The 55792-nt window shown below is 72.0% G+C and carries 55 protein-coding genes and 1 tRNA gene (1 of these 56 cut by a window edge); 30 read left to right on the forward strand and 26 right to left on the reverse strand.

Annotated features, from left to right (window positions below; all coding sequences use genetic code 11):
• Positions 1 to 1206: 1206 nt before the first annotated feature.
• The 4 genes from ABD284_RS22035 to ABD284_RS22050 all read right to left on the reverse strand — a co-directional run bounded on the left by ABD284_RS22035 (position 1207) and on the right by ABD284_RS22050 (position 6325).
• A complete protein-coding gene (locus ABD284_RS22035) occupies positions 1207 to 2190 on the reverse strand; it encodes an Rv3654c family TadE-like protein (RefSeq protein ID WP_344146926.1) in 984 nt (327 codons plus the stop codon).
• A complete protein-coding gene (locus tag ABD284_RS22040; RefSeq protein ID WP_344146928.1) occupies positions 2174 to 2773 on the reverse strand; it encodes a TadE family type IV pilus minor pilin in 600 nt (199 codons plus the stop codon). The genes ABD284_RS22035 and ABD284_RS22040 overlap by 17 nt, the downstream gene beginning before the upstream one ends.
• Complete coding sequence (locus tag ABD284_RS22045) at positions 2751 to 3041, reverse strand: DUF4244 domain-containing protein (RefSeq protein WP_344146931.1); 291 nt, start codon at positions 3039 to 3041, stop codon at positions 2751 to 2753. The genes ABD284_RS22040 and ABD284_RS22045 overlap by 23 nt, the downstream gene beginning before the upstream one ends.
• Before the next feature lie 914 nt (positions 3042 to 3955).
• Positions 3956 to 6325: a DEAD/DEAH box helicase gene (locus ABD284_RS22050; RefSeq protein WP_386699446.1), complete on the reverse strand. Its 2370-nt coding sequence runs from the start codon at positions 6323 to 6325 to the stop codon at positions 3956 to 3958.
• Between the two features lie 300 nt (positions 6326 to 6625).
• Between ABD284_RS22050 and ABD284_RS22055 the strand changes: the two genes are divergently transcribed.
• Together ABD284_RS22055 and ABD284_RS22060 are read left to right on the forward strand one after the other, a co-directional pair.
• On the forward strand, positions 6626 to 6973 hold the full coding sequence (locus ABD284_RS22055) for an STAS domain-containing protein (RefSeq protein ID WP_040272705.1): 348 nt from the start codon (positions 6626 to 6628) through the stop codon (positions 6971 to 6973).
• Between the two features lie 19 nt (positions 6974 to 6992).
• A complete protein-coding gene (locus tag ABD284_RS22060; RefSeq protein WP_344146939.1) occupies positions 6993 to 7541 on the forward strand; it encodes an ATP-binding protein in 549 nt (182 codons plus the stop codon).
• A 402-nt stretch (positions 7542 to 7943) separates the two neighbouring features.
• Here ABD284_RS22060 and ABD284_RS22065 read toward each other — a convergent pair whose 3' ends face one another.
• The 3 genes from ABD284_RS22065 to nth form a co-directional block, all read right to left on the reverse strand.
• The gene (locus tag ABD284_RS22065) at positions 7944 to 9134 is read right to left on the reverse strand and encodes a MarP family serine protease (protein ID WP_344146942.1); all 1191 of its coding nucleotides are present in this window, start codon (positions 9132 to 9134) and stop codon (positions 7944 to 7946) included.
• A gap of 18 nt (positions 9135 to 9152) precedes the next feature.
• Entirely contained in the window at positions 9153 to 9788 is a 636-nt protein-coding gene (locus tag ABD284_RS22070; protein WP_344147191.1) for an NUDIX hydrolase, read from the reverse strand.
• A gap of 189 nt (positions 9789 to 9977) precedes the next feature.
• Complete coding sequence (nth, locus tag ABD284_RS22075) at positions 9978 to 10688, reverse strand: endonuclease III (RefSeq protein ID WP_344147194.1); 711 nt, start codon at positions 10686 to 10688, stop codon at positions 9978 to 9980.
• A gap of 334 nt (positions 10689 to 11022) precedes the next feature.
• Between nth and ABD284_RS22080 the strand changes: the two genes are divergently transcribed.
• Complete coding sequence (locus ABD284_RS22080; RefSeq protein ID WP_311546514.1) at positions 11023 to 11709, forward strand: Crp/Fnr family transcriptional regulator; 687 nt, start codon at positions 11023 to 11025, stop codon at positions 11707 to 11709.
• Between the two features lie 180 nt (positions 11710 to 11889).
• On the opposite strand, the gene ABD284_RS22085 is transcribed toward ABD284_RS22080, so the two are convergent.
• The 4 genes from ABD284_RS22085 to ABD284_RS22100 form a co-directional block, all read right to left on the reverse strand.
• Positions 11890 to 12696 carry an MBL fold metallo-hydrolase gene (locus ABD284_RS22085; protein WP_344146947.1) on the reverse strand — a complete coding sequence of 269 codons (807 nt, stop codon included), beginning with the start codon at positions 12694 to 12696 and terminating at the stop codon, positions 11890 to 11892.
• A 61-nt stretch (positions 12697 to 12757) separates the two neighbouring features.
• Positions 12758 to 13561: an NUDIX hydrolase gene (locus ABD284_RS22090; RefSeq protein WP_344146950.1), complete on the reverse strand. Its 804-nt coding sequence runs from the start codon at positions 13559 to 13561 to the stop codon at positions 12758 to 12760.
• A 58-nt stretch (positions 13562 to 13619) separates the two neighbouring features.
• On the reverse strand, positions 13620 to 14078 hold the full coding sequence (locus ABD284_RS22095; protein WP_344146953.1) for a RidA family protein: 459 nt from the start codon (positions 14076 to 14078) through the stop codon (positions 13620 to 13622).
• On the reverse strand, positions 14078 to 14251 hold the full coding sequence (locus ABD284_RS22100; protein ID WP_131096593.1) for a DUF4177 domain-containing protein: 174 nt from the start codon (positions 14249 to 14251) through the stop codon (positions 14078 to 14080). The genes ABD284_RS22095 and ABD284_RS22100 overlap by 1 nt, the downstream gene beginning before the upstream one ends.
• Before the next feature lie 124 nt (positions 14252 to 14375).
• On the opposite strand from ABD284_RS22100, the gene bagA reads away from it, so the two are divergent.
• Positions 14376 to 15395: an ATPase BagA gene (gene bagA, locus ABD284_RS22105; protein WP_344146959.1), complete on the forward strand. Its 1020-nt coding sequence runs from the start codon at positions 14376 to 14378 to the stop codon at positions 15393 to 15395.
• Positions 15392 to 16558 (forward strand): ATPase BagB, encoded by a 1167-nt coding sequence (gene bagB, locus ABD284_RS22110; RefSeq protein ID WP_344146962.1) that lies wholly within the window; start codon positions 15392 to 15394, stop codon positions 16556 to 16558. The genes bagA and bagB overlap by 4 nt, the downstream gene beginning before the upstream one ends.
• A 232-nt stretch (positions 16559 to 16790) precedes the next feature.
• Here bagB and ABD284_RS22115 read toward each other — a convergent pair whose 3' ends face one another.
• Positions 16791 to 17120 carry a WhiB family transcriptional regulator gene (locus tag ABD284_RS22115; protein ID WP_344147197.1) on the reverse strand — a complete coding sequence of 110 codons (330 nt, stop codon included), beginning with the start codon at positions 17118 to 17120 and terminating at the stop codon, positions 16791 to 16793.
• Positions 17121 to 17571: 451 nt separating this feature from the next.
• Here ABD284_RS22115 and ABD284_RS22120 point away from each other — a divergent pair, with 451 nt between their 5' ends.
• Entirely contained in the window at positions 17572 to 19962 is a 2391-nt protein-coding gene (locus tag ABD284_RS22120; protein ID WP_344146965.1) for a penicillin-binding protein, read from the forward strand.
• 350 nt (positions 19963 to 20312) lie between these two features.
• Here the strand turns inward: ABD284_RS22120 and ABD284_RS22125 are convergent, their stop codons facing one another.
• The gene (locus ABD284_RS22125) at positions 20313 to 20768 is read right to left on the reverse strand and encodes a GatB/YqeY domain-containing protein (protein WP_344146968.1); all 456 of its coding nucleotides are present in this window, start codon (positions 20766 to 20768) and stop codon (positions 20313 to 20315) included.
• 508 nt (positions 20769 to 21276) lie between these two features.
• Between ABD284_RS22125 and ABD284_RS22130 the strand changes: the two genes are divergently transcribed.
• A complete protein-coding gene (locus ABD284_RS22130) occupies positions 21277 to 22185 on the forward strand; it encodes a metallophosphoesterase (RefSeq protein WP_344147200.1) in 909 nt (302 codons plus the stop codon).
• 121 nt (positions 22186 to 22306) lie between these two features.
• Positions 22307 to 23029, forward strand: coding sequence for a helix-turn-helix domain-containing protein (locus ABD284_RS22135; RefSeq protein ID WP_344146971.1), 723 nt, complete (start codon positions 22307 to 22309; stop codon positions 23027 to 23029).
• Between the two features lie 23 nt (positions 23030 to 23052).
• Here the strand turns inward: ABD284_RS22135 and ABD284_RS22140 are convergent, their stop codons facing one another.
• From ABD284_RS22140 to ABD284_RS22160, 5 genes are all read right to left on the reverse strand, one after another.
• A complete protein-coding gene (locus tag ABD284_RS22140) occupies positions 23053 to 23442 on the reverse strand; it encodes a VOC family protein (protein WP_344146974.1) in 390 nt (129 codons plus the stop codon).
• A 56-nt stretch (positions 23443 to 23498) separates the two neighbouring features.
• Positions 23499 to 24137 carry a TetR/AcrR family transcriptional regulator gene (locus ABD284_RS22145; protein WP_344146977.1) on the reverse strand — a complete coding sequence of 213 codons (639 nt, stop codon included), beginning with the start codon at positions 24135 to 24137 and terminating at the stop codon, positions 23499 to 23501.
• The gene (locus tag ABD284_RS22150) at positions 24137 to 25150 is read right to left on the reverse strand and encodes an NAD(P)H-binding protein (RefSeq protein ID WP_344146980.1); all 1014 of its coding nucleotides are present in this window, start codon (positions 25148 to 25150) and stop codon (positions 24137 to 24139) included. The genes ABD284_RS22145 and ABD284_RS22150 overlap by 1 nt, the downstream gene beginning before the upstream one ends.
• A 26-nt stretch (positions 25151 to 25176) precedes the next feature.
• Complete coding sequence (locus ABD284_RS22155) at positions 25177 to 26016, reverse strand: class I SAM-dependent methyltransferase (RefSeq protein WP_344146983.1); 840 nt, start codon at positions 26014 to 26016, stop codon at positions 25177 to 25179.
• A 195-nt stretch (positions 26017 to 26211) separates the two neighbouring features.
• Positions 26212 to 26724: a DoxX family protein gene (locus tag ABD284_RS22160; RefSeq protein WP_344146986.1), complete on the reverse strand. Its 513-nt coding sequence runs from the start codon at positions 26722 to 26724 to the stop codon at positions 26212 to 26214.
• 171 nt (positions 26725 to 26895) lie between these two features.
• Between ABD284_RS22160 and ABD284_RS22165 the strand changes: the two genes are divergently transcribed.
• Positions 26896 to 27693, forward strand: coding sequence for an SDR family NAD(P)-dependent oxidoreductase (locus ABD284_RS22165; protein WP_344146989.1), 798 nt, complete (start codon positions 26896 to 26898; stop codon positions 27691 to 27693).
• 230 nt (positions 27694 to 27923) lie between these two features.
• Complete coding sequence (locus ABD284_RS22170) at positions 27924 to 28520, forward strand: HD domain-containing protein (RefSeq protein WP_344146992.1); 597 nt, start codon at positions 27924 to 27926, stop codon at positions 28518 to 28520.
• A 152-nt stretch (positions 28521 to 28672) separates the two neighbouring features.
• Here ABD284_RS22170 and ABD284_RS22175 read toward each other — a convergent pair whose 3' ends face one another.
• On the reverse strand, positions 28673 to 28870 hold the full coding sequence (locus ABD284_RS22175) for a hypothetical protein (RefSeq protein ID WP_344146995.1): 198 nt from the start codon (positions 28868 to 28870) through the stop codon (positions 28673 to 28675).
• 1683 nt (positions 28871 to 30553) lie between these two features.
• On the opposite strand from ABD284_RS22175, the gene ABD284_RS22180 reads away from it, so the two are divergent.
• The 11 genes from ABD284_RS22180 to ABD284_RS22230 all read left to right on the forward strand — a co-directional run bounded on the left by ABD284_RS22180 (position 30554) and on the right by ABD284_RS22230 (position 39641).
• Positions 30554 to 30982, forward strand: coding sequence for a hypothetical protein (locus ABD284_RS22180; protein WP_344146998.1), 429 nt, complete (start codon positions 30554 to 30556; stop codon positions 30980 to 30982).
• Between the two features lie 44 nt (positions 30983 to 31026).
• A complete protein-coding gene (locus ABD284_RS22185) occupies positions 31027 to 31818 on the forward strand; it encodes a Scr1 family TA system antitoxin-like transcriptional regulator (RefSeq protein WP_344147001.1) in 792 nt (263 codons plus the stop codon).
• An 87-nt stretch (positions 31819 to 31905) separates the two neighbouring features.
• Positions 31906 to 32304 carry an ATP-binding protein gene (locus ABD284_RS22190; protein ID WP_344147004.1) on the forward strand — a complete coding sequence of 133 codons (399 nt, stop codon included), beginning with the start codon at positions 31906 to 31908 and terminating at the stop codon, positions 32302 to 32304.
• Between the two features lie 134 nt (positions 32305 to 32438).
• Complete coding sequence (locus tag ABD284_RS22195) at positions 32439 to 33293, forward strand: sigma-70 RNA polymerase sigma factor region 4 domain-containing protein (RefSeq protein ID WP_344147007.1); 855 nt, start codon at positions 32439 to 32441, stop codon at positions 33291 to 33293.
• Positions 33290 to 34111, forward strand: a complete 822-nt coding sequence (locus ABD284_RS22200) for a protein phosphatase 2C domain-containing protein (RefSeq protein ID WP_344147010.1) — start codon at positions 33290 to 33292, stop codon at positions 34109 to 34111. The genes ABD284_RS22195 and ABD284_RS22200 overlap by 4 nt, the downstream gene beginning before the upstream one ends.
• 123 nt (positions 34112 to 34234) lie before the next feature.
• Entirely contained in the window at positions 34235 to 34672 is a 438-nt protein-coding gene (locus ABD284_RS22205) for a plasmid replication, integration and excision activator (protein WP_344147013.1), read from the forward strand.
• A 110-nt stretch (positions 34673 to 34782) separates the two neighbouring features.
• Positions 34783 to 35043, forward strand: a complete 261-nt coding sequence (locus ABD284_RS22210) for a hypothetical protein (RefSeq protein ID WP_344147016.1) — start codon at positions 34783 to 34785, stop codon at positions 35041 to 35043.
• Positions 35043 to 36491 (forward strand): FtsK/SpoIIIE domain-containing protein, encoded by a 1449-nt coding sequence (locus ABD284_RS22215; RefSeq protein ID WP_344147019.1) that lies wholly within the window; start codon positions 35043 to 35045, stop codon positions 36489 to 36491. Before ABD284_RS22210 ends, ABD284_RS22215 begins: the two co-directional genes overlap by 1 nt.
• Positions 36472 to 38163, forward strand: coding sequence for a replication initiator (locus ABD284_RS22220; RefSeq protein WP_344147022.1), 1692 nt, complete (start codon positions 36472 to 36474; stop codon positions 38161 to 38163). The genes ABD284_RS22215 and ABD284_RS22220 overlap by 20 nt, the downstream gene beginning before the upstream one ends.
• Positions 38160 to 38366 (forward strand): helix-turn-helix transcriptional regulator, encoded by a 207-nt coding sequence (locus ABD284_RS22225; protein ID WP_344147025.1) that lies wholly within the window; start codon positions 38160 to 38162, stop codon positions 38364 to 38366. The genes ABD284_RS22220 and ABD284_RS22225 overlap by 4 nt, the downstream gene beginning before the upstream one ends.
• Positions 38367 to 38393: 27 nt before the next feature.
• Positions 38394 to 39641, forward strand: coding sequence for a tyrosine-type recombinase/integrase (locus ABD284_RS22230; RefSeq protein ID WP_344147028.1), 1248 nt, complete (start codon positions 38394 to 38396; stop codon positions 39639 to 39641).
• A gap of 79 nt (positions 39642 to 39720) precedes the next feature.
• Here the strand turns inward: ABD284_RS22230 and ABD284_RS22235 are convergent.
• From ABD284_RS22235 to ABD284_RS22250, 4 genes are all read right to left on the reverse strand, one after another.
• Positions 39721 to 39794: transfer RNA gene (locus ABD284_RS22235), tRNA-Pro, on the reverse strand.
• Positions 39795 to 41016: 1222 nt separating this feature from the next.
• The gene (locus ABD284_RS22240; RefSeq protein ID WP_344147031.1) at positions 41017 to 44061 is read right to left on the reverse strand and encodes an AfsR/SARP family transcriptional regulator; all 3045 of its coding nucleotides are present in this window, start codon (positions 44059 to 44061) and stop codon (positions 41017 to 41019) included.
• A gap of 137 nt (positions 44062 to 44198) precedes the next feature.
• A complete protein-coding gene (locus tag ABD284_RS22245) occupies positions 44199 to 44372 on the reverse strand; it encodes a hypothetical protein (protein ID WP_344147034.1) in 174 nt (57 codons plus the stop codon).
• 52 nt (positions 44373 to 44424) lie between these two features.
• Positions 44425 to 44583, reverse strand: coding sequence for a hypothetical protein (locus tag ABD284_RS22250; protein WP_344147037.1), 159 nt, complete (start codon positions 44581 to 44583; stop codon positions 44425 to 44427).
• A 374-nt stretch (positions 44584 to 44957) separates the two neighbouring features.
• On the opposite strand from ABD284_RS22250, the gene ABD284_RS22255 reads away from it, so the two are divergent.
• From ABD284_RS22255 to ABD284_RS22265, 3 genes are all read left to right on the forward strand, one after another.
• The gene (locus ABD284_RS22255) at positions 44958 to 45692 is read left to right on the forward strand and encodes a hypothetical protein (RefSeq protein ID WP_344147040.1); all 735 of its coding nucleotides are present in this window, start codon (positions 44958 to 44960) and stop codon (positions 45690 to 45692) included.
• Between the two features lie 7 nt (positions 45693 to 45699).
• Positions 45700 to 46311 carry a DUF4352 domain-containing protein gene (locus tag ABD284_RS22260; RefSeq protein ID WP_344147043.1) on the forward strand — a complete coding sequence of 204 codons (612 nt, stop codon included), beginning with the start codon at positions 45700 to 45702 and terminating at the stop codon, positions 46309 to 46311.
• A gap of 780 nt (positions 46312 to 47091) precedes the next feature.
• Positions 47092 to 47637: a hypothetical protein gene (locus ABD284_RS22265; RefSeq protein ID WP_344147047.1), complete on the forward strand. Its 546-nt coding sequence runs from the start codon at positions 47092 to 47094 to the stop codon at positions 47635 to 47637.
• Positions 47638 to 47687: 50 nt separating this feature from the next.
• Here the strand turns inward: ABD284_RS22265 and ABD284_RS22270 are convergent, their stop codons facing one another.
• Entirely contained in the window at positions 47688 to 48986 is a 1299-nt protein-coding gene (locus ABD284_RS22270) for a hypothetical protein (protein ID WP_344147050.1), read from the reverse strand.
• Between the two features lie 124 nt (positions 48987 to 49110).
• Here ABD284_RS22270 and ABD284_RS22275 point away from each other — a divergent pair, with 124 nt between their 5' ends.
• The 5 genes from ABD284_RS22275 to ABD284_RS22295 all read left to right on the forward strand — a co-directional run bounded on the left by ABD284_RS22275 (position 49111) and on the right by ABD284_RS22295 (position 52941).
• Positions 49111 to 50001 (forward strand): NUDIX domain-containing protein, encoded by an 891-nt coding sequence (locus tag ABD284_RS22275; RefSeq protein ID WP_344147053.1) that lies wholly within the window; start codon positions 49111 to 49113, stop codon positions 49999 to 50001.
• A gap of 240 nt (positions 50002 to 50241) precedes the next feature.
• Complete coding sequence (locus ABD284_RS22280) at positions 50242 to 50655, forward strand: hypothetical protein (protein ID WP_344147056.1); 414 nt, start codon at positions 50242 to 50244, stop codon at positions 50653 to 50655.
• Between the two features lie 81 nt (positions 50656 to 50736).
• Complete coding sequence (locus ABD284_RS22285) at positions 50737 to 51558, forward strand: DUF2786 domain-containing protein (protein WP_386699458.1); 822 nt, start codon at positions 50737 to 50739, stop codon at positions 51556 to 51558.
• 355 nt (positions 51559 to 51913) lie between these two features.
• Positions 51914 to 52363 carry a VOC family protein gene (locus ABD284_RS22290; RefSeq protein ID WP_344147062.1) on the forward strand — a complete coding sequence of 150 codons (450 nt, stop codon included), beginning with the start codon at positions 51914 to 51916 and terminating at the stop codon, positions 52361 to 52363.
• Positions 52364 to 52512: 149 nt separating this feature from the next.
• On the forward strand, positions 52513 to 52941 hold the full coding sequence (locus ABD284_RS22295; RefSeq protein ID WP_344147065.1) for a PPOX class F420-dependent oxidoreductase: 429 nt from the start codon (positions 52513 to 52515) through the stop codon (positions 52939 to 52941).
• Between the two features lie 119 nt (positions 52942 to 53060).
• Here ABD284_RS22295 and dnaN read toward each other — a convergent pair whose 3' ends face one another.
• Together dnaN and ABD284_RS22305 are read right to left on the reverse strand one after the other, a co-directional pair.
• Entirely contained in the window at positions 53061 to 54200 is a 1140-nt protein-coding gene (gene dnaN, locus ABD284_RS22300) for a DNA polymerase III subunit beta (RefSeq protein ID WP_344147069.1), read from the reverse strand.
• Between the two features lie 248 nt (positions 54201 to 54448).
• Entirely contained in the window at positions 54449 to 54916 is a 468-nt protein-coding gene (locus ABD284_RS22305; RefSeq protein WP_344147072.1) for a DUF4442 domain-containing protein, read from the reverse strand.
• Positions 54917 to 55030: 114 nt separating this feature from the next.
• Between ABD284_RS22305 and ABD284_RS22310 the strand changes: the two genes are divergently transcribed.
• Positions 55031 to 55792, forward strand: partial view of a cation:proton antiporter domain-containing protein gene (locus tag ABD284_RS22310; protein WP_344147075.1) — the beginning only. The gene runs 1269 nt beyond the window's last position; the window shows 762 of its 2031 coding nt (coding positions 1-762); the start codon lies at positions 55031 to 55033; the stop codon falls past the right edge of the window.

The following is a 55792-nucleotide window of genomic DNA, read 5'->3' on the forward strand; positions in this document are numbered from 1 at the left end:
GAGCATTCCGGGCATAGCGCCCTGAATCCCCCCGCCCGAGCGGCCACCGCGGCGGCCCGGGACACCGCTGCCTGCATCACAGCGGTCTCCTCGCCCCGCCCGCCAATCCGCCCGTCCTGAACGGCCGCTCCAAGCGCGCCCCAACGGTCCCCCCTACACCGTTGGCCGAGGCGCACCGCTCCCCGGCCGGTCCTCGGGCGGACCGGCGGCCCGAGGGCCCGACCCGCCACCCTCGCCGCCCCCGTCGCAGGCCCAGCCGGCGGACACCCGGACCGAAGGGCGCGGGGCTGAACCACCCGCCGCCCTTGCTGCCCGTCGTCGGGTGCGCTACCGGCGAGCATCCGAACCGGTGAGCGTTAGCCGAGTCATCTGCCGACTTTGCTGCCTCGTCGCAGGCTCAACCAGCGGGCACCCGAACCGCTGACCGCCGGCCCAACCGTCCGCCGCCGTCGCCGCCCCCGTCGCAGGCTCAATCGGCGGGCATCAGTCCGGTGGGCGCGGGCTGAACCGTCCGCCGCCTTTGCTGCCTCGTCGCAAACTCAACCGGCGAGCATCCGAACCGGTGAGCGCAGGCCGAGGCACCCGCCGCCCTCGCCGCCCCCGTCGCAAGCTCAACCAGCGGGCACCCGAACCGCTGACCGCAGGCCCAACCGTCCGCCGCCGTCCCTGCCCGTCATCGGGTGCGCAACCACCGGGTACCGGGATCGGTGATCGCCGGCCGAACCGACCACTGCCTTCGCTGCCTCGTCGCAAGCTCAACCGGCGAGCATCCGAACCGGTGAACGCGGGCCGAGGCACCCGCCGCCCTCGCCGCCCCCGTCGCAAGCTCAACCGGCGAGCATCCGAACCGGTGAACGCGGGCCGAGGCACCCGCCGCCCTCGCTGTCCTGTCGGGTGGGTAACCGCCGGGGGCTGGGAGCGGTGAGCGCTGGCCGAACCGTCCGCCGCCGTCGCTGCCCGTCGCCGATGCGCAACCACTGGGGACCGAGAGCGGTGATCACGAGCCGAACCGACCACTGCCTCGCTGCCTCGTCGCAGGCCCAACCGGCGAGCACCCGAACCGATAAGCTCAGGCTCAACCACCCGCCGCCGTCTCCGCCGCCTCGTCCATTGGTGGAGCCCGCGGCGACCGGCGCGGACGTCTGAGCGGACCGTACTGTCCGCGAGCCCGGGGGCGGGCAGGACTTAAGCGTGTTCGGCGATGGATCAGCCGCTCGGGGTGTGCAGTGCCCAGGGCGAGCGGTGTGGGCCGGCGCGGGCGTGGGCTGTGACGGATCCGGGCCACAGTCGGGCGGGGACACGCGTGCTCACGTACAGCGACAGGTCTGCGGCGCTTCGGCATCGCGTCAGTTCGGCGCCGTTCGCCTCGGCGGTCGCGCGGGCGGCGGCACATGATGGACGCTCTCCTTCCGCCAACCGCTCCGCTCCCGCGAGCGCGGCGAGGTCGGCCGCCGTCGCCGCCCGGTGGCGATCGACTCGTACGCCTGCCACAAGCACGATCGCCGCGGCGACGAACAGCACCGCGCCGCACAACGCGAGCACCCAGACGGTCGCCGAGCCTGCGTCGTCGCCGCTCCGAGCCGTCTGCGCAGGGACAGACCCTCCGCAGACGGGCGAATGTGCCCGCGCCGCCCCTCCTGCCATGCGGCGGGAGACGGTCGGCCGCGCCGTTTCTTGCCACGCCCTCCCTCCTTCCGGGCGGCGGAAGGCAGCCGGCTGCGCCCGTCGGGCCGAACGGTGTCCCGATGACACGGACCAGCTCGGCTGTCCGCCGGACGAGGGCCGGGCGCCGCCGACACCGGCATCGGCGCCAGCACCTGCACCGCCATCACGCCAACCGCAACTGCCAACACCGGATCCGCCACCAGCCGGCGGCCCCCGCCACGCGCCCCGGCGGCCGCCCATGATCCTCCGAGGGACAGGGCCACACACCACCCGCACCGCCCTGACCTGCCCCCGGAAGCGCCCGTCAACGTGCGTACCGAGGGAGTCAGGCCGACGCACGGCTTCCACCGTGTGCCGTCCATGACCAGATCCACGCACCGCCCGCACCGCCCGCACCGCCCGCACCGCCCGCACCGAGCCGAGGCGACGCCCGATGCGCCCGTTCCCTCTCGCGCGGTCGGGGCCGACCCGACACACGGCCGCCGGGTTCCGGCGCGGCGAAGGCGGATTATTCGACCGCGGCATCGTTGCCGTCCCTCCCCTGCGCGTCGTCGCCTCCGAGGGCGGCCGGAGACTGCTCGGCCCGATCGCTGGGTCCGGAGGCGCTGGGCCCGGAGGCCTCCGACCCTTCGAGCTCGCCGACGTCCTCCCCCTCCACGGCTTCCTCGCCACCTCCCGGCGCCTCCAGCTCCTCCAACTCCTCCACCCCCACCAGGGACTCGGCGGGCGCCCCCTCTTCCACGGACTCCAGGCCTTCCAGGGACTCCAGCGGCGTTGCGGCACGCCCCTCGACCTCGATCGGCAGTTCCGCCAGCGGGCCGATCGGAACCGGGGCCGTGACGGCCACCCGCGCCATGCTGCCGCCGGTGGCCAGCTCGACCTGTGCGGAGTCGGGGGCGGTGCGGTCGACCGCTGCACGGACGGCGTGTTCGGGCTCGCCGCGGGCCAACGCGCGCGCACCCATGCGCGCGGAGTCGACGCAGGCCACGTGCACCGCACCGGCCTGGACCGCCGCCAGCGCGACGCCGAGCACGAGCACGAGGCTGGGCAGTGCGGCAGCGGTCTCGGCGGTGACGCCGCCCCGGTCACCCGTCGATCTGCAGCGCATCGGTGACGATCCGGGTGACGGTGGCGCGGACTTCGTCGCTTGTGAGGATCGCGAACAGCACGGCCGCAAAGGCGCAGGCCGTCACGGTTCCAAGGGCGTACTCCGCGGTCGACATGCCCCGGTCGCCGCGCACCGAGGCGAGCGGCCGAACGCCGGGTACGGCGCGGCTGCTGCGGAGCAGCGCCGCCGTCGCGCTCGCGAGCCCCCGGGTCACGGCCCGCACAGCACGTACGCCCGACAGGGCCAGCCCGGTCGGTACGGGCGGCACGATCGGTACGGCCCGGGCAGTCTCCACGGCCCGCGCGGACTGCAGCGCTCGCGCGGCCCGGCACCGAATTCGCCGCACCCGGCGGACAGCCGCGTGCGGGGGCGGTCGGCGCGGCACACGCGGCACCACAGGGAGAGAGGGGAGAGCGGACACGGTTGCCTCCAAGCGGGTGGACACACCATGAGTCGGGTTGGTCTCACGGTCCGTATCCACCATCGCCCGGCGGGTCGGCGGCGGAAAGCCGGATTCCCAGCCTGTGGACAGAACGCGTACCGTCCCGGTTCGGCGCGGCAGAGGACGCTGGGCCCCGTCTCCGCGCGTGCGCCGCCGGCCGCGGTCCGCGGCCGCGGAACAGATCGGGCCGCGGCATACCCCGCGCGCGGCTCACGTGTCCGACGTGCAACCCGTGCCCAAGGGGCAACCTCTTCCCGACGTGCAACCCGTGCCCGACGTGCAATGACGCCGGACGTGCACCAAACGTCCCACTCGCCACCTGTTCCACGCGTGCGCACCACTTCCGCGCCGCGCCTACCGCCTGTGCTCCGCTTCCCGCCTTCCTCCTGTGCTCCGCCGACCGCACGTACCGCACAGCACCGGAGCCGAGCGGGGTGCTGCACACGCCCGCCGACCAGGCCGGAGCGCCGGTGGCTGGCCTCCGGCCGGGACGCCTCAAGCGCCGCATCACGCTCTCGATTGACCGCCCGCAGTCCTCACCCTTCTAGCTAGGGGCCGGTCTCCCAGCTCCGATCCGGCGCCGCAGTGCCGCCCGGCCCAGCCCGGATCGGCCGAACCCTTCGTAGGCCGCCGATCCCGCCGGCACACCGCTGCCCCGCCGACCCCCTACGCGCCTCGCGGCCGGACTCCGGCAGCCTGCTCGGGCCGTCCGCCATTCCTCTCCTCCTCGCTGCTGCGCGCTACACGCCGCCGTCGAGGATGGCGTCGATCAGGCGCAGGGCTCCCGACTTGCTGAGCGGGTCGTTTCCGTTGCCGCACTTGGGCGACTGGATGCACGAAGGGCAGCCCTCGGCGCACTCGCATCCGGCGATGGCCCGGCGGGTCGCGGTCAGCCATTCGCGCGCCGCCGCGTAGCCGCGCTCGGCGAACCCGGCGCCGCCCTCGTGTCCGTCGTAGACGAACACCGTCAGGCACCCCGTGTCGGCGTGCAGCGCGGTCGAGACGCCGCCGATGTCCCAGCGGTCGCAGGTGGCGAACAGCGGCAGCAGCCCGATCGCGGCGTGCTCGGCGGCGTGGGCGGCTCCGCGCACGTCGACGTCGGCCTTGCGCAGCCGGTCGGTCGCCTCGGGCGCGAGGGTCCACCACACCGCGCGCGAGTTCAGCCGCCGCTCGGGCAGGTCGAGGGTCTGCTCGCCGAGGACCGCGCCGGTGCGGACGTCGCGCTTGAGGTAGGAGACCACCTGGCGGGTGACCTCGACCTCGCCGAACCGCACCGCCGACTCCGGCCCCCAGTCCCGGCCGCGCAGCGTGCGCAGCACCTCGACCTCGGTGGTGTCGCGCGCCCAGGTGCTGTGGTCGGGCGCCTCGGCGTGCACCAGTGCCACCGACTCCTCCAGGTCGAGCTCGTCGACCACATAGGTCAGCCCCTGGTGCAGATAGACCGCGCCGTCGTGGACGGTGCCGTGCGCGGCCGCCTCGTCGACGGTGCCCAGCAGCTGCCCGCTGGCCGAGTCGACGATCTGCACCGGGGGCCCGCCCGACCCGCGCAGGTCGGCCAGTGCGGAGGCGCGGTCGCGCCGGGTCCAGAACCAGCCGCGCGGGCGGCGCCGCAGCAGTCCCCGGTCGACCAGGCCGTCGAGCACGCCGGCGGCTTCGGCGCCGAAGAGGTCCAGGTCGTCGCGGGTGAGCGGGATCTCCGACGCGGCCGCGCACAGGTGCGGGCCCAGGACATAGGGGTTGCCGGGATCGAGCACCGTGGCTTCGACCGGCCGCCCGAAGACGGCTTCGGGGTGGTGCACCAGGTAGGTGTCCAGCGGGTCGTCGCGGGCGATGAAGACCGCCAGCGCGTCGCCTCCGGTACGGCCCGCGCGCCCCGCCTGCTGCCACAGCGACGCAAGGGTGCCCGGCCATCCGGTGATGACGACGGCGTCCAGTCCGGTGATGTCGACGCCGAGTTCGAGTGCGTTGGTCGTGGCCAGCCCGAGCAGCTCCCCGCTGCGCAGCGCGTCCTCCAGGCTCCGCCGGTCGTCGGCGAGGTAGCCGGCGCGGTAGGCGGCGATGCGCTCGGACAGCCTGCTGCCGGACGGCCCCTCCGCCTCCCGGCGAGTCGCTCCGCCCCCATCCTCATCCGCACGGCCAGCCCTCTCCGCCTCCGCATCCCCTGCGACCACCGCGCCCTCACCAGCGCTCCGTCGGCGCAGGTGCGCCGCGGCGCGGGACTCGCGCTCGCGCAGGATGCGCTGGGCGGTCAGGGCCACCACCTCCGACGCCTGGCGGGAGCGGACGAAGGCGAGTGTGCGCACGCCCTCCTCGGCGAGGTCGGCGAGGACGTGGGCGGCCTCGGCCGGTGCGGTGCGGCGCACGGGTGCGCCGTTCTCGCCCTTCTCCTCGGTCAGCTCCGGCTCGATCAGCGCGAAGCGCAGCTCCGGGCGCGGCGACGCGTCCTCGGTGACGGCGCGTACCGGCAGGCCGATCAGCCGGGAGGCGCTCTCCTCGGGGGTGCCCGTGGTGGCCGAGGCGAGGATGAAGACGGGCTCGCTGCGGTAGCGGGCGCAGATCCGGCGCAGCCGCCGCACGATCTGGGCGACGTGCGAGCCGAACACGCCCCGATAGCGGTGCGCCTCGTCGATCACGACGTAGCGCAGCCGCCGCAGGAACGACGACCAGGCGGCGTGGTTGCCCAGGACCGCGTGGTGCAGCATGTCGGGGTTGGTCAGCACGTAGTTGGCGTGCGCGCGGATCCAGGCGCGCTCGTCGCGCGGGGTGTCTCCGTCGTAGGCGGCCGCGCGCAGGTACGCAAGGCCCAGACCGGCCACCGCGCGCCGCTGGTCGGCGGCCAGCGCCTTGGCCGGGGAGATGTAGAGCACCGTCCCACCCTGCTCGGCGGCTTCGGCGCAGGGCAGCAGGAAGGAGAGCGATTTCCCCGATGCGGTGCCGGTGGCTATGATCACATTGCTACCGGAGCGCGCGAGATCCGCGGCGGCCGCCTGGTGGGACCACGGAGCCGTGATCCCCTGCTCAGCCAGCCGCTCACGTACAGAGGACGGTGTCCAGTCTGGCCAGTGTTCGCTTACCCCGCGGCCACGCGGCAGCTGCTCCACATGTGTCACCTGCGAATTCCGGGTATGGTCACGCCACAACCGGTCAAGCGCGGATTCCCTCCGGGAAGCGTCCCCGCGTGCGCGGGGAGTGGATCCGGTCAACCCGACCCCTCCTCGGCAGGCAGCACGTGTGATGGCACTGATCGACCCCCGTTTCAGTGTGGCATCCGCGGGAAGGGTTCCGCGCTGTCGTGGTTTCTTGTGCATAACAGGCAGATGCGAAGGGCAAGCGTGGTTGAATGCCGCACTGTGGGGTAACGCCCGGCAGAGATCACTCGCGGCTTTTCGCGGTTCGGCGCTGGAGGACTAGTGGACTTGAAGCTTGATCACCACACACAGGACGACACAGAGATCGTCGTCGTCGAGGGTGAGATCGACGTCTATACCGCGCCCCGGCTGCGTGAGCTGCTGATCGATCTCGTCAACAAGGGCAACTTCCACCTCGTGGTGAACATGGAGAAGGTGGAGTTCCTCGACTCGACGGGACTCGGCGTGCTCGTGGGCGGCCTGAAGCGAGTGCGGGCGCACGACGGCACCCTCGACCTGGTGTGCACGCAGGAGCGCATCCTGAAGATCTTCCGGATCACCGGACTGACCAAGGTCTTCGGCATCTACGACTCCGTTCAGGAAGCCATCGACAAACGCAAGTCCAAGTAGCTGCGTTACGAGCGATCTCATGGCACTCGTCCAGCTCACGATCAGCGCGCTGCCCGCCCATGTGCGCACGGCCCGGCTCATGGCCACGGCCGTGGCCAGGCGGGCGGGCGTCGCCGAGTCCGCCCTCGACGAGATTCGGCTGGCGGTCGGCGAGGCGTGCTCCCGTGCCGTCGAGGCGCACCGCGTCCACTGCCCCGGGCGTCCGATCCAGCTCGATCTGATCGACAGCGCCGACACCACTCGGGGGGCCGGTGCGTCGCCCGGCACGCCGGCCGAACGCGCGTCCCACAACGGCAAGGCGGCACAGCGCTTCGAGGTCGTGGTGTTCGACCGCGCCCCGGCCAAGGAGCCGGCGACGGCTTTCGAAGACCCCGCCGCCGGGCTCGACATCGCCGACGGCGCCCCGTCCGACGGGGTTTCGGGGCTCTCCCCCGATGTCGGCCTCGCCGTGATCCTCGGACTCGCCGACGAGGTCAGCATCGAACCCCATGAGGACGGCACCGTCGTCCGAATGAGCTGGCCCCTGGGCAAGTCCGACCCCGACGCCGACTCCGAACTCGTCGGCTAGGCGCTTCCGCGCCGCTCCCGCCCCGCGCCGGCCCAGCCTCCGCGGGGCGGCGGCGCGAACCGCGGGCCTCCGCCCGAGCGCGGTCCCCGCGTCAGCCGACAGTGCAGGTCTTTCGCGGGCCCGCGTACGCGACCGGCCCCGCGTAGTCCGCAGCGGCTCTGCGCGGCGCCTCCTCCGGCCGCAGGGACGGGCCGACGTGGGTCACCGGCAGCCGTTCGGCGCCCGCACGCTCCGCCGTACGCCCCGCCTCGGCCGCGCGTACGGTGCACCCGGGCATCGCATCGAGCACGTTTTGCGGCCGCATACGGTGCCGCACCGCCGAGCCCTGTCGGTTCCACGGCCGGGCCGCCCTGCTTGCCGCCGCAAGGTCGCCGCCCCCCTCGCCGACCCCGCCCGCGGTCGTCAGTCGCACTCCTGTGTCGAGACCTCCCCGGACGCGGATGCCCCCTGCTGGGCGTTGGCGGCGACCTCGTGGGCGGTGAGCACGTAGCCCGTCTCGTCCTCGTTGGTCGCCGCGGCGAAGACGACGCCGTAGACGTCGCCGTCGGGGGAGATCAGCGGGCCGCCGGAGTTGCCGGGGCGGACTTCGGCGCGGATCTGGTAGATCTCCCGGCTCACCTGCTGGGAGTGGTAGAAGTCGGGCCCCTGCGCGGTCTGCTCGGCGCGGATGCGCGCGGCCACCGCGGTGAAGCCGTTGTTGCGCGGGAAGCCCGCGACCACGGCGTCGTCGCCCTTGGCCGCCTCCTGGTCGAACTCCAGCGGCTCCAGGTCGAGGCCGTCCACGTCGAGGACGGCGATGTCCTGCTGCGGGTCGTAGAGCACCACCGTGGCGCTCAGCTGCTGGCCGGAACGCGTGACCACCCGCAGGTCCTGGGTGACACCGGCGACCACGTGCGCGTTGGTCATGATGCGCCCGTCGGAGTAGACGAACCCGGTGCCCTCGACGCGCCGCTGGCAGCTGGGCGCGGTGCCCAGCACCTTGACCACGCTCTGGCTGGCGTCGCGCAGACCCGGGGTGTCGAGGACGTCGGGGTCGGGCGGCTGCACCTCGGCCGGCTCGCCGGTCCCCAGCCCGCTGAAGACCTGCGGGAACGCGCTCTGGTCAACGATCCGGCGGAAGGTGGAGAACCACGTCTGGGCCACCTCGGGCATGGCCCGGTCGACCGCGTGCAGCACCCGCGACTGCTGCACCTGGGTGTTGAGGACGGGGATGGCGGAGTTGGCGACGGCGCTGCCGACCAGCCAGGCCACCAGCAGCACCGACACCGCGCTGACCAGGGCGCCGCCCATCGCGTCGAGGACGCGCGCGGACTCCCATGTGACGCGGTTGCGCACGACGGCGCCCAGGTAGGAGGCGGCGAACTGGCCCATGGCCGCGCACAGGAAGACCACGGCGACCGCGAGCAGCGCCTGCCGCCCGGCATCGGTCACCACCTGCTGGATGAGGGTCGGCGCGCCGAGGGCGGCCAGCACCCCGCCGCCGATGAACCCGGCGAAGCTCATGATCCCGACGATGAACCCCTGCCGGTATCCCGACGCCGCGAACAGGAGCACCAGGACCACCAGGGCGGCGTCGAGGACGATGCCGTCCATCATCACCTCGCGCTCGTCTCAGCTGTCTCGGCGGCCGCGCGGCGACGGTTCCGCGCGCCGGCCGTCCTCGTCGGGGCCGCCGGGCAGCGGGAGGGGTTCCGCCTCAGCGCTGTCCAGCCAGGGCCGCTCCCAGCCTCCCAGAACGAGCAGCCGGTTCAGAATCGCGGCGGTGAATCCCCAGACCAGCATGCCGCGGACGCGGAACGCGGGCCCGGTGGATCCGTTGGGGTGGCGCACACGCACCCGGTTGGCCGGGTCCGCGAGCTCGTTGACGGGCACCCGCACGACTCCGGCGACCTCGCCGGAGTCGGCGGGGTGCACGTCGGAGGGTTCGCGCCACCAGGCCAGCACGGGCACCACGCGAAAGCCGCTGTGCCGGATGAACAGCTCGGGCAGCCGCCCCAGCAGCTCGATCCCGACCGGGTCGACCCCGGTCTCCTCCACGGCTTCGCGGACGGCGCAGTCCTCGGGCCCCTCGTCGTCGGGCTCGAAGGAGCCGCCGGGAAAGGCGGGCTGGCCGGAGTGGCGCCGCAGCCCGTTGTTGCGCTGGATCAGCAGCACGTCGGGGCCGTGCTCGCCCTCGCCGAACAGGATGAGGACCGCGGACCGGCGCCCGCCGGACTCGGGCGGGCGCATCGCCGCGGGCACGGCCATGCGCCCGCCCGCGCGGGCGAGGGAGGCGAGCCAGTCGGGGGTGCTGACGTCGGGCGCGCCGGCGCGTCCGTCGCCGGGCGCTTCGCCGGCCTCCGCGTCGTGGCCGTCCCCTCGCCGCTCGCCGTGCTCCTGTGCGGTCATGCTGTGCGCGTCTCCTCCCGGCCGTTGCCTCCGCCTGATGCGAACCGTCTAGGAGAACGGGCCATTCCGCACCAGCGCCGCCGCGGCGTCCGCATCGGTGGGGCCCTCGCCGAACGAGGGGCACCAGCGGGCGAGCTCGCAGGCGCCGCAGGCGGGGCGCCGCGAGTGGCAGATGCGGCGGCCGTGCCAGATCAGGCGGTGTGAGAGCAGGGTCCAGTCCTTGGGCGGGAAGAGGCCGCCGATCGCGTGCTCGACCTTGACGGGGTCGGTCTCCTCCGTCCAGCCGAAGCGGCGCACCAGGCGGCCGAAGTGGGTGTCGACGGTGAGCCCCGGCACGCCGAAGGCGTTGCCCAGCACCACGTTGGCGGTCTTGCGCCCGACACCGGGCAGCCGCACCAGGTCGTCCAGGTCGCCGGGGACCTCGCCGCCGTACTCGTCGCACAGCTTCCGGCCCAGGCCCAGGATGCTGTTGGCCTTGGAGCGGTAGAAGCCGGTGGAGCGGATCAGCCCTTCCAGCTCCTCGCGGTCGGCGGACGCGTAATCGGCCGCGGAAGGGTAGCGGGCGAAGAGCTTCGGGGTCACCAGGTTGACCCGCTTGTCGGTGCACTGCGCCGACAGGATGGTCGCTACCAGCAGCTCCAGCGGAGAGGTGAAATCAAGCTCACAGTGCGCATCGGGATACAACCGGGCCAATTCCCGGTTTATCCGTCGGGCGCGTCTCACCAGTGCGAGACGCGACTCACCCGTGGGTGTCCGCACCGCGCCGTCGTCCGGCGCGGTGTCGGACGAGGTGGTCTGAGCAGGGGTGGCAGGATCTCCGAGCACGCCCCAAAGACTACGTATCCCGCGGCGGCGTCCGTGCCCGGGCGGCCGCGGCGGGGGCCGCGCCCGCGAGCTTGCGTGCCATGTCGGCAATGTCGTGAGTTCGGCGGGCCGAGCCCCTCGGGAACGGGATTGCAACTAGGATCGGATGCGCTGACGTCGGCCGTGGCGGTCGGCTTGTCACCCGGGCGACAAGCCGAGGCAACGAAGTGGTTTCCCACCGGGGTGCGATATACGTCACACTGTTGACGGTCAGGCTTGCAAGGAGGAAGTGGTGGACGAGACCAACGAGGTGCTGCGCAAGGCCCCTCTTTTCGAGGCACTCGACGAGGAGGGTGCCGCCGCGCTGCGCGCCTCGGTGAGCGAGGTCCGGCTGGGTCGCGGCCAGACGCTCTTCTCCGAGGGCGATGAGGGCGACCGCCTCTACGTGATCCTCAGCGGCAAGGTCAAGCTGACCCGTGCCGCTGTCGACGGCCGCGAGAACCTGCTGAGCGTCCTGGGCCCGAGCGAGATGTTCGGCGAGCTGTCCCTGTTCGACCCGCGCCCGCGCACCGCCAGCGCCATCGCCGTCACCGACGCCGTGCTGGCCGGTCTGGGCCACGACGACCTGCGTCCGTTCATCGCTCAGCAGCCCCAGGTCAGCCTGCAGCTGCTCAAGGCCCTCGCGAGCCGGCTGCGCCGGACCAACGACGTCATGAGCGACCTCGTCTTCACCGACGTTCCCGGTCGGGTGGCCGGACAGCTGCTCGACCTCGCCGACCGCTTCGGCAAGGAGGGCGAGGACGGCCTGCACGTGCACCACGACCTGACCCAGGAGGAGCTCGCGCAGCTCGTCGGCGCCTCCCGCGAGACCGTCAACAAGGCGCTGGCGGAGTTCGCGCTGCGCGGGTGGCTGCGCATAGAGGCCAAGGCCGTCGTGCTGCTCGACGTCGAGCGCATGCGCCGACGCGCGCGCTGACACCGCGTTCGCACCGACCCGCCGCGCGCCGGCCCCAGGAGCGGCCGGCAGTGCGGACGCCCGCGGCGCCGCGCGCAACGACCACCGGGCCCGGCCACGTGCCGGGCCCGTCGGCTGCGCGGCGCCCGGTGCCGGGGGCGGACGGCGCGCCGCCGCCGTCGCTCCCGCCGGACCGCTCTCTCAGGCCTCGCCCAGCTCGCCGGGGATGTCGCCGCGCTTGGCCAGGTAGCGCAGCTGCGCCCGCACCGAGGAGCGCGCGGCCGGGACCACCGCCTCCTCGATGCCCGCGTAGACCCGCGCGACGATCTCGTCGGCCGTGCTGTCGCCCGCCTCGACGGCCGCCGCGATCTGGGACAGCCGGGCCTCGCGGTGGTCGATGTACTCGGTGAGCCGGTCCAGCGGCTCGGTGCAGATGGGCCCGTGCCCGGGCAGCAGCGCCCGCACCCCGGTGGAGACCGCCAGGCCGCGCAGCCGGTACAGCGAGTCCATGTAGGCGGCCAGGCCGTCGTCGGCGAGCATCGTCGTGCCGCTGCCCAGCACCGTGTCGCCGGTGAGCACCACGTCGTCGGCGGGCAGGTGGAAGCAGACCGAGTCGGCGGTGTGGCCCGGCGTGGCCACCACGCGCAGCTCCAGCCCGTCGACCTCGACCACCTCGCCGTCGGGGAGGCCGTCGCCGCCGATCCGCAGCTCCGGCTCGACCGCGTGCACCGGCGCGCCCGTCAGCTCGGCGAAGTAGCGTGCGCCCTCGCTGTGGTCGGGGTGGTGGTGGGTCAGCAGCGTCACGGCGACCTGGGCGCCCTGCTCCTGCACGGTGCGGGCCACCCGTTCCAGGTGGCGCTCGTCGTGGGGGCCGGGGTCGATCACGATGACGCCCCGCGCTCCCGGCTCGCGCAGAACCCAGGTGTTGGTGCCGTCGAGCGTCATCGGGCCGGGATTCGGGCATAGGACGCAGTTGGCGCGCAGTGTTCCGGAACCGTCGATCCTCATCGCACCTCAGTCTCTCTCGCCGAGCGGCGCCGGCAGGGTGGGGGGGTTCGCAGTAGAGGGCTCAGCGCCGGGGGTAGGGCACCCCCTCGGGGACGACGAAGCGCAGCTCGCCGCCGACCTCGCGCATCGCGGGCTCGATGGGGGCGATGTGGCGCCGGGCCGCGAGGGCGGCCGCCGGCGAACCGTACTCGGCCAGCTCGGCGCAGGTGGTCACGGTCGGCGGCAGCATCTCCAGCTCGCCGCGCTGCCAGGCGGCCACGGCTTCGGCGGGGCGCATCCAGGCGACGCGGTCGGCCTCGCCGCCGACGTCGCGGGTGTGCTGTCCCGCGGGCAGGGCGGCGGCGAAGAACCGGGTGTCGAAGCGCCGCGCTTCACGCCGCGGGGTGATCCAGCGCGACCAGGCGCGCAGGAGGTCGCTGCGCAGCACCAGGCCGCGGTCGCCCAGGAACGCGGTGAACGACAGCGCGCGGTCGACCAGCGCCGTGCGGTCGGCCTCCCAGTCCGGGCCGCGGGTGTCGGCGACCACGCCGCCCGCGGGCGGGCCGGCCAGGAGCACGCCCGACTCCTCGAAGGTCTCGCGCACGGCGGCGCAGACCAGGGCGCGCGCCATCGGCTCCGCGACGCCCAGGCGCGCGGCCCACTCGGCCGGCGGCGGCCCCGCCCACCGGATGCCGGGTTCGGTGTCGCGCTCGTCCACCCCGCCGCCGGGGAACACGTGCATGCCGGGAGCGAACCGCATGGTGGCCGCCCGCCGCAGCAGGTAGACCTCCAGTCCGCTGGCTGCGCACTCGCGCAGCAGCATCACCGTGGCGGACGGACGCGCTTCGGCGCCCGCCTCACCGCCGCGGTCGTGCTCCCGTGTCATGGCCGCCGTCCTCCCGTAGGTCGTGGCGAACGAGCGCCACCGCATCCGGTGCGGGCCCTCAGGCCTCGACGATCATCTCCACCTCGACGGGAACGTCCAGCGGCAGCGCCGCCACGCCGACCGCGCTGCGGGCGTGCGTGCCGGCCTCGCCGAAGACCTCGCCGAGCAGCTCGCTGGCGCCGTTGACCACCTGCGGCTGCCCGGTGAAGGACGGGTCGCAGGCCACGAACCCGACCACCTTGACGACCCGGCGCACCCGCGACAGCTCACCGACCTCGGCCTTGACCGCGGCGATCGCGTTCAGCGCGCACACCGCCGCCAGCTCCTTGGCCCGCTCCGGTGTCACCTCGGCGCCGACCTTGCCGGTGCCGGCGGGCTTGCCGCCGACCAGGGGCACCTGCCCCGACACGTAGACGTGATCGCCGGTGCGCACCGCCGGCTGGTAGGCGGCCACGGGCGGCACCACGTCGGGCAGGGTCAGCCCCAGGCCGGCCAGCCGCTCCTCGGGGGTGGCCATCACTCCTTCTCCCGCTTCATATAGGCCACCATCTGCTGGTTGCGCGGATCCCCGTCGACCGACGGGCCGGGGATGACCGAGACCAGGTCCCAGCCGTCCTCTCCCCAGTTGTCCAGGATCTGCTTCGTCGCGTGCGACAACAGCGGCACGGTCGCGTACTCCCACTTCGTCATAGCCGCCACCTTACTTACCGGACCCGCCGATCAGGCCGCCGCCCGACGCTCCCGCGGCGCGCCGCGCACACGCCGCCGGGCGCGCACCGCGACCCGCTCCGACCGGGAACATAGACTCCGAGGAGTGAGTGCACGCGATCGCGACGGGGACGCCGTCCGGCTCCATGTCGTCACCGGCAAGGGGGGCACCGGCAAGACCACCGTGGCCGCCTCTCTCGCGCTGGCCCTGGCCGCCGGCGGACGCACCGTACTGCTGGTCGAGGTCGAGGGGCGCCAGGGCATTGCGCGGCTCTTCGGCACCCGCCCCCTGCCCTACGAGGAGCGCGCGATCGCCGCCGCGCCCGAGGGCGGCCGTGTGTGCGCGCTGGCGGTCGACGCCGAGTCGGCCCTACTGGAGTACCTGGAGATGTTCTACGGCATGCGGCGGGCCGGACAGGTGCTCACCCGCTTCGGCGCGGTCGACTTCGCCACCACGATCGCGCCGGGCATGCGCGACGTGCTGCTGACGGGCAAGGCCACCGAGGCCGTCCGGCGCCGCGAGGGCGATCGGCGGCGCGGCGGCCGCGACGCCGACGGCAGGCGCCACGTCTACGACGCGGTGGTCGTCGACGCGCCGCCCACCGGCAGGATCGCGCAGTTCCTCAACGTCAACGCCGAGGTGGCGGGCCTGGCCCGGGTGGGGCCGGTCCGCAACCACGCCGACAAGGTCATGGCCACCCTCCGCTCGGCCCGGACGGCCGTGCACTTCGTGACCGTGCTGGAGGAGATGCCGGCCCAGGAGACCCTCGACGGCATCGGCGAGATCCGCGCGGCCGGGCTGAACGTCGGCTCGCTGATCGTCAACATGGTGCGGCCGCCGTTCTTCGCCGAGCCGGTGCTGCGGGAGGTCGCCGAGGGCTCCTTCGACACCGGTGCGCTGGTGCGCGGCGTCAAGGCGGCGGGGCTGGAGGACGCCGAGGAGACCGCGCGCGCCCTCGCGCAGGAGGTGGCCGAGCATGCCCAGCGGGTGGCCGGCGAGTCCGGGATCCGCGCGCGCCTGGACGGCCTCGACCTGACGCGGCTGGAGCTTCCGCTGCTGAGCCGCGGAGTGGGCCCCGAGGAGCTGGACGAGCTCGCCGAGCGCCTCCGGGAGCAGGGCGTATGAGCGGCCAGGAGGCCCCCGACCGGGCGCGCGCCACGGCCGCGCCGGACTTCGACGTCGACGCGCTGCTGTCGGACGGCGACACCCGCATCGTCGTGTGCTGCGGCTCCGGCGGTGTCGGCAAGACCACGACGGCCGCGGCGCTGGGCGTGCGCGCGGCCGAGTTGGGCCGCCGCGCCGTGGTCATCACCGTCGACCCCGCCCGGCGGCTCGCGCAGTCGATGGGGCTGCGGGAACTGGACAACACGCCGCGCCCCGTCGAGCTGACCGGAACCCTGGGTGCGGAGGTTCCCGGGACGCTGCACGCGATGATGCTCGACATGAAGCGGACCTTCGACGAGATCGTCGAGGCCCACGCCGACCCCGAGCGCGCGCGCCAGATCCTGGCCAACCCCTTCTACCAGTCGCTGTCCTCCAGCTTCTCCGGCACGCAGGAGTACATGGCGATGGAGAAGCTGGGGCAGCTGCGCCACTCCGGCGACTGGGACCTGATCGTCGTCGACACCCCGCCGAGCCGGTCGGCCCTGGACTTCTTGGACGCGCCCGAGCGGCTGGGCCGGTTCCTCGACAGCAGGCTCATCCGCATCCTGGGCGCGCCGCCGGCGACCGGCGCCTTCAAGGTGCTGGGCGCGGGTGTGGGCATGGTGACCGGCGTGATCGCCAAGATCGTGGGCGCCCAGGTGCTCAAGGACGTGCAGAGCTTCGTCTCGGCGTTCGACGCGGTCTTCGGCGGGTTCCAGGAGCGCGCGGACCGCACCTACCGGCTGCTGCAGGCGCGCGGCACCGGGTTCGTGGTGGTGGCGGCGCCCGAGGACGACGCGCTGCGGGAAGCGGAGTTCTTCATCGAGCGCCTGCGCGAGGACCGCATGCCGCTGGCCGGGATCGTGCTCAACCGGGTGCACCGCACCGCGGTCCGCGGCCTGCCCGAGCAGGCCGCCGCGACCGCCGCCGCGGAGCTTGAGACCTCCGGCGAGCACGCGTTGGCCGCGGCGGCGCTGCGCCTGCACGCCGAGCGCGCGCGGGTGCAGCAACGCGAGCAGTGGCTGATGGGCCGACTGGTCGCCGCTCACCCGGGCGTGCCTTCGGCGGAGGTGCCGGCTCGCCCCGAGGATGTGCACGACCTCGCCGGACTGGCCGAGATCGGCCGCGCGCTGGGGCGCGGCTGAGATCTCGGCCGCCCTCGCCGATCCGCCCGTTAGGCCCCCGCCGCAGCGGGCAGGGGGACGAGGCCGCCGCAGCGCCGCCGGAGGCGCGGGGCGCGGCGGCGCTCGAACCGAGCACAGGACCGTGCGCAGCAGCCGGAGGGAACCGGCCGTCGGCGCGCGGCGGTCGTGGAGTCGTGGAAGGAGGCGGCGGTCCGATGCCGGACATGCGCGGCACCGGAGGCCTGCCGTCCCGCTACCCGGCCCGGACTCCGGCCTCGCCGTGTTCGGCGCCGCCGGATCCACCGGCCTGCTCGCGGTACCGGCGGCGTGCGTCGTGCAGCAGCTTCGCCCACGAGGCGACGTCGGGCCTGCGGCGCAGCAGTGCCCGGCGCTCGCGTTCGGTCATCCCTCCCCAGACGCCGAACTCGATCCGGTTGTCCAGCGCGTCGGCCAAGCACTCGGTGCGCACGGGGCACCCCCGGCAGATGAGCTTGGCCCGGTTCTGCGCGGCTCCCTGCACGAAGAGCGCGTCAGGGTCGGTCTCGCGGCACAGGCCGTGTGCGGCCCAGCCCGGCATCCACATGTCTCCCACTCCCAAGTCCAGCATGTGCGGTCGTCGAAAGAGCCGGCGGGCGCGGTCGCCGACTTCGGACGCAATGAGGGCGGGGGACACGCGGAGTGCCCGCGGCGGCCGCTTCCCGGAGCAGGGGCGGCCCGGTAGCGGAGCGCGACGAGTCGGAAGCTCTGCGTGTCCCCGCGATTGCTGCGGAAGAACCTATGATTCGCGCACGCGATCCGCCAGGCCCCATGAGGCTCATATCGGATCTAGCCCAGGTGGGTCATTGCGTTCCGAGCGCTCCATCGGATCCACCGCACGGACGGCTGCCGACCACCGGTTCCGACTGCTCGGTATTGCATCCACAATGGAGAACGACCTCGGTGCCGCCGGTGCGCCGAAACGTCCGAAATCACGGACATCGACGGCGGCGCCCATCGCGGTCCGCACGTAGTCTTAGGGGGTGGGTCAGGGGACAATGCTGCAGAAAATCGGTCAACTGGTCGGCGTCGGAGTCGTCGCCGGGGTACTCGTAGCGGCACTCGCGCTGCCCGCTGTCGGCGGGCTCGGTATCACCGCACGCAACGTCGCCACCGGGTTCTTGAACATGCCGGGCGACTTGGAGACCCCGCCTCCGCCCGAGCGCTCGGTCATCTACGACCGCGACGGTGAGGTCATCGCCGAGATCTACGATCAGAACCGCGAAGTGGTCGGCCTCAAGGACATGGCCCCGGTCATGCGCGAGGCGATCGTCGCGATGGAGGACTCCAAGTTCTACGAGCACGGCGGCATCGACATCGCCGGAACGTTCCGCGCCGCTGTGCGCACCATCAGCGGCAACGTCGAGGGCGGCTCCTCCATCACCCAGCAGTACGTGAAGAACGTCCTCGTCGAGAGCGCCGACAGCCAGGCCGAACAGGAGGAGGCCCGCGAGACCACGCTGGGCCGCAAGGTCCGCGAGCTGCGCTACGCCATCGCCCTCGAACAGCGGATGTCCAAGGACGAGATCCTCGAGGGCTACCTCAACATCGCCTACTTCGGCGACGGGGCCTACGGCGCCGAGTCCGCCGCGCAGCACTTCTTCGGTGTCAGCGCCTCCGAGCTGAGCCTCCCCCAGGCCGCCACGCTCGCCGGGACGGTGCGCTACCCCTACCTGTACAACCCCCGCCTCAACCCCGATGCCGCCGAGAACCGGCGCAACGTCGTGCTGGACCGCATGGCCGACACCGGGCGGATCTCCGAGGCGAAGGCCAAGGAGGCCAAGGCCACCGAGCTCGGTCTGGACATCACCAGCCCCAGCAACGGCTGCATGCCCAGCGACCAGCCGTTCTTCTGCGACTACGTGGTCCAGCAGATCGAGCAGAACAAGCGCTACGGCGAAACCGAGACCGAGCGCGCCCGCTGGCTGCGCACGGCCGGGCTGCAGATCCACACCACGCTGGACATGGACATGCAGGACGCGGCGCAGAAGGCCGTCGACGAGTGGGTGCCGCGCAAGAACAAGTCGCGCAAGGTCGCCGCCGAGGTCCTGATGGACCCGGGCAGCGGGGAGATCCGGGCGATGGCCCAGAGCCGCAACTACGGACCCGACGAGTCCAACATCGGCGAGACGTCGATCAACTTCGCCGTCGACGCCGAGGACGGCGGGAGCACGGGCTTCCAGGCGGGGTCCACGTTCAAGCCCTTCACCCTCGCCGCGGCGCTCAAGGCGGGCAAGGAGTTCAGCACCTCCTACAGCACCGGCAACACCACGACCATCACCGGTCAGCGCAACTGCAACGGCGGGCGGCTGGCACCGTGGACGCTCAGCAACGCGGGCGACACCAAGGGCGGCAGCACCAACAACATGGTCAGCGGCACCAAGGGCTCGGTGAACACCTACTTCGCCAGCCTTCAGGCGGACGTCGGCCTGTGCAACGTCATCCGGATGGCCGAGACCCTCGGCGTCCACCGCGCCGACGGCACCTCCTTCGACAACGCGCGGACCCAGGCCAACAACTCCTTCACCCTGGGGAGTGAGGAGGTCTCCCCGCTGACCATGGCCGCCGCCTACGCCACGTTCGCCTCGCGCGGCACGTACTGCAAGCCGCAGGCGATCGACAAGATCGTCGACGAGCACGCGGGTAAGACCATCGACATCAAGTCCGAGTGCGAGCGGGTCATCAGCAAGGACGTCGCCGACGGCGTCGGCTACCTGCTGCAGCAGACCTTCAAGGGCGGCACCACCACCGGGCTGGAGATCGGGCGGCCGGCGGCGGCGAAGACCGGTACGACCGACGGCTCGGCCAGCGCCTGGTTCGCCGGGTTCACGCCCAACCTCGCCGGCACGGTGTTCGTCGGCGACCCGCGCGGACCGCAGAACTACCCGCTGCGCGACGTCACCATCGGCGGCAGGTACTACTCCCAGGTGTTCGGCGCCACGATCCCCGGCCCGATCTGGCAGCAGACCATGCGGGAGGCGACCCAGGAGCTGCCCGCCAAGGACTTCGCGGCGCCGCCGTCGCAGTTCGGCAGCACCTCCGAGCCGCAGCCGGAGCAGGAGGACGGCGAGGACGGCCAGAACGCCGACGAGGCCGCCAGCAACGGCGGCGTCCCCGACGTGCTCGGGATGACGGCCGACGAGGCTCTCGGTGAGCTGGAGGCGGCCGGGTTCGAGCCCAACCTGTCCTCCACGAAGGTGCCCTCCGACCAGCCGGCGGACGCCGTCGGTGCGGTCAACCCCGAGCCCGGAACCGGGCTGCCCGAGGGCGCGACGGTCAACGTGTTCCTGAGCAGCGGCGGGGGCGGCAACGGCGAGGACGCCGGTGGCGGAGGCGCCGGTTGGACCGGCTGGGGCCAGGGCAACCCGGGCCGCGGCCAGGACGACTGACCTGCGGCGGCACAGCCGCTGCTGACGCCGCGGGGGCGGCGGGCGACCCGTCGCCCGCCGCCCCCGTTCGTTTCAGCTCTCGGGCCTGGCTGCGCGGGGACGGCGCCGGCGGGCGCGGACCGGCCGCGCGATGCGGCGCCAGGGCGTGCTCGCCGAATCACTCCTACTGCGCGGCGCCCCGGCACCGCTCCCTGCGCTCCCGTCAGTCGGCAGAAGATCCCCGCCCCGGCTCGCTCCCCGGCCGCGCGAGAGCGACACCGGTCCCGCCCGCGCAGCAGAATCGGCGCTTCGCGCCTGGAGCGAGGGGCACCCGATTGCGCCGCCCACTACGGACGGACCCGTCAAACGGCCTAAGCGGTGAGCTGGCGCTTGACCTCGGCGGCGACGCGGCCGCCCTCGGCGCGGCCGGCCACCCGCGGAGTCACCTGCTTCATGACCTGGCCCATGGCCTTGGGGCCCTCGGCACCGGTCTCGGCGATGACGGCGGCGACCAGGTCGCGGAGCTCGTCGTCGCCGAGCTGGCGGGGCAGATAGTCGGCGAGCACGTCGCCCTCGGCGCGCTCGGCCGCGGCCTGGACGGTGCGGCCGCCCTCCTCGAACGCGTCGGCGGCCTCGCGGCGCTTCTTCGCCTCACGGGTGATCACGCGGACGACGTCCTCGTCGCGGAGCTCGCGCGCCGCCTGGCCGGAGACCTCCTCCGTGGAGATCGCGGCGAGCACGCTGCGCAGGGTGCGGGTGCGGACGTCGTCGCGCGCCTTCATCGCTGCGGTGAGGTCGGTCTGGAGGCGGTCCTTGAGTTCGGCCATGGCAGCGATCATACGGCGGCGGTCTGCGGGGCTGCGAGCGTATTGCTCGCGCCCGTGTCAGGCGTTGCCGCCCCCGCCCAGGAGCGCGCGGAAGGCCTCCCCGCTCGGCGTCGTCGAGCGCGCCCAGCGCGCTCATCAGCTCGGCTTCAGGGATCGGGGTCGGGGTCGGGCAGCGCCGGCCGCGCCGGATCCCGTCCCGGTCCCGGTGCGCTCCGCGGCTCCGTCCGCGCCACCCCGTGCAAAATCGACCACGTCCGGGCGACGCCGACGCTGCGGTCCCGGATCCGTAACACCTGACCGCTCAGCGGGCACCCGGCCGCGGCCGCCGGATCGCCCGGCGGAGCGGCGGCAGGCGTCCCGGACGACCGCGAGCCCGCAGCGTTAAGCGGGACGCGGGTGCGGGCGCCCGCTCCGCGCCGCCCGCGGGCCCGGAGGCCCGCTCGGCGGGCGCATCCGGTCGCGATGTCTGACACCATCGGAAGCGGGAGGTGCCGTGACGGTGACGAGGATGCGGAAGACGCTGCGGACGGCCGGACGGGCGGCCGCGGTCACGGGTGCGGTCGGGCTCGCCGGGGTCGTCTACGCCTCGGTGATCGAACGCAACTGGTTCCGGCTGCGCCACTACGAGCTTCCCCTCCTTGACCCGGGCAGCTCCCGGCTGCGCATCCTGCACATCTCCGACACGCACCTGACGCCGGGGCGGCACATGCTGCTGGACTGGCTGCGCGGGCTGGAGGCCTACGACCCCGACTTCGTGGTCAACACGGGCGACTCCATCGCCCACCCGGACGCCGTCGAGCCGTTCATTTCGGCGCTGGGCCCGCTGCTGGACCGGCCGGGCGCATTCGTGTTCGGATCCAACGACCTGTACTCGCCGCAGATCAAGAACCCCGCCCGCTACCTGTGGCGAAGCAGCGGCTCGGACTACGCCAAGCGCAAGGTCCCCGACTTGCCCTGGCGCGAGCTGGGCGAGGCCATGAGCGAGCGGGGCTGGCTGGACCTGAACAACCGCAAGGCCGTGCTCAAGGCGGACGGGCGCGACATCGCCGCGGCCGGGGTCTCCGACTCCCACATCGGGCTGGACCGCTACGACGACGTCGCCGGGACCGCCGACGCGGAGGCCGACCTGCGGGTGGGCGTCCTGCACTCGCCCGAGCCGGCCAACCTCAACCGCTTCGCCGCCGACGGCTACCAACTGCTCCTCGCCGGGCATACCCACGGCGGGCAGCTGTGCCTGCCCTTCTACGGCACCCTGGTCACCAACTGCGGCATCGACCGCCGCCGCGCCTGGGGGCTGCACCGCTATGCGGGCACCTGGCTGCACGTCTCCGGCGGGTTGGGCACCTCGCCCACGGCCCCCGCCCGCTTCTGCTGCCGGCCCGAGGCGACGCTGCTCGACCTGGTCGCCCAGCAGTAGGCGCGCCCGCGGCGGTCGTCGGGCCGTCCGGAGCAAGGCACCCGGTGCGGCCGCCCGCCGCCGCGAACGCGGAGCCGCGATCCCCCTGCCCTCGCCCGGTGCGCGGGAGGAGAATGGGGTCATGTACCGCGAGCGCGCGTCGGCGACCGGAGGGGTCGTGTGGACCGGGGCGGCCGAGGACGGCGACCTGCACCGGGTGGTGCCGGACGGCTGCATGGACCTGGTCTGGGACGGCGGCGGGCTCCTGGCCGCCGGGCCCGACACCGCCGCCTACTTCGCCGACTGGAGACCGGGGGTCGTCTTCGTCGGGCTGCGGCTGCCGCCGGGCGCCGGTCCGGCGGCGCTGGGCGTGCCGGCGCACGAGCTGCGCGACCGGCGGGTGCCGCTGGAGGACCTGTGGCGCGCGGACGAGGCGCGCAGACTCGGCGAGGCGGTGGCGCTGGCGGCGGACCCGGGCAAGCTCCTGGAGCGGGCGGCCGCCCGGCGGCTCGCCGCAACGGGCGGAGCCGATCCCGTGATGCGGGAGGTCGCCGCGCTGCTGGATGCCGGCGCGTCGGTGGCACGCGCCGCCGAGGCGACCGGGCTGAGCCCGCGCCGCCTGCACCGCAGGAGTCTGGCGGCCTTCGGCTACGGCCCCCGGACTCTGCGGCGCATCCTCCGGTTCGACCGCGCCCTCGCGGCGGCGCGGGAGGGCACGCCCTTCGCCGAGGTGGCGGCGGCGGCCGGCTACGCCGACCAGGCGCACCTCGCCCGCGAGGCCAGGGAGCTGGCCGGGGACCCGCTGAGCGTGCTCACCGGACGGGCGGGCCAGGCCGGCGGTACAAGCGGGCCCGTCACCCGGTAGGCCTCCCCGCACCCGCGGGCTCCTCACTCCACAGGTGCGAAGAGGTCCACCCAGTGCCCGTCCGGGTCGCAGACGACGGCGTAGCGCTGGCCCCACACGGCGTCCCAGGGGCTGCGGAGCCCCGTGTAACCGGCCCCGGTGAGGTCCGCGTAGAGGCGGTCCACGCCTCGGGGCCCGTCGCAGGCGAAGGCGAGCGCCAGCCCGCCGCCGGAGGCCGGCTCCCAGTCGGGTATGAAGGACCGCACCGTCTCGACCGTGTCCCACAGGATGCGCAGGCCGCCCGGGAGCTCGACCTCGACGTGCGGCATGCTCTCGGCCCCGGCGGGGATGTCCATTCCGATACGGCGGTAGAACGCCAGTGACGCGCCCATGTCGGCGGTGACGATTCCGACCGCGCTGAATGCTGCTGTCATGAGGTCGACGCTAGACGAGGCGGCGGCCGCCGTCTTGAAGGTTTCGGACACCCGTGTCAGCGGGGGCGGACGCCGTCGATCACCGTGGCCACCAGGTCGTCGATCAGTTCCGGCGGAACGTCGGCGGGTGCCGCCGTTGGTGGGACGGTGGGCAGGGGCGGCAGCACCAGCTCATGGCAGGTGCCCACGAGCATCGTCGCCACGGCCTCGGGCCGGGCGCCGGCCGCGACGCGCCCCAGCCGCTGCTCGGAGCGCAGGTAGTCGGCGAGCACGGCGCGCAGGTCGGCGCCGCCCGCGCTGCCGCGGAGCAGCTCGGTGAAGCGCTCCAGCACCCGGGGGTGGGCGGCGGCGCCCGCGAAGGCGGGGAGCACGGCGGTGTGCACCGCGATCGCGTACCGCAGCAGCGCCCGCAGGTTGTCCTCGACGGTGCCGGTTCCGGCGGCGGGCACCTCGCCGACCGCGCGCGCCGCGTTGGCGGCATGGGCGTGCAGCGCCCGGGCGAGGAGCTCCTCCTTGTCGGCGAAGTGGTTGTAGAGGACGCCGGCGGCGACCCCGGCCTCCCGGGCGATGTCGCGCACGGTGAGACCCGCGGCGCCGCGCTCGGCGACCAGGCGCTCGGCGGTGGCCAGGAGGTGCTCGCGCAGGGTGGGTTCGCCCTCCTGGCCGCGCAGCGCGGCGGCTGTTCTGGGTGACATCACTGGGCATCGTAGTGCGAGCCCGGCCCGAGGACTCCTTCGGGGAGTCCGAGCTCGAAGCCGTGTCCCGCGAGCTCGGTGAGGAACCCGACCGGCTCGACGGCCTGCTCGATGTGGTGCACGCCCGGCGCCAGGCCGGGCAGCCGACCGGCCGCCAGCGCGGCGGCCACCCCGCTCGCCCGGCTCTGCGACCGCCCGCTGAACCAGGCCGTGACCGGCCCCCGGGCGGCGGTCACCGCGAAGCCGTCGCCGCCCGCGTGCACCCGCAGCAGCGCCCGGCGCACCGCGGCGCGGACGCGGGGACGGCGCAGCAGCCGGGCGGCGACGGGCCGCCGCGCCGTCGCCAGGAGCGGGGTGAGCACGCGGGTGTCCAGGCACAGTGCGGTCTCGGCCGCGGGTGCCCCCAAGGTTTCGGGCAGCGTGTACTGGTCGCTGAACGGGAACCGGTAGGCGGTGCGCACGCCGTAGGGAGGCGGGAAGCGGAGCCGCGACGGGCCGCCGGCCTGCTCCATGCTGTCGAGGATCCAGTCGAGGGCCCCCGGGCCGTGGTGCTCTCCGGCGCCCACCAGCACGCCGATGCGGATCGGCCCGGCACCGCCGGCGTCGGTGGCGCTTCGCGCGAGCAGGTTGGTCGCACCGGGAGCGAGGCCGACGCTGAGCACGGCGGTCGCGCCGCGTCGGCGCGCGAGCCCGTCGAGGGCGGCGACGGCGCGCAGCCGCGGAGCGGACGCGGAGACGTCCACGTATCCCATGCCGCGCTCCAGGCACGCGCGGGCGACGCGGCCGCCGTCCTGCTCGGTGCACATCACGACGGCATCGGCGCCGTCGAGCGCGCGGGTGAGCCCCTCGTCGCGGGTGATGTCCGCCGGCAGCGCGCGGACCCCGGGGAGGGTGTCCAGCTTCGCCGGGTCGCGGCCGACGGCGACCACCTCGCCCGGGTACACGCGCCGCAGCGCCGCGCAGACCTCGCGGCCGACCGCGCCGGAACCGCCGATCACGGTGATCCGTTCCATGGTGCCGTCCTTCTCTCGGTGGTGCGTCAGGGGCGGGTCGCGGTGGCGAGCCAGGCGGTGCCCCGCAGCCGGACCGCACCCGATCGGGCGAAGGGGCGGAAGGCCTCCTCGGCGGCCTCGCACGCGCGGTCGGCCGCCGCCGGTTCGAGGCCGCGGAGGATGTGCTGCACGGGGCCCCACCCGCACAGGAAGCCGGCCGCGTCGGCGGGGTCGGCGCCCCACACCTGTTCGGCGTCGACGGCGGTGATCTCCGTACCGCTGAAGCCGGCGCCGTGCAGGACCTCGCGGACCCGCTCGGGATCGGCGAAGGAGACCGCTGTATCGCCCACCCCGTCGGCGGCGCCGGGCGGCAGCACGGCCGACATCGCCGCGAAGACGTCGCCGAAGTCGCTCCCGCCCAGTCCGCGCATCGAGAGGAACGCCAGGCGTGCGCCGGGGCGCAGGGCGCGGGCGATGTTGGCGAAGGCGGCCGCGGGGTCGGCGAAGAACATCACGCCGAAGCGGCTGACAGCGGTGTCGAAGGCCGCGGCCGGGAACGGGTGCGACTGCGCGTCGCCCTGCTCGAACGCGGCGTTGGCGACGCCCTCGTCGGCGGCGAGTGCGCGGGCGCGGGCGAGCATGGGCGCGGACAGGTCGACGCCCAGGGCGTCGCCGCGGTGGGCGGCGCGGGCGGCGAGCCGGGTGACGCCGCCGTTTCCGCAGCCGACGTCGAGCACGCGGGCGTCGGGCCCGATGGCCGCCGCCTCCAGCAGGTGTCCGTTGAAACCCCCGTTCACCGCCTCGTAGCGCTCGTGGTGGTCCGCCCAGTGCCGGCCTTCGTAGCCGTTCCAGGCGCGGAACTGGTCGGTGTCGACGGCCTCGTGCATGGCGGCGCTCCTTGGCGTGGAATTAAAATGAACCGTTGTTCATGAACGTACGTTCATAATGAGCGCATCACGGTGCGCGCGTCAAGCCCGGGCCCGAGGGGCGGCTTCAGCGCACGAGAACGGCCCCGCGCCCGGGGCGGCCGGTCGTCGCGGCCGCCCCGGCGGCACGGGGCCGGTGCGAAGGAAGGTGCCGGATCAGTGCCCGCCGGTCGGCAGCTTGGGCGCGGCGCCGCGCGCCTTGCGGCCCGCGGTCTTGCCTGCCCGCGACGCCGACTTGCGCGCGTCGCGGGCCGCGTGCCGGACGTCGTGGACCACCTTGGGCGGCCGCCGCCGCGGCTCGGTCGCGGTCAGCACCAGGGCGCCGAGCAGCCCGATGTCCTTGACCGCGGAGTCGCGCCCGGCGGAGTCCCAGACCTTGCCCTGCGCCGCCGCGACCAGCGACGGGACGGCCTGCGCTGCGAGCACCAGGCTGGCCGCGCGCCTCCCCTTGCCGAGCAGCAGCATGGTTCCCGCGCCGACGCCGGCCACGGCCTGGGCGCGCACCACGAGCGCCGGGTTGTCCGGGATCCACGGGCAGGAGGCGTGTACCCGGCTCACCACCGGTGCGAGCGCCTCGGCCCGCGGGTGCGGATCACGCAGCGTCTCCACCGAGTCGACGATGAACGGGGCTGCGAGCAGGCGTTGAAGCTGTTTGCGTAGGACTCCCATGTTGTCCCGTATACCCGGGAGCGCCCCGAGAACCCCATGAACTGACCGTTCGACTCCAATCCGGGGAGGGAGCGGAGAAGGCCGGGAGAGCGGGGCGGGGGCGGCCGGCGGCCGAGTTCGAGGTCGGATTCCCGCCAGCACCGGCCGAGCCGCGCGGCCAGGATTCCACGTATGGATCTCAACCTGAAGGACAAGGTCGTCGTCGTCACCGGAGCCAGCAAGGGCATCGGGCTCGCCATCACCCGGGAGCTCGCCGCCCAGAGCGCGCGGGTGGTCGCCGGCAGCCGCACCACCACGCCCGAGCTCGCCGAACTGAGCGAATCGGCCGGGGTGGCCGTCGTCAACGCCGACCTCGCGGCGGCGGACGGGCCCCGCCGCCTCGTCGAGGCCGCCGTGGAGCTCCACGGCGGCATCGACGTGCTGGTCAACAACGTCGGCGCGAGCGAGCCCGCCGACGGCATCACGGGAACCGGCGACGACGCCTGGCAGCGCATCTTCGACGTGAACCTGTTCTCGGTCGTGCGCGCGACGCGCGCGGCCGTTCCCGCGATGACCGGACGCGAGGGAGCCGCGATCGTCAACATCAGCTCGGTCAACGGGCGCCAGCCGGCACCGATGATCATGCACTACAGCGCCGCCAAGGCCGCGCTGACCAACCTCGGGCGCTCCCTGGCCGAGGAGCTGGCACCCAGCGGGATCCGGGTGAACACGGTCTCGCCCGGCCCGGTGCGCACACCCCTGTGGACGAACGAGGGGGACGGCTTCGCCAACGTCCTCGCCGAGCAGGCGGGCACCACGGTGGAGGACGTGATGGACCGGCTGCTGCCGGAGAGCATGGCCGTGTCGCTGGGCCGGGTGGGCGAGCCGCAGGAGGTCGCGGATCTCACCCTGTTCCTTGCGTCGCAGCGCGCGGCGGGCATCACCGGGGCCGACTACCGCATCGACGGCGGCCTGGTGAAGACCGCCTGAGGGCCTTCCGCCGCGGGCCGGGCCGCCCTCCTCGCGCGGCCCGGCCCGCGGCTGTCGCCGATGCCGCGCCTCGGGGCGGGGCCCGCCGCGGACAGGCGGTGCCGGTCCGGGGGAGGTGGTCGGGAGGCAGGGGACCGGGGCGGGACGCGCAGCGGCGGCGCTCGCCCGCGGCCGCCGAAGAACCGGGGACCTGGCCGACCTGGTCACGGCGGATCGCTAGGGTCGAGGGCATGCGTGTACCCAGCGACCGAGAGATCCGCGATCTGCACGCGGAGCACGCCCCGACAAGCGAGGCCTTCGACCTTGTGCACACGCACTGCGCCATCGTCGCGGGCATTGCCGAGCAGCTGCTGTCCCGCCGCCCCCAGGCCGCCGATCCGGAACTCGTGCGCGCCGGCGGCCTGCTGCACGACATCGGGGTCTACCGCCTCTACGACCGCACGGGCAAGCTCGACTACGAGCGCTATGTGCGCCACGGTGTCCTCGGCCGCGACCTGCTCGCCGAACAGGGTTACCCCGACGCCCTGGGCCGGTTCTGCTCCTGCCACACGGGGATGGGCATCACGCGCGAGGACATCCGCGCGCAGGGCCTCCCCATCCCGCCCGGCGACTACGTCGCCGAGTCGGTCGAGGAGGAGCTCGTCATGTTCGCCGACAAGTTCCACTCCAAGGCCGGACCCCCGGTCCTCGTCTCGCCCGCCACCGTCGCCGCCCGCCTGAGCAGGTTCGGCGCGGAGAAGGAACTGCGGTTCAAGGCGCTGCTGGCCAAGTACGGCGAGCCCGACCTGCGCCCGTTCCACGAGGAGCACGGCCACGAGGTCGTCTAGCCGCTCCGGCGCGGGCGCCGTCAGCACGGACCACCGAGCGCCGCCGTGGCTGATCTGGACCGGCGCCGGCCCGGCCGCGCGGAACCCGCCGGATGGCGGCCCTGCCCGCGGCGCCCGTCCGCGGCGTGCGGGGGCCCGGGGAGCCCGGGCGCCTACCCCTTCTTGCGTACGCCCACAGCCACCACGACGATGCCGAACACCAGGAAGATCAAGCCGGCCCAGATGAATACGGACAGCTCACCGAGTTCAAATCCCATGTTGCTCAGCGTGACCGCTTCGTAGGCCATCCGGCCGCTTCCGAGAAAGGCCACCATCCCGCACCCGATATAGAGCCATCGGGGAATCTCCATTCTGAGCCGCCTCTCTCGCACTGGTCACCCCGTCGACCGCCGCCGACGGCACCCGCGCCCACGCGAAGCCCTGTCCCCGCCCGTACGCCCGGGACAGTATGCAGCAGGAGGATCCGGCGAGCACGGCTCGAGCTGCCCTGCACCGTCTGGACCTACATACCGGGAGGCCTGGATCTCGCTCACGCGAGACTTGAGGCTCAAAGGGTGCGGCAACCAGCGCCGGCCACAGCAGCCGGAACGTGTGGGTGGCCTGGCGACTTCCCGGGCGGAGGCACACGTGGCTGGACCTCGCCCGCTGGACGCCGCCGATCCTGGCAGCAAGCCGATCACCACGATTCCCAATGCGGCAGTGATGAGGGCTTGGTCGAGTGCCGCCGATGACCCGCACCAGGCTCGCGGCCAGTGATTGATGAACCCGCACGCCATCACCCCGACGGCCGCTGAGAGGGCCCACAGACCCCGCACACACGAAAACGGGTGCCCACCTGGGTGGACACCCGTTTTTCCGTCGGGGTGGCGGGATTTGAACCCACGACCTCTTCGTGGAGTGGGGGGTTGGTGTGGGCTGCGGCGGGGTGGTAGCCGCGCTGGTCGGAGGGCGGATTGATGCCTACTGGTTCCGGGCGGTACCGGGGGTGTCCTGGCGCCATGTGCACTGAATGTGTATCGCGCTGGGTGGGGGCTGGGCGGTAGGGCGGGCCTGGTCGGATCCCCGTTGGGACGTGCACGCCTGCGGCCACGGTACGCCGCTCACTCGGCAACTACAGGCGGCAGAAACCACGGCCCCGGTCCGAGGTGCTTGGTCGAGCCGGTGCCGGCCACCCAAGACAGGCAGGGTCGCGCGACCAAGTGCCTCGGGACCGAGAACGTCATCAACCCGAGTTGCAGCAACAGGCAACGGATTGTCGGTGTGGAGCGTCACCATAGTCACGGATGCGCCTGCTGAGACTTGCCGAGGACCGGCGACGCGTCCGAGAAGACCAACCGCCTGCTGGGGGCGTGCTCGGGACCGGGCGCCAGCCCGCAGCCCGAGCACGCCCCCAGCAGGCGGCAGCGACGGCGCACAGCGCCGTCGCCTTGATCCCATACAGCCCAATTCGGCAACCAAACTCCATGATTCGGCCTCATATCCGACTACACCACCTGGACGATGCATGGCAAGGCAACCTTCAAATGAGCATGAGGAGAGTTTTACATCCAAGCTAATTACTCGACGCATATTCATAGAAAGCTCCATTTTAATCGGCGCGATATTGGTATGCACCATAATCACCATCACGGCCAACCCCCCCGACATTGTTAATGCCTTCCTACAGGTAGGAGTTGCAGTGGCGGGCGCTAGACTTGGCACTACACTTCAAAAAGATAGAGCATGGGCAATCATCTCGACACATTCCCGAGTCGCAATAAGACAACAACTGGACATACTCTTGCGACTCAACAAGATTATGGAGTTGATTCAATCTCACAAACTCCGACTTAATGGCTCACCGGTCGACAAGAGAATTCTTGTCGATAGAATGGAAGGATTGCTAGACAGAGTTGACTCGGAAGTCAACACTGTACACATGATGACCACAACGGCGGTTCACAACTGGGGCGATCTGGACAAAAAGGCCGTAGACGATTCCGTTAAAGAGTATGAATCACGTGGCGAAAAAATGAAGGGGCAGCTGTCACAACATGAGCGAAGGACTGTCAGGACGCATAGTGCGCATCGTCAGCAATCAGGAAGTGCTGATTAACAAGGGGACTGACGACGGCGTCAGCGTAGGGGAGATCTTTGTAGTAATAAGCAGTGAAACCGAAGAAGTCAAGGATGAGGCGACAGACGAAGTACTCGGAAAGATTCGAAAAGTAAAAATTCCACTCAAGGTTACAGAAGCCTCGGAGCGCATGTCTTTGCTGCATACGTACCGGACTGTCTCTGTGAATGTTGGAGGTGAAGGGCTTGGCCTGGGAAGGATGTTCGCAGCCCCGAAATGGGAGACCCAAGATGAGGAGATCAACACAGACGCAGAATTTGCCGAGGATTATGTAGAAGTCGGAGATCACGTTACTTCATATGGATTTACAAAAACCGACCCCCCGAGCGTTCTATTTGTAAAGTAACAAAACGACCGAGCTCAGTTACAGCACTTACATCTCTGGGATATATGGACCCCAACAAGGATGCCCTCAATGAGATAGGGCGCTTCATTCGAAACATTCGCAACGAAAGCGACTATTCCAGTCGACGGCTCGCTCGCTTGGCCAAAATAAGCCAATCCACACTTTCGAGAATTGAGAACGGCTCTAGAGTCGAAGATTTTTCGACCGTAGAGAAAGTCGTTAGTGCGCTGCCGATCAGATCGGAGGTGGCAGGTTCCCTACACGCTCGTATCCGGGCTGCCTATGCCAGCAATTACACCCGTCGTGCGGATTCCGGTATATCGTTGGTTTCCGATATCGCTCGAGGCTGGGAGCGGAGTGCTGTCACAGTGCGGGAGTTCCAATCGGGAATGGTTCCGCGTGCGGTGAGGTCTCCCGAGTACGCGCAAGCGGCCGATGCCTCCCCCTCGCGGCTGGTCGATCGGATCGGTGATGAAGACCTTGATTTCGCGTGCGTCGTGACTGAGGGGGCGTTGCGGACCTGGCCGGCGGATGGGGCGATGATGCTCGACCAGCTCGACCGGGTCTCCTGGGCCTGCGAACTTCCGAACGTCCGCCTGGGGGTTGTGCCGTGGTCGGTGCCGCTGCCGGTGATGCCTCCGCACGGGTTCGCGGTCTTCGATGACGAGGCTGTGGTGGTGGAGACGTTCACGGCTCAGATGACCATCACTGAACCGGACGCCGTGGCCGCCTACGTCGATGCCTACGCCCAGCTCGAAGCGGTGGCGGTGACCGGGGACGAGGCGCGTGAACTGGTCGAGCGGATCCGGCGGGACTTCGAGGAGTTGGCGCACTGATTCAGTGAACTCGTTGAATCACTGGCTGTTGGTGGCTTACGCTGCACAGCACTGCGGTGTATAGCCCTCTAGACGGTGGTGGTTGTGATGGTCAGTTGGTCCCGCATGTTTCCCGGGCTGCCGGCCGAAGTAGCGCAAGCGCGGGCCTTCACCCGCGCCGTGATGGGCGGGCATCCGCTCGCCGAATCGGCCGAACTCGTCGTGAGTGAGCTGGCGACCAACGCCGTTCAGCACTCGCTGAGTGGCCAGTGGTGCGGCCCGTTCATCGTGTTCGTGGACGCCGAACCCACCTCGGCGCACGTGGCCGTGGTCGACCTCGGCGGAGACACCGCCCCAACAGCTCGTCCCCTGCGCGCTCTCGACGTCGGCGACGATCACGGGCGGGGCCTGGGCATCGTCGCGGCGATGTCCAAGGAATGGGGCTTCGAGCCGGACTCGTTCGGGCTGCGGGTGTGGGCGAAGCTGGTTACCGACGCGCCTTCATGACCGGTCCGCGCATGCCCCGGCGGCGCCGGTTGTTCAACGCCATAAGCGCAACTTCAGGCCAGGTCATAGAGCCCGGTTTGTCTAGGGACCTAGACTCTTCCCCAGCGGATAGCGCGCACGAGGGAAGGGGGCCGATGTCCAACGAGTATGAGCGCATCGCCGCCATTGAAGACCCGTTCGCGCTGCTGCGCGCGGCGACCGACCGGCTCAGTGAAGCTCAGCAAGAGGTCACCGACCTGTCCCGGCTGCGGCGCCGCACCATCCAAGACCTGCACGCACAAGGCTTGTCCTATGCCCAGATCGCCACACAGGCCGGTCTGAGCCGCGGGCGCATCCACCAGATCCGCCACACCGGCCCGGCGCCGGAGGGCGCGTTCTTCGGCTCGGGCACGGTCACCGTCGTCACCCCCCTACGCCCCGAGCCGGGCAAGCCGCGGGCGGCGGTCTCCCTCGATGACCTCAACACCGGCAAGCGGCTGGAAGACCTCGCCCGGACCTACGACCTGACGGTGCAGGACGATCACGTGGCGGTTGACGGCGCCGTGAACCTCGACCGGCCCGGCCTGGTGGTCGTGTGCGGGCCGCGCATGTCTGAGGCGATGGCCCAGACCTACGCCAAGGATCCCGTGTTCGTCTGGGAGCGTGACGAGGACGGCCCGTGGCGCATCCGCGACACCCGCACCGGTGAGGCGCACATTGCGGGTTCGGACGCTTCGCCGCCCTCCTCCAGCGACATCGGGTACCTCGGCCGTCTCCCCCGCCCGGATGGTGCGGGCTCGCTGCTGGCGATCGCGGGCATTCACCCGGCGGGCTCGCTCGGGGTGGCGCACTGGCTGAGCACCGACATCGCCACCTTGTGGGGTCAGGTCGGCGACCGCGATTTCTCGGTCTTGATCCGCACCGAGTACGACCCCGACACCAACGAACCAGTGAAAACCGAGATGGCAACCCCGCTCTACCGCCACGACGAGGCTGAGGACGAGGCGTGAGTTTCCGCCTGGCCACCGACCCCGCCAAAGGCGACCGGCCTAACGAGGACTTCGCGGCCGTGGGCACCAATGCGGCCGTGCTGCTCGACGGTGCCGGCACGCCGCCCGGTACCGATTCCGGGTGCGTGCACGGTGTCGCCTGGTACTCCCACACTCTCGGCGGGCTGCTGCTGGGAGCGTTGGCCTCCGGCGACAGCCTTGCCGGTGCGCTGGCCGACAGCATCGAGCACGTGAACCGGCTGCACGCCGACACGTGCGACCTCAAGCATTCCGATACGCCCTCCTCCACCGTCATCGCGCTGCGGTGGAACGGTGCCGACTGCGAATACCTCGTGCTGGCTGATTCCGTGCTGGTCCTCGACCGGCCCGGCGCAGCGCCCGACGTGATCACCGACGACCGGGAAGCCGTGGTCGGCGCCGAGCTGCGCAAACCCATGGACGCGCTGCCAACCGGCACGCCCGAGCACGCCCAAGCGCTTCGCGACTACGTCGCCGCGCTGGCCGAGCACCGCAACCGTCCCGGGGGATTCTGGGTCGCCAACACCGACCCTGCCGCCGCCGACGAGGCCATCACCGGCCGCGTAGGCCTGGACGACGTGGCCGCCCTGGCGCTGCTGAGCGATGGCGCGAGTCGGCTCGCCGACCGCTTCGGCCTGGCCACCTGGCGCGCCACCCTGGACACCCTCGCCGACGAGGGACCGGCCGCGCTGATTCACCAGGTGCGCACAGCTGAGGACAGCGACGCCGAAGGGCAGCGGTGGCCGCGCGCGAAGAACCACGATGACGCGACGGTCGTCTACGGACACGCCGACGCCTGAGTATCCCCCTAGACAATCGCCGATCTGGCGCGCTACTGTCTGTCCATACCCCTAGACAGCACTCGCTGTGGCGGACGATCCACACTGTCTAGGGGGGTACGCAACGATGAGAAAGGCTGAGAGATGGCGATTCAGGGTGCGCTGCCGATCGAGTTCGGGACCGTGTTCCCGCACGGCGCCTACGCGCTCGGCGTGGAGCCCATTACCGACTTCGAGACGAAGCGTCCGCAGATGGACAAGGTGTCGGGCCTGCCGCTGTGGGCGGTGGACGTGATCGACGCCGATCCCGAAGCGCGCGGCAAGCAGAAGTCGGTGAAGGTCAAGGTGGCCGCCGAGCACTGCCCGACGCTGCCCGACGAGGTGCCCGGCCTGCCCTTCCGGCCCGTGGAGTTCGAGCAGATGTCGGTCATGCCCTACGTGGACGATTCGGGGCGCCGTCCCCGCGTGGCCTACTCGCTGCGCGCTCGGGGCGTGAAGACGCCCGGCGGTGCGGCCTCGGCCTCGCGCAAGGCTCCCGCCGCTGCCGGTGCTACGGCGTCCGGCGCCAAGGATGCGGGCTGACCGGCTCGCGCATGTAAGCGGGGCGGCCTGGTGCGCCAACACCTTCGGCCGCCCCTTCAACCCCTCGGTTCCGGCTTCCCAACCGATGACAGAAGAGGTGTGTCTTCAGTATGTCCGATCACTCTGCGCGGGTGAGCATCCGCGAGATCACCGCGTTCATGGACGCCGTGCGCGCCCACCGCACCGCCGCCTTCAACGGCTACCGTCCTCGACCTGATGCGGCGCTGCTGGCCTGGAAATCGTCCATCCTCGACCGGATCGCCGACCAGAGCACCGACGCCGAAACCCGCGCGGTCGCTGACGAGGCGCGCGCCGAACTGGCCGCCGTCCGTGCCGCCGACGAGGCCGAGCAGCCGGGGGGTGGTCGGTGATGCTGCGCAGCTCCAAGGCGGGCGCATCCCAGGTGCAGCGGCCCACGGCGCCCGTGCCTGCGCAGGCGGTGCGCTTCACGACTCCGGTCGTCGAGACGCCGGGAATCTTCATCCTGACCGGGTGGCTCTGGCGCTTCCTGCGGGCGCTGGTGCTGCTGCCGTTCCAGTTCCCGGTGTCGGTCGGCGCGGTCGCTGCCTCGGTGGCCGTCTATGTCGCCTTCGGCTGGCTCGGTGTGGCCGTGCTGTGGACGGTCGCCGACCTCGGGCTTCTCGTGTGGTGGCGGCGCTGGCCGGAGTCGTTCAAAGCACATGTGGCGCTGCGGGCGCTGGCCACCTGGCGCCGGTTCTGGATCTACCGGCGCCACTGGCAACCCGTCCTGGTCGTCTCCGGGCTGGCCGAGTCCTACCTTGAGCGCCAGTACCTTCCCCAGATCCGGGGCGTGACCTGCTCGGCCTGGGCCGACCGGGTGCGGGTCAAGCTGGTGGCCGGCACCGCCCCGGCCGAGTTCGAACAGCGGGTTCCTGAGCTGGCGCACGGCTTCGGCGCCCCCTCCTGCCGTGTCGAGGTGCGCGGGCCGCGTGACCTCGTGTTGGAGTTTCCCCGCCGGGACATGCTCGCCGACCCGATCGACGCGCTACCGGTGCCCGACGATCCCCAGGGTGTGGACCTATCGGCGCTGCCCGTGGGGCGCTGCGAGGACGGGCAGCCGTGGAACCTGCGCCTGCACGGAACCCACGTGCTGACCGTGGGCGTGACCGGTGCGGGCAAGGGCTCGGTGCTGTGGTCAGCCATCCGCGCCATGACCCCGGCCATCGCTGCGGGGACGGCGCAGGTGTGGGCGATCGATCCCAAGCGGATGGAGCTGTCGTTCGGGCGTTCCTTGTTCGCCCGGTACGCCGATGCAGCGGATGACGCCGTGGAACTGCTGGAGGCGGCGATTGCGGCGATGCAGGAACGCGCCGAACGCTACGCCGGACGCCAGCGGAAACACGTCCCGTCGGTGCGGGACCCGTTCGTGGTCGTGGTCCTGGACGAGGTCGCGTTCCTGACCGCCTACCACCCCGACCGCGACATCCGGAAGCGCGCCGAGAACGCAATCGCCACCCTCACCAGCCAAGGCCGCTCGGTCGGCTTCTGCGTCCTGGCCGCACTCCAAGACCCCCGCAAGGAGGTGCTGAACCTGCGCAACCTCTTCCCCGACAAGATCGCGCTCCGGCTGGACGAGGCGTCGCAGGTGGACATGGTCCTCGGAGAAGGGGCGCGGGATCGCGGCGCCAACGCCCACCTGATCGACCCCGACCTTCCCGGCGTGGCGTTCGTGAAGCTGGAGGGCTCCCCGGCCCCCGTGCGGGTACGGGCCGCCTTCGTCACCGATTCCGACATCGACGCCATGTCCGGTGAACCGGCCGCTACGGGGGTGGGGGCTGATGCCCACTCCGACCGGTAAGTCCACACGGGCCGAACGGCAGGCGCAACCGCTGGCGCGTGAGGTGGCCGAGCAGATCGCCGCCGACAAGGGCGTCTGCATCCGCCCGGTCTCCCTCCGGCGGACCGACATCACCACAGGTGCGACCGAGATCGTTGACGTGCCCTGCGGCACCACGCTGGAATCGCGGTGCCCCTCCTGCGCCAAGCGCAAGCGCTCCATCCGGCGGACTCAGTGCGAAGAGGGCTGGCACCTGACGCAGGATCCGACCGTCACGCCCGACGAACCGTCCGACGTTCAGCGGGCGTGGATCGAGCGGCGCGCCGTTGTGACCGCCGAGCGGGATCGGCTCGTCGACGAGGGCGAAGCTGCTCCGGACGAGGTGGCTGCGCTTGATCAGGCCATCGCCGACCTCGACGCCGAAATCACCGCATCCGGCATGCGCGGGTCCGTCTCCCGTGGCTCCTCCTCGTCGGGCTCGTTGCGGCGGGTGCGCTCCACCAAACGGCGCCAAGACGCGCCGGACCTGCCCAAACGGCAGATGGCGAAGACCACCGTTGGGCGCTCCTATGAGGATCCGGCCACGGGCCGCGTCTTCCGGCCCTCGCTGTTCGTGACGCTGACCTGCGACACCTACGGGCGGGTGAAGGCGGACGGCACACCGGTAGATCCCTCGACGTATGACTACCGGCGGGCCGCGCGGGATGCGCTGCACTTTTCCAAGCTCATCGACCGGTTCGTGCAGAACCTGCGCCGCGTGGCGGGCTTCGACGTGCAGTACTTCGCCACCGTCGAACCTCAACGGCGGCTGGCGCCACATTTGCACATGGCGACGAGGGGGACCATCCCGCGTGCCGAGCTTCGGCAGATCGCGGCGGCGACCTATCACCAGGTGTGGTGGCCTGCGGCCGACGATCCGGTCTACGCGGGGGAGAACCTTCCGGTCTGGGAGGAGTCGATCGGCGGCTATGTCGATATGGCAACCGGGGAAGTTCTGCCCACCTGGGATGAAGCCCTGGACGCGCTCGACGCCGACCCTGCGGCGGAACCGATGCACGTGGTCCGGTTCGGCCCCCAAGTGGATGCCAAAGGGGTGGTGGCCGGTAGTCCGGATGCCGATCGGTGCGTGCGCTACCTGGCGAAGTACCTGACCAAGGACATCGCCGAATGCCACGAGGTCACCACCGACGCCCAACACCGCCACGTTGACCGGCTCGTGGAGGCACTGCGGTTCGAACCCTGCTCGCCGAAGTGCGCGAACTGGCTGCGCTACGGCATCCAACCTGACAACGCCAAAGCCGGGATGACTCCGGGCTTCTGCCGCTCCAAGGCACACCGCCGCGAACGCCTCGGCTACGCCGGGCGCCGCGTGCTGGTGTCTCGGAAATGGTCCGGGAAGACCGTCGCCGACCACAAAGCGGACCGGCTGCGCTGGGTCCTGGACTCGCTCGGGGTGGATCCCGACGCCGACCCCGACGAGGGCCAGGGCGACGGCGCCGTTCCCGCGCTCGCCTCGGTCTCCTCAGGTGATCACGCCTGGGAACTCGCCCGGCCGACCGATCCCGACGTGCCGCCCCGCGAACACCGCCTCCTACGCGCGGTCGGCGAAGCGCTCAAACGCCGCGCCCAGCTCGACGCCGCTCGGCAACAGCGCTCCGACGATCTTTCGGCAACTCCGGAAAGGGCCGCATGACCGCCGCCACAACTACCGCGACGCAAGGCCACAGCATCCCCGCGCAGCTCTGGTCGGTGCGGGAAACCGCCGGCTTCCTCGGCGTTCCAGCGAAGACGCTCTACGAGTGGCGGTACAAGGGCGACGGTCCGCCCTCGTACCGCGTCGGGCGATACCTGCGCTACGTCCCCGCTGAAGTCCACGCCTGGGTCCGCTCGCAGTAGCGGCAGAGATAGGGGAGAGGAAAGCGCATGGCTCGGGTGTGGATCTACGACCGCACGCGCGACAAGGGGTACCGCGACGCCGTGGACAAAGCCAAGGCGGCCAAGCGCACCCCTCCGGCCCGCTGGCAAGTCCGCTACTACGACCCCGCCGGAAAGCCCAAGAGCGGCGGCACCTACCGCAAGAAGCCGGACGCCGAGAAGCGGCAGAACGACCTGGAATCCAGCCTCAACGCCGGTTCCTACCGCGACCCCGCCGCCTCCAAGGTCACCCTCGGCGCGATGGCCGACAAATGGCTAGGGACACGTACCGACATCAAGCGCGCCACCTGGTGGAAGTACCGGAGCCTGCTGGACAACCACGTCCTCGACCGGTGGGGAGATCTCCCGCTCGACGCGATCCACAGCGAGGACATCGCCGTTTGGATCGCCGAACTTCAGAAGCCGCGCGACGAGGGCGGGAGCAACCTCGGCGCTTCGCAGACTCAGCACGCGCACGCCGTGCTCTCCATGGTCCTCGGCTGGTGCGTGCCGCGCCGGATCCCGTTCAACCCGGCGCAAGGGCTCAAGCTCCCCAAGGCCAGCGAAGCCGAACACGTCTACCTCACCTATGACCAGGTGGAAACGCTCGCCAACGCCGCGGCGGAGCTGCGCACCAAGTACCGGCAGAAGTCGGCAGCCTCGGCCGTGAACCGCGCGCTCGTGCTCCTCCTCGCCTATACCGGACTCCGGTGGAGCGAAGCGGCGGCCCTGCGCGTCCATCGCGTCGACCTGGCCAAGCGGCGCATCCGCGTCGCCGTCACCTTCTCCGAGGTCAAGGGCGAAGCGACCGAAGACGTCCCCAAGACCGGCGAACGCCGCACCGTGCCCATTCCCGCGTCCCTGGTGCCCGAACTGGCTCCGCTGGTGGAGAACCGCGACCCCGACGCCTACGTCTTCACCACCAAGCGCGGGGCGCCGCTGCGCATCCACAACTGGCGCATGCGCGAGTTCAACAACGCGCGCACCAACGCGGGCCTCGACGGCATCGGGCTGAGCCCGCACAAGCTCCGGCACACCGCCGCGTCACTCGCCATCGCCGCCGGCGCGGACGTGAAGGTGGTTCAGCAGATGCTCGGCCACGCGACCGCGACCATGACGCTCGACACCTACGGCCACCTCTTCCCGGACCGCCTGGACGAGGTCGCCGACGCCATGGACGCCGGGCGGATGAAGGCCGCTGCGGCGCGCACCGACACAGCCCCAACCCCGCCGACCGCCCCGGAGCATGTGCACTGAATGTGTACCGGCCGCTGAGACCGCCAACCACTACACACACGAAAACGGGTGCCCACCTGGGTGGACACCCGTTTCTCTGTCGGGGTGGCGGGATTTGAACCCACGACCTCTTCGTCCCGAACGAAGCGCGCTACCAAGCTGCGCTACACCCCGTTTGCGCCGTGGAACAGTCTAGCGGACGTGCGGGCGTGGTCGCACACGATCAAGGGCCTGGGCGGGGTGCGGTGGGCGGGTGGGGGTGGTGGGGCGAGGTGCCGGGGTACGGGGATCGGCAAACCTCTCTAGAGGAAACGGCCGGGAACGGCCCTCGGGGTTGTCGGGAGGGGGCGCCGGGCGCACTTTGGGGGTATGGGAGCCGAGAGCCGTGTCCCCGTTCCCGATCCCCTGTCCGCCGTCCCGATCCCGTGGTGGGTCCGCCTGTCACGGTGGCTCAACGGGTCGCGGGTGTGTTCGGTGGGCGACTGCATCGAGCTGACAGAGCCGACAGAGCGCCATTGCACCACGCACATCCGCACCTTCCGCTCACGACTCGGAGAGCACCGATGCGCCGCGCCCCGCTGTGTGCGGGCACGCGCGACCGGCGACCACCTGTGCCCGCAGCACCGCGAGGAGACGTCGACCGACCTCGGCTCCGCCGCGGAGCGGGGCGGGCAGTGGAACGCCGCCGTCATGCGGCCCGCCTCAGGGCGGGCCCGAGATCAGCGGCCGTTCCACGGGTGAGCAGGATGCCTCCCCTTCCTCTGCGGACGGGGCCGGGCCCCCTCTCCGGCAGCGGGGAGGAGGGGGAGGCGTCCGCTCGCATACGCCCGCCCGACGGGGGCGATTCTGGGCGAGGAGACGCCGGGCGGACCCGCGGCGGACTGGCGGCCGAGCGGCTCTGCGGCCCGGCGAGCGGGAGTCCCGGTGCCCCGGCAGCCCGGTCGCTCTGCGGCCCGGCGAGCGGGAGTCCCGGTGCCCCGGCAGCCCGGTCGAACTGCGGCCCGGCGAGCGGGAGTCCCGGTGCCCCGGCAGCCCGGTCGCTCTGCGGCCCGGCGAACCGGAGACCCGGTACCCCGGTCGAACTGCGACCCGGCGAACCAAAGACCCGTGCTCCGTCGAACCGGGGTCCCGGTACTCCGGCATCCCTGTGGCCCGGTGCCCTGGTGGCCCGGTCGTCTGCGGCCTGGTCGCTCTGCGGCCCGGCGGGCCGGAGTCCCCGTGCCACTGCGGGCCGGGGGCTTCTGCGGCACCGCGTTCCGTCGCCGGACGCTCTTCCCCAGCGCTCACCTGCTGTTTCCCGTGAAACCACGGCCAAGCCTGGCCAACGCAGTGCCCGATGCCACCCGATGCCCTGGCCGGCCTCGTGCGGCGCGGGTTCGGGACCGGGCGGCCGCCGTCAGACGAGCTTCTGCAGCTCCGCCTGGGCCTCCTGCGCCTCCGGAGCGCCCAGGTCGGCGAAGAGCTTGGCGGCGCTTGCCAGGTAGGTCACCCGATCGTCGTGCGGCACCGCCTCGGGCAGCAGGCCGAGCCGCAGCAGCGCGCGCCCTTCGACGTGGCGCTCGCCCCGGGTGCGAGCCAGTTCCAGCGCCTGCTCCTGGATCCGCCGGGCTTCGGCCGCGTCGCCGTATTCGGCGTAGGCGCACCCCAGCTCGGAGAGGATCTCGGAGTCCGCGCTGTGCTGGCCGACCTCCTCGCCCAGTTGCAGGGCGGCCTTGTGCGACTCGATCGCCGCCTCGATGTCGCCGCTGCGGCGCTGGGCCACCGCCATACCGTTGCGGATGTAGAACTCGTCGCGCTGGGACCCGATGAGCTGAGCGAGCTTCAGCGCCTCGGAGAGGTAGGAGAACGCCTGGTCCAGGTTGCCCAGCTGGGAGTTGACCTCGCCCAGCACGCGCAGGACCTGGGCCGAGGTCTCGTACTGCCCCTCCTCGCTCTTGATCTTCAGCGCCGACTCGCAGAGCTCCAGAGCCTTCTCGTAGTCGCCCAGGACCTGGTACATCGCGCCCAGGTTGGCCCGCTGCACGCCCTCAAGCGAGCGGTCGCCGGCGGCGACCGCGTACTCGAAGACCTTCCAGATGCAGGACAGGGCCTCGTGGAAGCGCCCCATCCGGTCGTAGACCATGCTCAGGCTGGAGTAGACCCGCGCCTTGCCGCGCTCGTCGTCGATGGTCTCCAGCAGCTCGCGGGCCTCGTTCAGCAGGTCCAGCGAGTGGCTGAAGCGGCCTGCCAGGCAGTGCGCGATGCCCAGGCCGATGAGGGTGGCCGCGCTGCCGCGCACGTTTCCGTTGGCCCGGCTGGCGGCGAGCGCCTTCTCCTGGGTCGACATCATCAGCTCGGTCTGGCCGTGGTTCGCGTAGTGCCGCCACAGCGAGTCGGCCAGCTGCCACGCCTGCTCGTCCAGCCCCACGCCCGCGTAGAAGTCGACGGCCGAGGCGAGGTTGTCCTGGTGCCGCTCGAACCACGCGGTGGCCTGGGCGTGGTCGGTCAGCGTGGTCTCGTACCTGGAGGAGCTGCTCCGGTCGATCTCGTAGTGGTGGCCGCGCGGCCCCATCATGTCGGCCGCCCGGTTGGCCATGTCGAGGTAGTGGTCGGCGAGGCGGCGCCGCGCCTCCTCGGCCTCCGCCGGGGAGAGGTCGGTGGCCGCCTTCTCGCGGGCGTAGGAGCCGAGCAGGTCGTGGAACCGGTACAGGTCGACGCTGGGCTCCTCGAACAGGCAGACGCTCACCAGTTCCTGGAGCAGGTCGTCGGCCTCGGGAGGGTCGCAGTCGAGCAGGGCGGCCGCGCCGTGCAGGTCGACGGTGCCGCCGATCATCACGCCCAGGATGAGGAACGCGCGGCGCTGCTCCTCATTGAGGCTCTGATAGGACAGCTCGAAGACGGCTTCGACGCTGTGGCCCTCGATCCGCAGCTCGCGAAACATCCGGTGGTGCTCGCTGAGCCGCTGCTTGACGTGCTCGAAGGTCCAGCGCGGCCGGCTGAGCATGCGGCCCGCCACGATGCGCAGCGCGAGCGGAAGCCCGCCGCACAGCCGCATCACCGCGCGCGCGGTCGGCTCCTCCTGGTCGACGCGGTCCTGCCCCAGAACGGTGGAGAACAGGCGCAGCGACGACTCCTCGGTGAGCATGCCCAGCGAGATGTACTGCGCTCCGCTCAGCCCGGGCAGGTCCTGGCGCGAGGTGACGATGGTGAACGAGCCCGGAGCGGCCGCCAACAGGGGACTGATCTGTGCGAAGTTGGCGACGTTGTCCAGCACGATCAGCACCCGCCGGCCCGTCAGGCTCGCCCGCCACAGCGCGGCGCGCTCCTCGACGGACTCCGGGATCGCGTCCGGCTGCACGCCGATCGCGCGCAGGAGGCTGCCCAGCGCCGCGGCGGGGATGACGGGTTCGTGCTCGACCGTGTAGCCGTAGAGGTCGATGAAGAGCAGGCCGTCGGGGAACCGGTCGGCCAGCCGGTGCGCGCCGTGCACGGCCAGAGTCGTCTTGCCCGCACCTCCCAGACCGGTGACCACGGCGATCTCGGCCCGGTTCTCGTCGCGCGTCCCGAGCGCGAGCAGGCGGTCCAGGTCGTTCTCGCGGCCGGTGAAGTCGGGGATGTCGCGCGGGAGGTCGTTGCGTGAGACGAAGTCGCGCGGCCGCTGCTCATGAACCGGCGGCTGCTCCGCGGGTGCCGACTCGCCGCCTGAGGGGGTGACGGCGCCGATAAGCCGCCCCACGTGGGACTCGGTGTCGCGCAGGATCTGCCCGTGCAGCTCCATGACCTCGGGGCTCGGGTCGACGCCGAGCTCCTCGGCCAAATACTCCCGGCACTCCTGGAAGACCGCGAGCGCGGACGCGCGCTGCCCGCTGCGGTACAGCGCCGCGATCAGGAAGTACTGGAGGCGCTCCCGCATCGGGTCCTCGCGCACCAGCGGCGTGACCCGGGTGACGATCTCGGTGTAGCGGTGCAGCGCGAACGCGCACTGCGCCCACGAGGTCCAGGCGCTCCAGTTCTCCTCGAGGAGCGGCCGAGCGACGGCGTTCCACAGGTGCTCGGAGCCGGTGCCGGAGAACGGCTGGCCGCGCCAGCACGCCAGCGCATCGTCCCAGAGCACGGCCTCCTCGGCGGGGTCGCCCGCGGCCTTGGCGCGTTCGACGAGAGCGCGGAAGCGGTGCAGGTCGACCCGGTCCGCCTCGACCGCCGCCATGTACCCGCCGGCGGTGGTCTTGATGACGTCGGGGAAGGAGCGGCGCAGGTGCGAGATCTGCACCTGGATCACGGAGCGGGCGGTTCGGGGCGGGTCGTCGTCCCACAGGTACTCGATCAGGCGGTCGACGGTGACTTCCTTGCCGCGCTCCATCAGAAGCGTGCCCAGTACGCACCGCTGTCGCGGACCGCCGACGGAGAGCGACTCTCCGTCGTTCGACCACGCCGAAATGGGGCCGAGCACGCCAAAATTCACGAACAGCACTCTAGCAAGGCGGTTCGCGCCGCACCGGGTGAAGTAACAGCACTGTGGACGCCGTGCTCCCCTCCCCGCAGCACGGCGTCCACAGCGGCACGCGGGGCCGCATCAGCGGCCCTCGGGGCTCGTCGCCCCTACTTGTCGGACTCCTTCTCGGGAGTCTCCGCCTCCTTCTCGGAAGGCGCGCTCTCGGGCGCGGTCTGGTCCTCCTGCTCGGGGTCGGGCTCGGAGAACGGCTCGATCCGGGCGGCGATGGCGGCGAACTCCGCGTCGATCGGCGCGGTGGGGGCGAGCACTGCTTGGCTCATCGGTGATCCTCGATTTCTGCAGGGTGTCGCATGGAAACGGACCGAAGGGGGGCTAGGGCCAGTCAACCACCGGTGCGTCGTCGTCGACCGGCTGGTCGTCGTCCTCCTCGAACGTCTCGTAGTCCGGTTCGGAGAAGGGATCGACCCTGGCGACGATGGCCGCGAACTCCGCCTCGACGCCGTAGGCGCCGGCGAGCAGGGGCGAAGTCATGGGGACTCCTTCGGTCTCATGGAACGTCAAGGAGGTCAGGAGCAGGCCTTTCCCCGCGATCGAGGTATCGGCCCGAAGCGGTCCGGGGGCCGGTCCCGCGGCCTGCGGCGGCCGCGGGCGGCATCCGCCTGCCCCGGATCCAACGCGGCCGGCGCCCGCAGGCCGTCCTCCTGCGGGTGCCGGTCCGGCTGAACGTGGTTCCAGCCTAAAAAGAGGGTCTTGCGGACCGCTTTCAGTTCTCTTTCGGCTGGCGGAAGCCCTTCTGGACGGGCCGCGCGCCTTACCCGGCCGATCGGTTCCCGACACGCGGGAATCTGTCCTCATCAGGCCGCGAAAGGGCACGAAGGGGGCGGTTCCCTCTACACTTCCTGCTCGTGGCACACCACGCTCCCGACACCGAGGATGTATCGAGCGGCCTCCTTCCCCAGAGCACGCTCTGGCGGGTGGTCATCCTGCTCGTGGCCGCCGTCGTCCTGGCGGCGGCGACCCTTGTGCTCTGGGCGACCGGCGGCCTGGCCCGGGCGGACGCCACACCCGAGGCCGAGCCGGGCACCGAGGTGCGCACCGCGATGTACACCCTGACCCCGCAGAAGGCCGAGTTCGTCAAGGACGACGCCGGCCTCACCGCACTGCAGGTGCGCGCCGAACTGGTCTCCAACGACACCAAGCCCATCCAGGTCAGCCAGCTGGGCCACGTGATCGAGGTCGACTTCCCCTCGGACGGGATCGACGCGTCCGCGCTCAGCGTCGCCTACGTCCGCCACCCCGGGGGCCTGGTCTTCGAGATCCAGCCGAAGATGCGCGAGAAGGTGGTCATGACCTGGTCGCTGCGCAAGGCCGAGCAGGACGACAAGGACCAGGAACAGCAGGAGCAGTCCGACAACCCGCTGGCCGGCCTGGGCGGCGGCTCCGGAAGCTCCGAGCCCTTCGACCTCGACGATCTGATGAAGACCCCCGAGGACGTGGCACCGCTCGCCGAGAAGCAGGACGAGGTGACTCTGACCTTCAACGAGACCGAGTTCTCCCCGGGCTTCACCGACCAGTCCAAGACCTGGAAGGCCACCGACGACGTCGCGGCCGAGGTCACCTTCCCGCTCGGACAGGGGTGAGGCGCGCGTGGCCTCCTCCTTCACCCGCAGCGCGGTCGCGACCTTCGCCACCCTGACGCTGCTCGCCCTGATCGTCGCGGCCCAGTCGCTGGTGCCCGACGAGACGCTGGCGACCGAGCCCATCGCCTCCTCGGGCGATATCGGCGAGCCCGTCGACGCCGGCCAGTTCTCCATCACGGTGCAGGAGGTCCGGTTCGCCGAGACCGTGGCCGACAAGGACGGGTTCGGCACCTCCGGGCCGATCGAGGCGAACGGCGTGTGGCTGGTGGCCGGCGTCCGGATCACCTCCGCCTCGGCTCCGCTGACCAACGTCGACGCCGAACTCGTGATGGACGACGGCTACGTCTACTCCGCCAACGGGTGGCTGAGCAACGGCCTCTCGGGCGGCCTCGGCACCACGCTGGAGGCGGGGATCCCCGTCGCCGGCATGCTGGTGTTCGAGGTGCCCGAGGACCGGATCTCGGCACCCGTTCTCCAGGTGAACGCCCGCGAGTCGATCGACGACCGGCTCAGCGCCCGCGCCGACATCGACCTGGGGCTGAGCGGAACCGAGCTCGACGAGCGCCTCTCCCAGCCGGAGGAGCGCATCGACGTTCCCGCCCCCGCCAAGACGTCGTAGGAAGCGCCGCCAATGCACCCCGACGACCCCCGCCGCGGCGAGCGGCCCCACGACCAGCAGCCCCCCGCCGAGCAGCGGCGGCCCACACCGCCCGAGGGGCAGCCGCAGCACCCCTCCGGCGGGCAGCCTCCGCCCGCGGAGCGCCGGCCCCCGGACTCCGGCGCGGAGGGCCGCCCCGCACCGCCGCCTCCGCCGCCTCCGGGCAACCGTCCGCCTGCCGGACCGCCCGGGCAGCAAGGCGGCCGCCCCGCACCTCCTCCTCCGCCGCCCGGCGGCAACGGTCCCCACCCCGGTCGTCCCGGACCTCACCCGCAGCCCGGCGGGCCCGCTCCCCAGGGGGGACAGCCTCCGCAGGCTCCCCGAGGACCGCAGGGGCCGCCGCCGAGCCCGCCTCCCCAGCCGGGGCCGCAGCACCGGCAGGGTCCGCAGCCGCAGCCGGGTCCCCACCCGCCCCAGGGCCGACCGGGACAGCAGGGCCACCAGGCTCCGCCACCGCCCGGCGGCCCGCGGGCCGGTCCCCCTCCGCCGCCCGGCGGCCCCCACGGCGGCCGACCGGTCGGTCCGCCCGGCCCGCCCGGACCACACGGTCCCCAAGGCCCAGGCCCGCAAGGCCCCTACGGGCCTCCTCCGCCTCCGGGCACACCCGCCTTCGCACCGCCGCCCGGCGGACACCCGGCCCAGGCGCATCCGCCGCACCCCGCGCAGCCCGTACCGCCGGGAAGCGGGCGCGCTCGGCGGGCGCTCCCCTTCTGGAAGCGCGCCCACCTGCCGTCCATCGCCGTGCTGGCGGTGGCGCTGCCGGTGGCTCTCGGCGTGCCCTGGTGGATGGAGCGCGAGGCGATGCTCGACCAGGGCGCGATATCGCCGGAGCCGATCGCGGTCGCAGGCACCGAGGACCCCGCCGAGCTGGTGGGCAGCCGATGGGAGCTGCGGGGCACGCTCGTCGACGAACTGGAGGGGGCCGCGCCGCCGCCCGAGGGCACCCACCTCGTCGACGCCGTGTTCAAGCTGACTCCCGGCGAGGGCAAGGCCCGCAAGCGCCTCGCGAACTGCGAGTTCCGCGCAGTCGACGACCAGGGGCGCTGGTGGCAGCCGACCTCCAGCTACTCCATGCGGCCCGGCCTGGAGGGCACGGTCTCGGTCCTCTACGGCTGCACCGACGAGAACAGCAAGCCGCTGCCGGCAGGCGAGGAAGCGGGCGTTGTGGTCAGCTTCGTCGTGCCAGAGGACGCCGTCGACTCACTCGCCTTCGAGGTCGCCGTGCCCACCGCCGGTGGCGGTCAGGACCCCGCGCCCCGGGCGATGCGCTTCGAGCAGGAGGAGTAGTGCCGGCCCCCGCGTCCGGCGGGCCGCGGGCCGAGCGGGTGTGGCGGCGCTCAGGCGTGCACGCGCCCGGCGGCGCGGGCGCGGCGGCCGGTGCTGGAGGCGCTCAGGCTGCGCAGGGTGACCTCGAACGTCGCCGCCAGCAGGCACACGCGCATCAGCTCGTGCAGCGCGTCCACCATGAAGCTGACGGGCGTCAGCCACGGCCACCACCAGCCGAGGAAGTCGTGCGGACCGACCGCGACGTAGACGCCGCGCTCCAGCCAGGCGAAGGCGACCTCCATCAGCACGTAGTAGAGGCAGAAACCCAGGTAGAACACCGGGCTGGCGCGCAGGATGAAGCGGAAGGCGTTGATGAACGGCGTCCACCGGTCCTGCGCGCTGCGCCGCATGAGCCGGCCCATCTGGCGCAGGACGCTGTTGCTCGGTGATGTCAGCGCGTCCTCGATCTTGGCGGCGCGGGTGCCCTTGCGGAACAGCGCGTCGTGGCGGTCCATCTCCGCGCCGAAGATCACCGCTGCGATGGTCAGCCACAGCAGCGGTTCGAACAGGCCGTCGCGCAGGTGCAGCATCAGCTGCCCGATCAGGTCGAGCGCGGCCAGATAGCCCTGCTCGATCGGCAGCGACGTGGCGCTGCCGAGGCTGCGCACGAACTCCAGAATGCCGTTCTCGAACGCGTGCCAGGCCTGGCGCTGGGCGGCCCAGGTCTTGATGTTGCCGTAGACCTGCATGATCGAGAACAGGCCGAAGAACATCCAGTTGGCCTCGAACAGCGCCGTGAACAGGCCCAGGATCTTGCTGTCGGTGCGCGCGTAGAGCCGGTCGCACAGCACCCGCAGCAGGAACGACACCAGCGCGACGGCCAGCGGAAGGCCGAGTGCGTTGATGTCGTTGCCCTCGACGAATCCGGTGAGGCCGCGCTGGTTGATCAGTTCCACGTTGTACTGGCGGAACTCCTCGGCGAAGCGGCCCCAGGCGTTGTAGAAGATGAGGAACGGCAGGATCGCCCCCGCCACCGCGTCGACCCAGCGCCGCTCGCCTTCGGAAACCCCGCCGGAGCGCGGGGAGGCCCGGGAGAACAGCTCGCGGTCGACGGTGGGCAGGCCCGGCCGCAGCATGTGGAACATCACGATGGTGACGGTCAGCTGCGTCAGCACGACCAGGGTCATGCCGATCAGGCCCACGTTCTGGTCGAAGGCCGACAGCCGGACGACGCCGCGCATCATCATGTCGTGCAGGAACGTGCCGATGACATAGACGCACAGCAGCGGCGCCCAGTACCGCCTCGCCAGGTCGAGGGTGTACAGGGGGAGCCGTGAAACCGAGGCCGTCGCCTTCGCCGTGCTGCTCATCGCGCGCAAATCCTAGCGGGCGGGGCATACGCGGTGGGCATTGGCACTGGCCGGAGTCGGCCGCAGTGGGCAAGGTGGAGGGGTCGAGACCGCCCCGTCGATCGGGGCGGGAGAAGGAGGTGGGATGAGCGACGGCGACGGCTGGGTGACCCTTCCCGACGGCTCGCGCCGCTGGGGCCGCTTCGGCAGCGCCGGGCTGCTGCTCCGCGCGCCCGGGCAGCGCGGCGGACCCGGCGGCCGGGTGCTGATGCAGCACCGCGCGGTGGGCAGCCACCAGGGCGGCACCTGGGGTGTGCCCGGCGGGGCGCGCAACAGCGACGAGAGCCCTCTGCAGGCCGCGCTCCGGGAGTTCGGCGAGGAGGTCGCCGGCGACCCCGGCACGTTCGAGCTGATCGGAGTGCACCGCCAGGAGCACACGGTCTGGCGCTACGACACGGTGCTGGCGCGCACCGTGTACGGCGGGCGGCTCGAAGCGGCCAACTGGGAGAGCGACGAGGTGCGGTGGGTCGGTGTCGGCGAGGTGGCCGAACTGCGGCTGCTGCCGGCCTTCGGCCGCACCTGGCCCCTCCTGCGCGAGGCGCTGGGCCGGCGGCTCTCCCTGCACGTCGACGCCGCGACGGTGCTGCCCGAGGAGAGCCCGGAGGCGCTGGAGCGGCTGCGCGACGACTTGGCCGGGCTGGCCGCCGCGGGCGTGGCCGCCGCGGCGCTGCCCGACGGGCTCGCCGAATCCGGCCTGCACCTGTGGTTCCCGAAGGTCAGACTGCTGGTCGGGGCGGACGCCCCGGCCCCCGCCCCCGCGCCCGGCGTCGAGGTGGTGCGGGCGCGCCCCGGCGCGTCGGGCGGCTCGGCCGACCGGGAAGACGCCGACGGTGTACGCACCGACACCGTCCTGGTCACCGGTCGCGGCGGCGGCCCCGAGCGCGGCGGCGCCTCCACCGTCCCTCCGGAGTGGCTGGCGGATGCGGGTCTGCTGTCGAGCGCCGCCGAGGGAGTGCGCGGCGCGGTTGAAGGCTGACGAGCCGGGGCGGCCGTGTGGTGAGCGGGCGCGGGCACTTCCGCCGCGCGCCGCTCGTTCATCGGGCAGAAGCCGCCCACAGGGCTGTGGAAAAGTCCACGGACCCGGGACGACAGGTGCCAGAGTGCTCCGTCAGGGGTAAGTCAGGGGTGTGCCCTGATGCATCTCCGCCGCCGGGCGGGCATCCTGGGTGGACAGGCTGGGCACAGGCTTCCAACCAGCCGGAACAAAGGAGCTGACATGACGCTGGAGCGCGGAAACTCGCTTATGCCCGTGCACGCGGCGACGCTTATGTGGCCCACCGGTATCGCGACGGGGGCGGGTGTGGTGGCCGGAGGCCTGTCCTTCCTCACGGCGCTGCCCGCCATCACCATCGCCGGCCCGATCGGCACCGCGATCTTCTTCTTCGCACTCGTCGGCGGGGGCGTCGCACTCCTCGGCAGTAGGGGCGACCGCCGGGCGCGCCGCTGGGCGGGCCAGTACCCCTGGCGGTTCGCCGCCGGCCCGGCCGCGCTGGCCGGTGTGGGCGTCGCCGCCACCTCGCTGCTGAGCGCGGGCTTCTTCGGCGCGATCTTCGCGGGCCTTGGAGCGGCAGCGGTGATCTGGGTCATCCTCGGTATCGTCGGCATGGTGGCGGGGAACAAGTCGACCTGATCCACTTGTTGCACCGGTCTATGGCAGAACAATCCACGGGGAACGACCAAGCGCTCTATGTCGACTGAAGCTCGTCAGAAGATGATCGAGCGGGTCCGCGGGCTCCTCCGGATGGCGGAGGACCCCGCGGTCACCGATTCCGAGAGCCAGGCGTTCACCGCCAAAGCGGCCGAGCTGATGACCCGGCACGCCATCGCCGAGGCCGAGGCGCGCGCCGAGCGGGGCGAGTCTCCCGAGTCGGTCACCCGGTTCGACTTCCCGGTCTCCGGCGTGGGCGGGCACGGCAAGGCGCGTGTCAAGGCCCTGGCCGGTATCGCCGCCGCCTACGGGTGCCAGTCGGCGGTGCGCGGCAACACCTCGGCCAACACCGAGCGCACGCTGATCATCGTCGGCACCGCGAGCGCCCTCGACGCGCTGCGGGTCCTGCTGCCCTCCATCACCATGCAGATGGAGGCCTCGGCCCGCTTCACGGCGCGCGAGCACATCGCCAACCTGCGCGAGCTGCGCAACTACGACCGCTCCACCCTGTCCACCGAGCGCAGCCGCTTCTACCGGTCCTTCGTGCGCGCCTACGGCTACGCGGTGGCCGAGCGGATCAAGGAGTTCCGCGCCCGGCTGCGCCAGGAGCGCGAGGACGACGGCACCTCGGAGTCGGCATCGGGCGAGTCCGGCGAGCAGGAGGCCGCCTCCTCCCGCGGGGCCGAAGTCGTGCTGCGCACGGACGTCGACCGGGTGCGCGAGGACTTCCAGCGGCGCTTCCCGCAGCTCAAGCCCACGCGGCCGGAGCGCACCCACCACCGGGCCGGCTACCGCGCCGGGTACGTGCGCGGCCGCCGCGCCGAACTCGGTATCGGCACTTCGGTCGGCCAGGGCGGAACCTCGGCTCTGTCCGAAAGGGAGTAAGCGGACGCCTCCGCCCTATCCACATGTCTTCCCCCATTGGGGGAGTCTTGTGGATAACTCTGTGGGTAACTCGGGGAAATCCGACGGGATTCGCCGAGCGGCCAAAAACGCCTGTGGATAAACCATGCGGGCCCAACTTCTCCGTTCCTCTCGGCGGTTGACCGCGGGATGTCCAGCCGTGGCCTTCCGTTCACTTCCGGACTCCGCTCCTGCTCACCGCCCTCCCGGCGCGCGTCCGTAATCGGTGTCCCGGTTGCGTCACATTCGTCCAAGACCGGCGCCCGGCTGCGGGCTAGCGTCGAAAGCGTCCGTTCGGATGAGACCCACTTCGGTGGGACGAAGGATGTGAGAGGCCATGACCGCAGAAGTGGACACACTCGTCTGCTACTTGTGCGTGGACGGCGCCGATGCGGCGATCTCCTTCTACCGCCGCGCGTTCGGCGCCGTCGAGGACGAGCGCTGGACGGGTGAGGACGGCCGCGTCGGCCACGCCCGAATCACCGTCGAAGGCGCGCCGGTCTACCTCGCCGACGAACACCCCGAGCTCGGCCTCCGCGGCCCGCGTGCCGCCGGCGGCACCCCGGTGAGCCTCATGCTCACCGTCGCCGACGCCGACGCCGTGTTCGAGGCGGCGCTCGCCGCCGGTGCGACCGCCGAGCGTCCGGTGGCCGACCATCCCTACGGCATGCGCACGGGATGGCTGCGCGACCCGTTCGGCCACCGGTGGGGGATCAGCTCCCGCGTGGCCGAGGTGTCCGGCGAGGAACTGCGCAAGCGCGTCGGCGACTCCTACACCATCACCTGAGCCGCCGGTTCCCGGCATCCGCGGCGCCGCGTGCGGGCGCCGCGGCCTCCGAAGCGGCGACCGCCTCGGCTGCGGGGGGTGACGTAGGACACGCTTTTGGGGAAGAGTGAAGTAGCACACTCCAGTGTCCGACGAGGGAGTTCACCGGGATGACCGCAGCCACGCTCCTGAGGCCGTTCCAGCGCTACAAGACGGCCCTGCTGCTCACGTACCACGACGACGGCGTCAGGCCGCAGAGCACACCGGTCCGCGTCGTGGTCGAGGACGGCCGCGTCCTCTTCCGCACGTGGGAGGAGTCGGGCGGGGCGCGGCGGCTCGCCCGCAACGCCGGCGCCGACCTGCAGCCGGCCACGTTCAACGGCAAGCCCCGCGGAGGCGCCGTGCGCGGCGAGGTGCGCCCCCTGGACGGCGACGAGGCCAAGCGCGCCTCACTGCTGCTGGCACGGCGCCACCCGATGCTGCAGGGCTGGGCCGTGCCCATGACGAACAAGCTGCTGAAGTACCGCACCCGGCACTACGAGTTCGTCCCGCTGGACCTCAACCACGACATCGAGAACATGGAGGGCTGCCCCGACTGAGCGGCCCTCGCTGACGTGCGCCGCCGGGCCGCGGGCTCCTCCCGCGGCCCGGCGAGGCGGCCGTCCGCGGCCGACCCCGCCCGTGCTCCCGCGAGGGCGGCCGGACGCCGCGTGCGCCGTCAGGACACCCGAAGCGGCATGACCAGGTAGCGGAACTCGGGGGGCTGCGCGTCGTCGCCGGGGACGTCGGAGAGGACGACGGGCTTGGTGGGCTGGGTGAAGTCGATGTGGACGGAGTCGGAGTGCACCGCGCCGAGGCCGTCGAGGAAGTAGTCGGGGGTGAACGCCACCCGGATGGGATCGCCGCTCAGCTCCGCGTCGAGCCGTTCGGCGGCCTGGGCGTCGTCGCCGGATCCGGCCTCCAGCACGACCTCGCCCTCGCTGAACGACAGCCGCAGCGGGGTGTTGCGGTCGGCCACCAGCGCGACGCGCTTGACCGCCTCGATCAGCGGCGCGGTGGCGAGCTTCGCCCGGGCGCCGGACTCCTGCGGGAACCGGGACTCGTACTTGACGAAGTCGCTGTCGATCAGGCGGGTGGTGGTGCGCCGCCCGTTGTTCTCGAAGCCGATCATCCCCTCGCCTCCGGCTCCGCCGGCGGCCGCCGACAGCGCGAGGTCGATGCCGGTGCCGCCGGCCAGCGAGCGGGCGATCTCGTGCAGCGTGCGGGCGGGCACCAGAGCTGAGGTCTCCAACCCGGCGCCCTGCGGCTTCCACCACAGCTCGCGCACGGCGATGCGGTAGCGGTCGGTCGCGGCCAAAGTCAGCGCGTCGCCGGAGAAGGCGAGGTTCACGCCGGTGAGCATCGGCAAGGTGTCGTCGCGGCTGGCGGCCGGGCCGACCTGGCGCACCGCGGCGGCGAAGGAGTCGGCGCTGAGCGAGCCGCTGACCTCGGGCATCGCCGGCAGCGCGGGATAGTCCTCGATCGGCAGGGTGAGCAGGGTGAAGCGCGCGCTGCCGCAGGTGACGAGCACGCGGGCGCCGTCGGCGTGCAGCTCGACCGGGGCGTCGGGGAGGTTGCGCGCGATCTCGCCGAGCAGCCGCCCCGAGACGAGGACGGCGCCGGGGTCCTCGACCGAGACCTCGACCTCGGCCCGCGCGGAGACCTCGTAGTCGAAGCTGGACAGCCGCAGCGCGGAGGAGCCGGCCGCGGTCTCCAGGCGCATGCCCGCCAGCACCGGCATGGAGGGGCGCGTGGGCAGTGCGCGGGCGGTCCACGCCACCGCGTCGGCGAACGAATCCCGGTCGGCTCGGAATCTCACGCTGTCCCCACCTCCGTGTAGACGGTCCGTTCCCGGGCGCCGCGCCGGCGGGCCCTGCCGCCGAGCCGCACCGCGCCTGCGCGCGGGGCGGAGGGCGCAGGCGCCGGGGCCGCTCCCGGACGGCGTCCGGACGTCGCCGACCGGGTGGCCGGCTCGGCCACCGTATCCGTCGGCTGCGACATTCCCGGAGCACGCGCTGCCGCGAACCCGGCCGCGGCCGGCGCGGGGACCCGCGCCGACGGATCGGGTCAGCGCCGACTCGGCTTCAGGGTCCAGGTGACGGTCATGGCGCCGGTGGCCGTTCCGTCCGCGGTGCGCAGCTCGACCTCGACCGCGAACTCCGGCCGACCGCCCGATTCGAGCTCGGCCTCGATCTCCTCGCGGGGCCGGTCCAGGTGCGCCTCGGCGACCACGTCGCCCATCGCGAGCTTGCGGTAATGGATCTCGGCCTTGACCGCCAGCGGCACGGCGCGGTCGAGCAGGTGGCCGAAGGCGCCGGTGACGACCGCCCCGGACGCCGACTCGCCCAGCGTGAACATCGCTCCCGCGTGCGGCCCGCCGACGTGGTTGTGGTTGGCCTCGGTGTCGGGCAGGCGCATGGAGATGCGGTGGTAGTCGACCTCGAGGAACTCCACGCCCAGCGTGCGGGCGAAGGGCACCGCCGCCAGAAAGCCGGACTTGACCATCTCGGCGGTCTCTTCGTTCATGGTTGCCATGACCCAGATATTACTCGCCGGTAACCCGAACGTGTGCGGGGAGACCGGGGTCTCCCGTCCGACGCTCGCTCCGCGCCGGTCGGCCGCCTATTCTGGCCACGCCCGATCAGGTTCGTGATCAGCGCAGAATCGAGGTTCCGCATGCTCCTGGCCGCCGAGGAGACTCCGGCGTTCCTCTCACCGGTGGTGCTGCTGCTGTGTGCGGCCGCCGTGATCGGCTACCTCAGCCTGCGCGTACGCGTCGTCCCCATCGTCGGGTTCCTGCTGGCCGGGGTGGCGATCGGCCCTCACCAGCTGGGGCTCGTGCCCACCACGGAGACCGTCGAGGCGGCGGCCGAGATCGGCGTAATCCTGCTGCTGTTCACCATCGGCATCGAGTTCTCGCTCGGCCGGCTCGCCTCGATCAAACGCTACGTGCTGGTGGGCGGCGGGCTGCAGGCCCTGCTGACGATCGCGGTGGTGGCGGGCCTGGTCATCGCGTTCGGGGCGGGCTGGCGCGCCGGCGTGTTCACCGGTTTCCTCGTCGCGCTGTCCTCCACCGCCATCGTCCTCAAGGTGCTGGCCGCGGCCGGGCGCACCACCGGGCCGCTCGGGCAGGCCTCGATCGCCACGCTGATCTTCCAGGACCTGGCCGTGGTGCTGATGGTGCTGCTCATCCCCCTGCTGGGCGGATCGGGCGAGGGACCGCTGGAGATCGCCCGCGCGCTGGGCACCGCCGCCGCCGTGCTGGTCGTGGTCCTGGTCATCGCCCGCAAGGTCATGCCCCCGCTGCTGGAGCGCGTGGCGCGCGCCTGCTCGCCCGAGGTCTTCCTGCTGACCGTGGTCGCCATCGGCCTGGGCACCGCCTACCTGACCTCGCTGGCCGGGGTCAGCGTC

The organism is Streptomonospora arabica, assembly GCF_039531585.1.
Taxonomy (GTDB): domain Bacteria; phylum Actinomycetota; class Actinomycetes; order Streptosporangiales; family Streptosporangiaceae; genus Streptomonospora; species Streptomonospora halophila.

Coding starts and splice junctions, on each gene's coding strand:
- ABD284_RS22035 (WP_344146926.1), bottom strand. CDS start 2,190: ATGCCGCGGTCGAATAATCCGCCTTCGCCGCGCCGGAACCCGGCGGCC.
- ABD284_RS22145 (WP_344146977.1), bottom strand. CDS start 24,137: ATGTCACCCAGAACAGCCGCCGCGCTGCGCGGCCAGGAGGGCGAACCC.
- ABD284_RS22205 (WP_344147013.1), top strand. CDS start 34,235: ATGGCGATTCAGGGTGCGCTGCCGATCGAGTTCGGGACCGTGTTCCCG.
- ABD284_RS22215 (WP_344147019.1), top strand. CDS start 35,043: ATGCTGCGCAGCTCCAAGGCGGGCGCATCCCAGGTGCAGCGGCCCACG.
- ABD284_RS22160 (WP_344146986.1), bottom strand. CDS start 26,724: ATGGGAGTCCTACGCAAACAGCTTCAACGCCTGCTCGCAGCCCCGTTC.
- ABD284_RS22155 (WP_344146983.1), bottom strand. CDS start 26,016: ATGCACGAGGCCGTCGACACCGACCAGTTCCGCGCCTGGAACGGCTAC.
- ABD284_RS22175 (WP_344146995.1), bottom strand. CDS start 28,870: ATGGAGATTCCCCGATGGCTCTATATCGGGTGCGGGATGGTGGCCTTT.
- ABD284_RS22190 (WP_344147004.1), top strand. CDS start 31,906: ATGGTCAGTTGGTCCCGCATGTTTCCCGGGCTGCCGGCCGAAGTAGCG.
- ABD284_RS22040 (WP_344146928.1), bottom strand. CDS start 2,773: ATGCGCTGCAGATCGACGGGTGACCGGGGCGGCGTCACCGCCGAGACC.
- ABD284_RS22305 (WP_344147072.1), bottom strand. CDS start 54,916: ATGGCAACCATGAACGAAGAGACCGCCGAGATGGTCAAGTCCGGCTTT.
- ABD284_RS22290 (WP_344147062.1), top strand. CDS start 51,914: ATGACCGCAGAAGTGGACACACTCGTCTGCTACTTGTGCGTGGACGGC.
- ABD284_RS22120 (WP_344146965.1), top strand. CDS start 17,572: ATGCTGCAGAAAATCGGTCAACTGGTCGGCGTCGGAGTCGTCGCCGGG.
- ABD284_RS22250 (WP_344147037.1), bottom strand. CDS start 44,583: ATGACTTCGCCCCTGCTCGCCGGCGCCTACGGCGTCGAGGCGGAGTTC.
- ABD284_RS22245 (WP_344147034.1), bottom strand. CDS start 44,372: ATGAGCCAAGCAGTGCTCGCCCCCACCGCGCCGATCGACGCGGAGTTC.
- ABD284_RS22115 (WP_344147197.1), bottom strand. CDS start 17,120: ATGTGGATGCCGGGCTGGGCCGCACACGGCCTGTGCCGCGAGACCGAC.
- ABD284_RS22060 (WP_344146939.1), top strand. CDS start 6,993: ATGGCACTCGTCCAGCTCACGATCAGCGCGCTGCCCGCCCATGTGCGC.
- ABD284_RS22195 (WP_344147007.1), top strand. CDS start 32,439: ATGTCCAACGAGTATGAGCGCATCGCCGCCATTGAAGACCCGTTCGCG.
- ABD284_RS22100 (WP_131096593.1), bottom strand. CDS start 14,251: ATGACGAAGTGGGAGTACGCGACCGTGCCGCTGTTGTCGCACGCGACG.
- ABD284_RS22210 (WP_344147016.1), top strand. CDS start 34,783: ATGTCCGATCACTCTGCGCGGGTGAGCATCCGCGAGATCACCGCGTTC.
- ABD284_RS22095 (WP_344146953.1), bottom strand. CDS start 14,078: ATGGCCACCCCCGAGGAGCGGCTGGCCGGCCTGGGGCTGACCCTGCCC.
- ABD284_RS22270 (WP_344147050.1), bottom strand. CDS start 48,986: ATGAGCAGCACGGCGAAGGCGACGGCCTCGGTTTCACGGCTCCCCCTG.
- ABD284_RS22085 (WP_344146947.1), bottom strand. CDS start 12,696: ATGAGGATCGACGGTTCCGGAACACTGCGCGCCAACTGCGTCCTATGC.
- ABD284_RS22185 (WP_344147001.1), top strand. CDS start 31,027: ATGGACCCCAACAAGGATGCCCTCAATGAGATAGGGCGCTTCATTCGA.
- ABD284_RS22280 (WP_344147056.1), top strand. CDS start 50,242: ATGACGCTGGAGCGCGGAAACTCGCTTATGCCCGTGCACGCGGCGACG.
- ABD284_RS22090 (WP_344146950.1), bottom strand. CDS start 13,561: ATGACACGGGAGCACGACCGCGGCGGTGAGGCGGGCGCCGAAGCGCGT.
- ABD284_RS22140 (WP_344146974.1), bottom strand. CDS start 23,442: ATGACAGCAGCATTCAGCGCGGTCGGAATCGTCACCGCCGACATGGGC.
- ABD284_RS22230 (WP_344147028.1), top strand. CDS start 38,394: ATGGCTCGGGTGTGGATCTACGACCGCACGCGCGACAAGGGGTACCGC.
- ABD284_RS22135 (WP_344146971.1), top strand. CDS start 22,307: ATGTACCGCGAGCGCGCGTCGGCGACCGGAGGGGTCGTGTGGACCGGG.
- ABD284_RS22150 (WP_344146980.1), bottom strand. CDS start 25,150: ATGGAACGGATCACCGTGATCGGCGGTTCCGGCGCGGTCGGCCGCGAG.
- ABD284_RS22180 (WP_344146998.1), top strand. CDS start 30,554: ATGAGCGAAGGACTGTCAGGACGCATAGTGCGCATCGTCAGCAATCAG.
- ABD284_RS22070 (WP_344147191.1), bottom strand. CDS start 9,788: ATGGCCGTGCCCGCGGCGATGCGCCCGCCCGAGTCCGGCGGGCGCCGG.
- ABD284_RS22275 (WP_344147053.1), top strand. CDS start 49,111: ATGAGCGACGGCGACGGCTGGGTGACCCTTCCCGACGGCTCGCGCCGC.
- ABD284_RS22285 (WP_386699458.1), top strand. CDS start 50,737: ATGATCGAGCGGGTCCGCGGGCTCCTCCGGATGGCGGAGGACCCCGCG.
- ABD284_RS22165 (WP_344146989.1), top strand. CDS start 26,896: ATGGATCTCAACCTGAAGGACAAGGTCGTCGTCGTCACCGGAGCCAGC.
- bagB (WP_344146962.1), top strand. CDS start 15,392: ATGAGCGGCCAGGAGGCCCCCGACCGGGCGCGCGCCACGGCCGCGCCG.
- ABD284_RS22125 (WP_344146968.1), bottom strand. CDS start 20,768: ATGGCCGAACTCAAGGACCGCCTCCAGACCGACCTCACCGCAGCGATG.
- ABD284_RS22130 (WP_344147200.1), top strand. CDS start 21,277: ATGCGGAAGACGCTGCGGACGGCCGGACGGGCGGCCGCGGTCACGGGT.
- ABD284_RS22295 (WP_344147065.1), top strand. CDS start 52,513: ATGACCGCAGCCACGCTCCTGAGGCCGTTCCAGCGCTACAAGACGGCC.
- ABD284_RS22220 (WP_344147022.1), top strand. CDS start 36,472: ATGCCCACTCCGACCGGTAAGTCCACACGGGCCGAACGGCAGGCGCAA.
- ABD284_RS22170 (WP_344146992.1), top strand. CDS start 27,924: ATGCGTGTACCCAGCGACCGAGAGATCCGCGATCTGCACGCGGAGCAC.
- ABD284_RS22065 (WP_344146942.1), bottom strand. CDS start 9,134: ATGGACGGCATCGTCCTCGACGCCGCCCTGGTGGTCCTGGTGCTCCTG.
- ABD284_RS22225 (WP_344147025.1), top strand. CDS start 38,160: ATGACCGCCGCCACAACTACCGCGACGCAAGGCCACAGCATCCCCGCG.